The sequence below is a fragment of the Agrobacterium sp. DSM 25558 genome (assembly GCF_900100825.1).
Lineage (GTDB): Bacteria > Pseudomonadota > Alphaproteobacteria > Rhizobiales > Rhizobiaceae > Agrobacterium.
The window spans coordinates 57672-114972 of record NZ_FMUD01000002.1 but is presented as its reverse complement, the minus strand read 5'-3'; the positions used below and the strand labels follow the sequence as shown (position 1 = coordinate 114972).

Below are 57301 nucleotides of genomic sequence, written 5' to 3'. Positions count from 1 at the left end.
TTCGATGCGGGCCATTTGGCCCGAAAGCGAAATCTTGGCACCCAGACGCGCCAGTTCCTGTACGTGCATGAAGCGGTTTTCAAAGATCGTCTCCGTGATGTGCGAAACGCCCTGCGCCCGCGTCATCAGCGCCATGAACTGCGCTTGGAGGTCGGTGGGGAAGCCGGGGAATGGCTCGGTGACGACATCGACGGGGTGAATGCCGTTGCCGTTGCGTACGACGCGCAGGCCGGTTTCCGTTTCGGTGATGGTCGCACCGGCAAGCTTCAGCGTATCAAGCGCATTGTCGAGCAGCGAAGCCCGCGTACCTTCCAGCAGAACATCGCCACCCGTCATGGCAACTGCCATGGCGTAGGTGCCGGTTTCAATGCGGTCTGGAAGGACGCGGTGGCGTGCGCCGGACAATGATGTCACGCCCTCGATGGTGATCGTGGAGGTGCCTGCACCTTCGATCTTCGCGCCCATGGCGCTCAGGCACTGGGCGAGGTCAACGACTTCAGGTTCACGCGCCGCATTGTGAATGACCGTTGTGCCGCGTGCCAGTGATGCTGCCATCAGCATTACATGGGTGGCACCAACCGAGACTTTCGGGAATGTGTAGGTGGCACCGATCAGGCCGCCAGATGGAGCCGTTGCATTGATGTAACCGCTATCGATTTCCATGGTGGCACCGAGTGCCTCCAGACCCTCGATGAAGAGATCGACCGGACGAGTACCAATGGCGCAACCACCCGGCAAGGAGACACGCGCCTGGCCGTTACGTGCCAGAAGCGGACCGATGACCCAGAAGCTGGCGCGCATCTTCGACACCAGTTCGTAAGGTGCCGTGGTATCGACGATGGTGCGGCACGTGAAATGCACGGTACGGGAATAGCTCTCACCCTGGCTTTCGCGGCGACCATTGACGGAAATATCGACGCCGTGATTACCGAGGATACGGATGAGTTGCTCGACGTCTGCGAGATGCGGCACGTTTTCAAGCGTCAGAGTGTCGCTCGTTAGCAGTGAAGCGATCATCAGCGGCAAGGCCGCATTCTTAGCGCCCGAAATCGGGATTATGCCGTTGAGTTCGTTCCCGCCGGTAATTCTGATGCGATCCATACGTCCCTACGGGCTTTTCGCCCGCCTTTCCTGAGTGCTTGCGACAGACTGTCCAAACGGACTGTGCGTCGATGATATCCGGTCTGAAAATGTCCGAAAGAGCGGCTCCGCCGCATAATCCAATGAGATCATGCAGTAGATGAAACTCGGCTCCATTTCAATTTCCGCTGAATGTTTCTTGTCAGCACGATTCGTCCGTTTTTGCGGCGGGCAAACCAATTGTTTCGTCTGCTTCCCCGGCACGTCGCGCGCGCGCCTGCTGTTTGCGTCGGGCAAGGTTTTCGCGCAGCTTCTTGGCCGCGCGCGCCTTACGCTCCGCTTCGGCCCTTTTCGCCCTGTCGCCCGGCCCATTTTGCCCGGAAGAAGCCGCCAGCTTTTCCTCTAAAAGATCGTCATCATCGTTCATGGGCGTATCTCTAGCCGAATTCCGGCCTTTTCAACAGCCCCCGCTGGTTTTTACACCGTGGAATGACGAAGTCGCATATTGCGGCTTGCGCTCGTCATAAACCTATGGCAATAGGCCCCAACTTGATGTGAAGCGGATGCTTCGACATTAGATGCTGCGGTAGCTCAGTGGTAGAGCACTCCCTTGGTAAGGGAGAGGTCGAGAGTTCAATCCTCTTTCGCAGCACCATTTTCCCAAAGCGATTATGAGCTGTTTTCCCTCGATCTTTGTTATCGATTCTAAGGATTGTCTCTACAGACCTTGATGTGTCTCTGGTGATCTCACAGGTTTGTCTCTAAGGGCTTGAATCGCTAAACTGGCACGTCCAAGAGAACTAATTTGTCTGAGTAAGGCGGGCCGAGAGACCCAACATGTCTCTTAGAGAATGTCATTTCGGCGGTGGCAGTCTTTCCCGATTTACTAGGCATAGGCTCGGCGACAAACGCGAATAATCCGAAGAGCAAGATTATTACAGCGCCCAAGCCGTAAAACAGATTAATTTTGCCGTTTGAGCCTAATTTAAACCCAAAAATGTATACTGGGCTGTTTGCGCTAATACGCGAGCCCAATGCTATCTCCGGAATGCTTTTCCCAAATTTCTCTTCGATCGTCGTGGCGTGGTCTACCGCACCTTTCAGGAGACGGTGATACCAGTGCCTGTCCATAAACCAGAAGCCCGCCCATATAGTTAGAGCTACCGCTGCGATCCCAATCGACAGACTGATTTCAGTACCGATAAAACTGACCGACAGACCGTCTCTAAAGGTAATTCCTGCCGCAGCCATTATGGCTCCGGTGACTGTCAGAGCGTAATTACGGATTTGCATTTCGAGCTGATTGAAGTGCTGCTGGACGTCGACAACCTTTTTCCAGATGTCGATCATGTGGTTCGCGCTCAAATCCGCCAGTTTCACCTCAGAGCCGACGAAATCGAATTTTTGAAGGAGTTCACTAAAGACCTCAATCGAATGTGAGGGCGTCACGATTCTTTCAGTAACGTGCTTTTCCCTCGCAATGTCTGCGTCGGTCCAGTGCGACACTTTTCGAAGAAGCTCATAATCAGGTTGAGACTGTGCAACGCCATATTCGGCGTGAACATCATGGACGCCTGCGTCTTGAGCCATCGCAACGTCTTTGAAGAGACTATCGCCTACATAAACACACTCGTCTGGCTTTGCCTTGAGATTTACCACTATCTCGCGGAGAAGCTTGGGATTCGGCTTGAGTTCATTTGGAGCGGTGTGCCTGATTTCGGTAATCTGCAATTCGTAGAATTCATCTGGCAGGCTACGTATTTTGCTAAGGCTGACGCCGGATGGCAAATCGTTGTCCTCCGGGCAGTAGAGATAATCGATAACACCATCAAGCCCGAGTTTCTTCAAACGGTAACCGCTATAGAATGAAAGAGACTCCGTGTACGCGACGATGCGGGTTCCGCTTTTCTTCACCTGCCACAGCGTTTTTAACACCGTCTTATATAGTTTGAGCGCTCGATCCCTTTCTGTTTTAGAAAGCCGGACCTCCTCTTCGAGAAAACCCCGAAGATCGGCGCTATCGGGAGTAGCTATCTGCAATTCTTCCAAAAGGAAGGTGTATTCGGAGGTTTTACGTTGGCGGTGAACTTCGCGAATTTTGCTTTGAAGGTCTGTCTCATCCACTCCGACTCGATCACGTAGGCCATTGTAAACAGGCAGGAAAGATGCGCGCCATATCTCAAACCAGTCGTACAGGGTGTTATCCAAGTCAACGATGAGAGTGTTTATCTTTGGCTTCATGAATTAGGCCTCCTGTACTATCCTAATGATTGGACTGGCCGCGTTTAGCACTGCGTCGTCTGAATTGGTATCGCGATATAATCGCAGGCCACCGGTGAGTCGTCCTCGGCTGGCCTGTTCAACTGTTTTCCCCGCTATCTCCACCGTCATCAGCCAACCGCCGCTCTCGTCAAGGCCAAGCTGTGAGACAACGTGCCAATAGTCAGGTCGCTGCCCGCCGATTCCCCCGAAACTCAGAACTGAAAGCGGAGCGCATGCCATGGCGTTCCTCCACATTTGGCCGCTTATCGTCATCAGAACCATTCATCAGCGGATAAACTTTTAAGTTGAAGCGAGGGCAACTGCAGGCTCCCAATTCTGCATAGCAGCGGCTATATATAGCGAATCTTCAAAGGCGCATGTACGCCTCCATAGTCTGCGGAGTGGCATTCTAAATATGAACATCCTTGAAAGCGGCCTCGAGCAGGCTCTTGTAACGAAACTGCAAGACCTCAAATACGAATATCGACCGGACATCCGCGACCGAGCCACGTTGGAGCAAAACTTCCGTAAGAAGTTCGACGCACTTAACCGTGTCACTCTGACCGATGCCGAGTTCATCCGCCTTATTGACGAGATCACTACGCCTGACGTATTTGCCGCAGCCCGCACGCTACGGGAGCGCAACAGCTTTACCCGCGATGACGGCACGCCACTCAATTACACCCTCGTCAATATCAAGGACTGGTGCAAAAACACCTTTGAGGTTGTCAAACAGCTGCGCATAAATACGGATAACAGCCATCACCGCTACGACGTCATCATTCTGATCAACGGCGTCCCCGCCGTTCAAATCGAGCTGAAAACCCTCGGCATCAGCCCCCGCCGGGCGATGGAGCAGATTGTCGAGTACAAGAACGATCCCGGCAACGGCTACACAAAGACGCTTCTCTGCTTTCTGCAGCTTTTCATCGTCACCAATCGCGATCGCACTTTCTACTTTGCAAACAACAACGCCAGGCACTTTGCTTTCAACGCCGACGAGCGGTTTTTGCCTATCTATGAATTTGCGGACATCGACAACAAAAAGGTCACCTACCTCGATAGCTTCGCAGAAACATTCCTCGTCAAATGCACCCTTGGGCAAACGATCAGCCGTTATATGGTACTCGTAGCCAGCGAGCAGAAGTTATTGATGATGCGACCCTATCAAATCTATGCAGTGAAGGCGATTGTGGACTGCATCGCCCAAAACTGCGGCAATGGTTACATTTGGCATACCACGGGTAGTGGTAAGACGCTCACCTCTTTCAAGGCTTCAACCCTCCTAAAGGACAACCCCGATATCGAGAAATGCCTCTTCGTCGTAGACCGTAAGGACCTCGACCGTCAGACCCGCGAAGAATTCAATAAGTTCCAGGAAGGCTGTGTCGAGGAAAATACCAACACGGCTTCTCTCGTGCGCCGACTCATCTCGGACGACCTCTCCGACAAGGTGATCGTCTGCACAATCCAAAAGCTCGGATTGGCGCTGGACGAAAATAGCAAGCGCAACAAGCAGCAAAAGAAGGACGGCAGACAGACTTACAAGGAGCAGTTGGAGCCGCTTCGAGACAAACGCATTGTCTTTATCTTCGACGAGTGTCACCGCTCACAGTTCGGTGAAAATCATAAAGCTATCAAAGAGTTTTTCCCTAAGGCTCAACTCTTTGGCTTCACCGGGACGCCCATTTTTGAAGAAAATTCCAGTCGCGTTAAGGTAGAGGATGAAGAGGCCTCGTTCCAGACAACCAGCGAGCTCTTCCAGAAACAGCTCCACTCGTACACAATCACACATGCCATTGAGGACGCAAATGTCCTGCGATTTCATATCGATTTCTTCAAGCCTGACGGGAAGAAAGTGCCCAAGCCGGGCGAACCGATCGCGAAGAAGGCAGTCATCGAGGCCATTCTCGCCAAGCACGACGCCGCCACTGGCGGGCGTAAGTTCAATGCTCTACTGGCGACCGCCTCCATCAATGACGCCATCGAATATTATCGTCTATTCGGCGAGTTGCAGTCCGAAAAACGAAAGAACTCCGCCGACTTCCAACCCCTGAACATCGCTTGTGTCTTCTCGCCACCCGCAGAGGGCGATCCTGATGTAAAGCAGATTCAGGAAGACCTCCCGCAGGAAAAAGAGGACAACACTGTGGAGCCAGAGAGGAAAAAGGAAGCCCTCAAGTCCATCCTCGCCGACTACAATGCTCGATACGGCTCCAATCACCGCATTGGCGAGTTCGACCTCTATTATCAGGATGTGCAAAAGCGTATCAAGGATCAGCAATGGCCCAATGCCGACCAGCCGCATTCACAGAAAATCGACATCACGATTGTGGTGGACATGTTGCTCACTGGCTTCGATTCCAAATACTTGAACACGCTCTATGTCGACAAGAAGCTGAAGGACCACGGATTGATCCAAGCCTTCTCCCGCACCAATCGCGTGCTCAACGCCACGAAACCTTACGGTAATATTCTCGACTTCCGTCAGCAGCGAGATTCCGTCGATAACGCGATTGCTCTCTTCTCTGGCGAGTCAGCGGGGGAAAAAGCCCGCGAAATCTGGCTGGTGGACAAAGCCCCTATTGTCATCCAGAAACTGCAGCTCGCGGTGCATAAGTTAGATGAGTTTATGAAGTCCCAGGGCCTCAACAGCGCCCCGGACGCAGTACCCAGTCTTAAGGGGGATGCCGCCCGTGCCGTCTTCATTGAGCGCTTCAAGGAAGTCCAGCGTCTCAAGACCCAGCTCGACCAATACACAGACATCACCGATGAAAACGCCGCCGCCATCGAGCAGATTCTTCCGAAGGAAAATCTGCTGGGTTTCCGCGGTGCTTATCTGGAAACCGCCCAACGTCTCAGGGCCCAGCAGGACAAGCACACTGACATACCCAGTCCGGAAGTGGACGGGCTTGATTTCGAGTTCGTCCTCTTTGCGTCCACCGTCATCGATTACGACTACATCATGGGACTTATCACTCGTTTCTCGCAGGCGATGCCAGGCAAGCAAAAAATGAGCCGCGAGCAGCTCGTTGGCCTCATTCAGTCCGATGCAAAGTTTATGAACGAAAGCGACGATATCGCCGCTTATATTTCAACGTTGAAAGCGGGTGAAGGTTTAAGCGAAAAAGTCATCCGCGACGGCTACACTCGCTTTAAGTCGGAGAAGGAAGCGGAAGAACTGGTCGGCATCGCAAACAAGCACGGGCTGACCACCGCCGCGTTGCAAGCCTTCGTGGATGGAATACTGGAACGAATGATCTTCGATGGGGAGCAACTCACTGACCTGATGGAACCGCTGGGACTTAATTGGAAGGCACGTCGGGTAAAGGAACTCGAACTTATGGCCGATCTCCTGCCCCTGCTCACCAAACGTGCCAATGGGCGCGAAATCTCTGGACTAAGCGCATATGAGCAGTAAAGCGATTACCATGAATCTGACAGACGACACCACGCTTCAGTTGGTACCACAACTGCGATTCCCGGACTTTCGGGATGCTGAAGCGTGGACGCCAGTAAGCTTACAGGAAGCAACGTCGCCGGTTGTCGAACGAGTTGGCCAAAAGAAACTCACGCCCGTCAGTATTTCTGCCGGCATTGGATTTGTGCCTCAGTCAGAGAAGTTCGGTAGGGATATATCTGGAAATCAGTACCACCTCTACACCCTTGTCCGTGATGGCGACTTTGTATTCAATAAAGGAAACTCTCTCAAGTTTCCAGAAGGGTGTATCTACCTCTTGCAGGGTTGGGGGGAAGTCGCTGCGCCGAATGTATTTATATCTTTTCGACTTAAAAATGGTTACTGCAACGGCTTCTTTCAGGGGGCCTTTGAACAGAACCTGCACGGGAAGCAACTCAAGAAACACATTACCAGCGGCGCGCGAAGCAATGGTTTGCTCAACATAAGCAAACAGACTTTCTTCGGCATCAAAATACCTACGCCAGCCTTCGCTGAGCAACAGAAAATCGCTGAATGCTTGTTGTCCTTAGACGATCTAGTTCTTAAACAATCCAAAATTGTAGATACTCTTACGATACATAAAAAAGCCCTGATGCAGCAACTTTTCCCGCGAGAGGGCGAGGTTCAACCCAACTTCCGCTTCCCCGAATTTCAGGACGCTGGTGATTGGGTACCGAAAACCCTGGGTGACATTGTTAGCATTCAATCGGGGGCCACACCCGCTAAAGGAACTCCCGAATTCTGGGATGGCTCTGTCCCATGGGTGTCGGCGAAGGACATGAAGCGCTTGTTGTTAGAAGACACAACAGATCACATTTCAGCTGCAGCTGTAGATAACGGTGCTCGACTGGTTCCATCCGGCACTCTTTTAATACTGACGCGAGGAATGACATTGCTCAAAGATGTCCCCATCTGCTTTTTGCGGCGCGAGATGAGCTTCAACCAAGATGTTAAAGGACTTCGGCCCAAGGATGAGGTCGATGGTCTCTTCTTAGCATGGATGCTCACCAGCTATAAGGATCGTCTACTCAGTATGGTAGATCGAGCGGGGCACGGCACAGGAAAACTAGATACCGATGAGTTGAAAGGTCTAGACTTGATGCTTCCGGGTCCATCCGAGCAGAAAAGGATCGCTGAGTGTCTTATCACGCTCGACGAGCTCATTATTAGTCAGACTGGAAAACTCGAAGTTCTAAAGAAGCACAAGATAGGCCTAATGCAGCAGGTTTATTCATCAATCCCGGAGAGTGAAGGGTGAAAGGCAAGCCGAAGATTCATCGCTTTCAGAACATGCAGAAATTGGTCAGTCGCCTGCGAGACGACTTGGTAGGTGGCAACCAAGACTTCGTTCTGCTCTACGCTTATAATGGTACCGGAAAGACACGACTATGCATGGAATTCAAAGAAGCGGGAAAATTAAAAAACGAAAAGAAACCTGACACTCTCTATTTCAATGCATTTACCGAAGACCTCTTCTCATGGGACAACGACCTAGAGAATGACAATGAGAGGCTCTTTCACATTAATTCCGACTCCAAGTTCTTTAACGGACTCAAAGATTTGGCGCTAGAAGAACGTATTGGAGATTATCTCGGACGTTACGCGGACTTCCTTTTCGATATTGACTACGAAAAGTGGACCATCAGCTTCCGTAAAGGCGATGCAAGTCACATCAAAGTCTCGCGCGGTGAGGAGAACATGTTCATCTGGTGCATCTTTATGGCCATCTGCGAGAGAATGATTGACGGCGCGGAGTCTTATGCTTGGGTCAAATATATTTACATCGATGATCCGGTCTCCTCGCTCGACGACAACAATGCCATCGCCGTAGCCAGCGACTTGGCAAAGATGCTCCAAAGAGCAAAGAGCCGCACCAAAAAAGAAACCGTTTCTGGAATAGAGCGGACGGTTCCTGATCCAATCAAGACGGTACTATCTACGCATCATGCATTGTTCTTCAATGTTGTGTGTAACGAGCTAAAAAAGGAGGCCCATAAGAAGTACTTCCTTCACCGTCCGGATCGCGGCACCGTCTACACCCTTCGGGCTACTGATGACGTCCCATTTTTCCACCATGTTGCAATGTTGGCAGAAATCAAGAGAGCAGCTTCAGACGGGACCCTTTATACCTACCATTTCAACATGTTACGTAGCATAATGGAAAAGACCGCAACTTTTTTTGGGCACGATGATTTTTCGTCGTGCATTCATGGTGTTGAAGATGAGGTGCTCTATGCACGAGCCCTCAACCTTCTGAGCCATGGAAAGTATGCCATCTACCAGCCCATGGAAATGGTAGACGACACGAAAAAGCTTTTTCGCGATATCCTTGGTGCCTTCCTTAACAAGTACCAGTTCTCCTTGCCCGACACGCTGGACATCTCTCCATCCATTACCTCCGCACCGATCCCCGCAGCCGCACCTGAAGAAATCCTTGTACAATGAATAATAAAAATCAAAAGCAACTCGGCAAAACCCTTTGGAATATCGCCGACCAACTACGCGGGGCGATGAACGCAGACGATTTCCGCGATTACATGCTGTCGTTCCTCTTCCTTCGGTACCTATCAGACAATTATGAAATGGCCGCGAAGAAAGAACTCGGCGAAGATTACCCCACACTCCCAGCGGACGACCGTCGTGCGCCTTTGGTGCTATGGTACGCGGACAACTCGGACGACATTCATGATTTTGAACAGCAAATGCGTCGCAAGGTCCACTATGTTATTCAGCCGGTCCATCTGTGGAGCAGCATTGCCGATATGGCCCGCACCCACAACAGCGAATTACTGAACACATTACAGGCAGGCTTCAAGTATATCGAAACAGAGTCGTTTCACAGCACTTTCAATGGGCTGTTTTCCGAGATTAATCTCGCATCGGACAAACTTGGTAGAAAATATCAAGAACGCAATACTAAGCTCTGCGCAATCATCACGGAAATTGCCAAAGGCTTAGCAGAATTTTCCTCTGAGATTGATGCATTGGGAGACGCCTATGAATACCTGATAGGGCAGTTCGCGGCCGGGTCTGGCCGGAAGGCAGGCGAGTTTTATACCCCGCAGCAGATTTCCGACATCCTCTCAGCGATAGTTACACTTGATAGCCAAGAACCTGCCACAGGCAAGAAGGATCACCTCGCAAGCGTACTCGATTTCGCCTGTGGCTCGGGTTCACTTTTGCTAAATGTGCGGAAGCGTATGGGGCCGCATGGTATCGGCAAGATTTACGGGCAAGAAAGCAACATCACCACCTACAACCTCGCTCGTATGAACATGCTGTTGCATGGGGTGAAGGACACCGAATTCGAAATCTATCACGGCGACACACTCACGAATGACTGGGACATACTGCGTGAGCAAAACCCCGCAAGAAAACCGACGTTCGACGCAATCGTAGCTAATCCGCCTTTCAGCTTGAGATGGGAGGCGAACGACGCAATGGGCGATGACGTTCGCTTCAAGAATTATGGGTTGGCCCCAAAGTCCGCCGCAGACTTCGCCTTTCTTCTACACGGTTTTCACTTCCTGAAAGAGGAAGGCGTTATGGCGATCATACTGCCTCACGGAGTGCTTTTCCGGGGTGGAGCTGAAGAGCGCATCCGCACCAAGCTCCTCAACGACGGTCATATCGATACAGTTATCGGCTTACCCGCTAACCTGTTCTATTCAACTGGTATACCTGTCTGTATCCTCGTGCTGAAGAAGTGCAAGAAACCAGACGATGTACTTTTCATCAATTCTGCGCAACACTTTGCTAAAGGTAAACGTCAGAACCAACTTTCTCAAGATCACATTACCAAGATTATCGATACATACAGGTTCCGCAAGGAGGAAGATCGCTATTCCAAGCGCATTAGCTTGGAGCGAATTGCTGAAGAAGGCTATAACCTAAACATCTCACGGTATATCAACACGGCCGATGAGGAGCGCACGATTGATCTTCAGACCACGCATGATGAGTTGATGGAAATTGAAAGACACGTTCAGGCTTCAACAAAGAAATACAACGTTTTTCTGAAAGAACTCGGCCTGCCCCTTTTGCCGATGCGCGGTGAGTAGGGACCACGTCATGACTATGACCTTGGCTTATCAAACAAGTAAATAGCAACTTATACCCAGAGAGGATCAGTTTTCCAGGCTGCAGGAAAGCCCATCGAATTCATGTCTTGCGCCAGAATGGCATGATTGGAAATTAGATGATTGAAAAAATCACAAATTCCATCATCCATATTCTGTGCCTTGCACATGATGCGAAGCATGACTAAGTGTGTGTACAGTCTGTTTGGTTTTACGTATCGACCCGGTTTGACTTTCATCTTCTTCGCTATGCTGCTGGGCGCACGCAAGTTTTTGTTCCAAAGTCGTGAGTGATGCGCGCAAATATTTCGAAGTTCCAGAATGCATTGAAGATTGGTAACCAACGCATCGTAGCCCGCGAAACCAAACTGAGTAGCACATGCATTTAGCTTGTTGTCGCCGGGCAGTCGAAAACGATCTCGATCGATGTTTTTTGCGACGGCAAGCAGTTGTTCGAGCGTGAATACCTCTGAGATAATCCAAAATGGCGGTATGCGTCGGTGTTCGAAGGATTTCGTGGTAAAATAGCGTTCTCTATAATGGAGGACGAATTCTTGTTTGCCGATATTGAACCGCGAACCCGCTTTTTTGATAGCTGTTTCAACTTCGTCATATTTGTTGAAATTCTTTTTGTTCAAGTGCCAGAAGGGGTCATTCGTCACTGATGTGACGACATTGTCGATCACAGCGCGAATCCGCACTTCAAGATGCGCGACTATCTGAAATAAAAAGACCCTTATATTTTGATCAGCAGTGTACAGGTCGTAAACGTCTGAAAAAGTCGTACCCGCTATGAACTGTTTGTTTGAGTCCATGAACGGAATAAAATATGCTTTTATCCGGAAATAATTATTTAGATAAATGACTCTTTCGGCATACGATCTGTCGTGAAGATGCAATCCTTGGGAAATAAGCTTATCAGCGAGATCAGACGGCGATCGATAGGGCTTCTGGTACTCGATAAGCGACACATTGTTTTTGTTGAATTGTCGCCAGTAGTATGTCTCCATAATCGAACCGACGCACTGGCCGAATGCCGATCTGTAGAACCTTCTTTTAAAATTCTTGAAAAATACTTTACGCAATATGCCCCGCAGCCAATGGAAAAGCCCACGAAGTTACCGACCGAGCTTACACTCGAAACGATTACCGCGTGGGCGTTGTTAGCTGTAATCTATCTAGTCAATGTGGCAGTGTCAAGGCGCTTTTATTTTTTTAGGTTGTGTCCTATAAGGCTAAAATCTAATCATGAGCATGGTGTCTGTTCCTCGCATCTTCTGTCCATCGGGAACCGTCGAATACGTCGTTCACCCGTTTCGCAGTTACCGCGGTTGTGGAATTGAACTTTATGGCTTCCTAGAACCGGATCGGAAACGGGTCAGCCCTGCTTGATCTTTTCACATGTGCCACGCTCCGCACCTACCACTGCTGTCATGAACTGTTCATATGCCCCACCGAGTTCTCAAAAGACCCACATGCCTTGTATGGCGTTCATTGAATGCTTCGGGAGTCCAGTCTGCGACATGCGCCAGCTCCTGTGCCGATGCATAGGTTGCCCGTTTGGTTGATGACGCTGAATTACCGAGACCGAAATATACCCTCGTCTTATCGGAGAACGGCAGATTAGAAGCTCCCGAGTTCTTGCGTGAGGTGAGGAGGACCAAGTTGCCGAGTTTATTCGTCAAATCGATTCTGTCGAGCTCGCCGAACTTATCCCATCCGGAAGCCGGATTTTGCGGAAGAATGTGCTCCACTGTTTTCATGCCAGGCCAGATCACAGGCTGTTCGGAAATCAGGCGATCAAGCCGTTCGAGGATGGCGCGAACAACACGCGTTGGGAAGACGTTGTAGAGGTCACCGTTTAGAGCAATGTCTGCCTCACTCCGTTCGCCTTCTGTCAGGGCAAAAGCGCTATCGATCGCGGCATCATCGAGTTTGAGAGCTTTCAATACCTCGATATACCGATTCATACGTTGCGTGTCGTAACGGCGCGTCAGTTGCATCGTCCAAGCAAGACCCTCGAGTTGTTCGAGTGTTTTCACGAGGCGGTCAGGGCCGTGCCTAAGGTAGGCAGACAACGCAACCGGTATCCAGTCCTTATTAGGAACCAACGAAAGTCCTGTGAGAGCCTCGGTGGCCCTGCTCTGAAGTTCTTTTGGGAAAGAACTCACATCGGTTTCCAAGAGCCTCGCGTATTGAATTTTCGCGGGTCCCATCTCTTCCACGAGAAAAGTTCGGACCTCCTCCGCGCTGGCGGATTTAAAACGCTCGGCATATGCCTCGCTCAGCGTTCGACGATTTTTGATTTCTTCGCGGATGAACCGTAGGGTTTCCAGCAGTCCCTCGAACTCTTGTCTACCCAAGTCGTTCTCGAATTCCCGCCAGCGGTTTGCCTGAAACTGCATCTCAGTTTCCTCGGGAAACTTCGCGAGCAGATCGGCCTTGATAACGTCGGCGTTCGTCAAGTCCAAGCCACGGTCGTTCAGCACCTTGAAGATGCGTAACGCAGATGCGCGTGACTCTGTTGATACAACGACCAGAACACATCTGTTTAAAAGGTAACCGACCAACTGCTGACGGTCTGTCGTTGACAACGCTCCAACCATCTTCCGAAGCGCAAACGCATTCGCCCACATGTGTCCCTGCGCCTCTGTCTTTGGCGCTGCTGACGGTTCCGCTTTCCCTGTCGCACCAGGCGTTTGGATCGATTCCCGGAAGAAAAGACGATCGTTCTCATGGGCCATCACGCGAACCGCTTCTTTCTGAGCAAGAAAACTGTTCGGACGTATATAGACGATGGAATCCAGCGCAGCCTTTTCCTTGTCGTCATCGGCTAGGTCCCGGAGCACCGCTCCGAGGATGGTAAGTGTTGTCAACCGCTGTTGGCCGTCGACGACTTGGCCGTTGACTTGGCCGGGAGGCTTGACCAACACCAGACTTCCCAGGAAGTACGGCTCGTCGCCCTTGTCGGCCATGGCCTCGAGCAAATCGGCAACCAGTTGTTTCGCCTCGTCTTCAGTCCACGTGTAAGGTCTCTGATATGAGGGTATTTCGTGAAGAAAGCGGTCGCCAAGTACTTCGTATACGGAATGTTCTGCTGCGCTGATCAAGTCGGCTCCTCAAATCTTCTTCTAGGCATTTGTACCATACCCAGACGATTCGACCTTTAATTGCAATCGCAAACTTGAATAAATAACTTTTACGCGACTCGAACATACTTGGCCATCGCAGTTCGGTGGGGTCGAACAAGGGGCGAAAGTCTCTTATTGCAGTTCTTCACCCCCACGACTGATCTTTGCGATTCAGTACCAGGGCCCAAGGATACACAATCTCTTTCGGCATCTGCCCCATGAAACTGTAGCCCTCGTTTATGATGTGATACGGATCGCCAGTGGTGGAACCCATACCCGGCAGCGTGTACATTTTCGCCTTGTTCTCAAGGTTGTGCCACAATGTCCAAATCAAGATATGCTCAACATCTTCGAGAGCACGCTTGATCACTGGGATTTTCTCGGAGGACTTCTCGGTGTCGAGATATGCGTGGCTGAAGGTAGTGACGCCGCGTTTCTGTATCAGTTCAATCGCAGTGGGGTGATTGTAGAAGCGTCGCGCCGGATTTGTGGAAAGCCCTATATAGCATATTCGGTCCTTCTGATGCGAAGAATGGTGATTTCTCATGATAGCGTACAGGCACGCGCGCGGCTCTTCAAAGTGCGGCTTCGTACCTTTGTCTACAACCTGCGGCTCGGACCAGTTGAGCACGAGACGTTTGAAAAGCGGGAAGCCGCTGGCGTTTTCTATGCCGTCAGCGTCTGATCCCCAATCGGCCGCCTTGAAATTCCTCATTTCGAATCGCCCCTTAATGTCTACCTCAGGAAACATTTTACATTAAACGATTACTGGTCAACCCTGACCTGCAGGCTGTAGCGACCGGCTTCGTGGGGAAGTTGAGGTTGGATACATCGCCGATCGTCGGCTGGCCAATGTGTCTAACATTAGCACGGCCCAGCCGCTGTCGCGCCAGCAGCGCGCAAAGCATGATGCCTCCTCCATGTCCGGCCAACCAGGGTGTCACCGAATTTTTTCACCGCATCGATCAAATCCCAGTCCGCCAGCGCGTTGGAGTGTCTGTCGACGTATTCCAAGTCAACCGCACCACGGCCGTGGCAACTTGGGACATTTGGTCCGTCCGCATTGGAAAGAGACGGCGAGGCCCTCCGCTATGAGCGTCTGTCCGACATCCTTCCCGTCTACGCGGAGAATACCGCAGCTGCGACCGTAATTACATTTTTTGGTACCTTGGGTCCCGGGCGCACAGGCGCAGGCAACTTTGGTCACCGTGCTGGTCCCGGACGAAACGATCTCCCTGAGCCTCGCGCTAGCCCTGTTTCCCAGTTCCGCTTCTCTTGAGCACATGGGCTCGAATTTTTCAGGGGTATTGAAGCCTACCAAGCGGACGGGAGTGCCGTCGGCCATGCGGATCGTGTCACCATCGGTGATAGTGAACCGTTGCGAGATGAAAGGCGATGGGGCCCGAACATCCGCGGGGGTATCCACTGCGGATGGCGTACCGCCATTCGTAAAGAGATGAACCGCTCCAATGACCACAACGGCGATCAGAGCGACGACCCAATTAATCTTTCGATATCGCCAGCCTCGATATGGAGCGCGCCAGGTACGCAGTCGGGGTCGTCGGATGGCGGCGCGTGGGCGTACGTACACGGAGGATCGGTCGATAGGAGCGCCTTCGAGCTTGGTCAGCCGCTTCAACATGACCAGCTGTTTTTCGGTTAGCCTTGTCTTCGTTCCGTAGCGATCGATTTTCGCCCGGACGTCGGCAAGGAATTGCCGTTGCCATGCGGTCGGCTGGCCATCCCTAAGCACGTCGTCGATTCGGCTTCGAAAATAGGTGATCTCGATATCGCTGAGCATGATTCCCCCCATTCGAAGACCATAGCGCCTCGAGATTGCATGAATTACAAGGGCACAATATTATGGGGTGGCGTTCCCGGTCGAACTTTCGAGTCAGGCGACCCTCGAAAAATTCGCTCTGGGCGATTGCTACTGCTGGGATAATGACCGGAGGTACTGATGTCAGGCAGTCACGAAGACGTAATCTCCCTTTTCGGCCTAACATATGACGATGTGGCCGTGTCCACCTTCTTGGGTCTTCAGCCCCGTCATCTGGCGGAGAAGCCCAGTGACGGCCAGCAGTACGTAGTATGCCGAGACGGCGGCTTCGACCTCCTTTTCGAGGACGAAGAAACCCGAGGGGCAGGTAATCGACAGAAACGAACCCTATCAGCCGTCTTCTTCTACAATGACGGCGTGGATAAACATCGGCGCTATGCAGGCAGTCTTCCGTTCGGTTTTGAATTCGATGATCGTCGTGACGGATTGCGAAACAAGCGGAAGCCCGACCGAACCTGGGTCATCGGCGAAGGCAGAGTCGGCCAGGAGCATCCCGAGCCAGATCACGACCACTGGGAAATGCCGCCGCTGACCGTCAGCGCACATTATGGTTCCGGAGGAATAGAGGTCCGATATTTTCTGATAAGCCCGCCAAATGACGAGCCGGAATGGACACCTCCGGACACCTGGGAGAAGCTCGCTCTTTTACCTGGCCGGAAGCTGGACGCAATCAAGCTATATCGCGAAAAACACAACGTCGGCATGTCAGAGGCCAAGCTCGCCGTGGAGGGGTATGCCGCGAAGGCCTCGCAATAGTAGGATACAAGGTGAGGAAGGCTCGGTATGCGCCTGAAACGGCGAACAGACCCGGTGGACAGAGCCCGGTTACTGAGAGTTGTCCTCTGCCAAGACGGCATATATATTGTTGGAGAGATTTTGACGAACCAGAGGAAACTCTCATATGGCGACGGGCACGGTAAAGTTTTTCAACGGCGAGAAAGGCTTTGGATTTATCACCCAAGAGGGCGGCGGACAGGATATCTTTGTCCACGTGTCCGCGATCGAAAACGGGGAGTCTCTTCGAGAAGGCGACAAGGTTAGTTTTGAAGTAGGCCAGGATCGAAAGACCGCAAAGCTGAAAGCTGAAAAGGTGTTGATCCTTTAATCAAGACAACGGCCGCCTGGCTCGACCTTGGCGCGGGCGGCTGTTTTCATCTTACGGTGGTTGGCAATTTCAGTACGCACGCCATGAACCGTGCCGCACAACGTGGTGTCGAGACATCGACGACGTTTGCCCCCATCTAGCGATCAGTTAGCCGAGCCACCTGCCGAATGGCGCAAGTACAAGGCTTTCAAGATCAGGTAGATGGCCTTCTCTTCCGATTTTCCAGAAAGCAGGTATCCGATCAGATCGTGTCTCATGTCGATCGTGATCCTTGGCTTGAAATCCTCGGCTCTGTCGATCCTGTTTTCTTCGAAGTAGTGGATAATATTGAGCACAAAGTCCAAAGCCAGAACGACTTCTCGAGCGTCTATCAAGTCCTGTCTCGAGGACGCGTAGATTTCGGGAGGCCCCCTAAAAGTAACCTTGTCTTCCTCGTTGTAATCATGTTGAACGACATTGCCCAGGTATTGCAGCGACACAAGCGCACTGAGAAGCAGGCTGGCTCGCTTGAGATAGGAAAGCCTGCTTGTTTGCGCATCGGTCTCCTTGCTTAGCCAGCGATTACAACTTTCGCACCACATTGTGTGAATTTGACGCGTAACGTTCGGCACGAATTCGGCGTGGATGGAGTAAGCGCGAAACTGTAGAAAACAGTACTTTCTAAAAGCATAATTGAATTCATCGTAGTCGGATTGCCATGCTTCGAAAGCGTCGGCGCTAAATTCGAACATTCTTACTTTCCCAGTGATAACCTCACATAGCAAAAAGGCACAGAGGATCAACCTCTGTGCCTTAACATTAACGTAAAAATTAAATCAGTGAGCGGATGCTGCAACCATTTCTGCAGAATTCAGATATGCGAAGTGCGAGGTCGGAACTTCTTTCAGTTTCGCTTCGCCATTCGGATAAAGTGTTTTGAAACGCGTAATATCACGGGCCAAAGCGTTCTTGGCGTCTTGAACCGCTGGTTCTCTGTCGTGATTTATCATAGCTTCAACCCATCTTTTTGTTGTTGCGGTAACGTCGTCCTTGGGTGTTTGTTCCCAATTCACGTTAATTACAGTGTGTCAAGATTCCGTAAACCGTGCAAGCGAATTCGCCGGGCGTATACACGATCAGATTTAATTACTCAAGCACAACACTGTTGATTGGAATGAAAATCTTACGCGATCAAACTTGCAAGAAACTGTATTTGAAACTTTTCAACAACGCGCATCCCACCTTACGCGACGCTAGACGTAACGAAACTCACCTCTGGAATAGATCGAGGACGGCCTGCGGCCGAGCATTGGCCATTTGCAGAGACTGCACGGCCAACCGCTGTTGCGCCTGTAACGCGCTCAGTCTCGCAGACGCCTCCTCCATATCCGTATCGACGAGAACGCCGACACCTTTTGTCACCGAGTCGATCAGCTTTTTGTTCATTTCGTCGTGCGCCTCCAATGAATTTTGCAAGGTGCCGAGATAGGCCATCCTGTCAGTCAACGCATTGAGATGCTCGTCGATGTAGTTCGCGAACGCGGAATAAAGCCCCTGGCGATCACCGCCATCGCGGACGATGTTGTTTTCGAGCTTCATCAGGACGAACGACGGGTTGACGTCATAGCCCTCCGGATCGCCGTCTGAGTTGGTCAGTGGAATGTTGAACCAATAAACGCCTGCCGGAGTGAACGACCCCGGAGCGAAGACGGTCTCCCCGCTATCGAACAGGGCCTGCTCGGGATTGTAACCGAGAACGTAGGGAAACGGTTCGGAACCGAAATCGTCGTTGATGAGCAACAGGTCCATCGCGTCGACATCCAGCGTCCGCACCTTTCCGTTGTCGTAACCGACGACGAAGGAATGGACGGTCTCGCTGGCCTTCGCGTCTTCGTTCTTCGTATGGTGCAGAAGGTTGACCCCTGCGAACGAGGCCGAGTTGATCGCGGCCCTGGCCTGATCTTGGAGTTGCTGCATCTGCCTGTCCAGGCGCGCGACGCTTGATTTCGCATAATACTCGTCTTCGACAAAACCGCCGATGACGACGTTCTTAAATTCAGGCGCAGGCTCCTGGCTCGCCATGATCGCGATGTTTCGGATTTCCACGAAACTATCGCGGACCGTTTCCATCGCGGCGTACGCGGTGTCTACGATCCCGCTTGAAATCCCGATGGTGTCATTGGCGGCCATCATGGCTTTCGCGTCGGATTTCATGGTTGTCGAGATCGACCAGTAGGCAACGTCGTCAGACGCAGTCGACACCCGTAGACCCGAAGAAATCCGGTCTTGTTGCGTTCCGAGGTCGGTGCCTATCCGTCGCAGGACATCAAGAGCAGAGGTCGCTGAACCATTTGTGAGAATGCTGGTCATGATGCATGCCGTCCAGAGATCGATCTACGGCGTCTTCATGCACCAGATGCACGCATACCGCCTGCCTGCCGACATTGAAGGCGTTTGGCTTAACAGTGAGGTCAAAGTCATAGGGTAAAAATACCCGTGATGCATAATTCCCGAACCTGGCAACCCACGTATCATTCCGCCATCTTTTCGGCCTGTAGCGTGACCAGCATCGCGACGAGGTGGACGGTGTTTCTCGCCCCGTACTTGGTCTTCAGCCTCTCTACGCGATGTTCAACCGTCCGCGGCGATACGTTGAGCGTCTGCGCGATTTCCTTGGCTGTCCCTCCCTCGATCAAAAGCTGGGCGATGGCTTCGTCGGCCACGTCCAGTCTTTCTCGCCGCTGTGGCGGACTGAGCAAAAACTGGGCATAGGACGACGAGATGATCCACTGAGGGCGACCGATGTTCTTCTGCGGGATCAGAATGCGGTCGTAACCGAGGTTGACGCCGAACAGCCTCGTTTTGACGAGTTCCATAGACGGCTGTTGCGATTCCATGACCTGGCGAAGTCTTGGGATGACAGCGTCATCCATGTATTTCTGGTCCTTGAAATCCTCGACATAACAGTCCGCGAAAATCTTGTTGATGTTCAGAATGCGAGACGTAAACCCGGAATGCCTGATGGCTTTCATGTGCCATTTTTTGGGGTTGTCGCCTGTCACCGTAAACAGGGTCAGCCGCATCTTGATCGAGAGATGGCCAAGGATGTCGTTGTAGACCGACTCCGGTTTGGCTGTGTTCTCGGGACTCGTTTGAAGCCAGTTGTCCATCATGGTGCGCGCGACCGCGCTAAACGGTGTCTCTTTTGCCATCGTCGAAATATGGAACCCTGAAATTCGTTCACCGCCATTAGTTCAAACCGATGAGGCCGCACAGGGTAGATTTACCCTCCGCCATCAGCGCGCTGTTGACGATGCGCGGAAAAACCAAGTCATGAATTGCATCCGGGGGTAAATTTCCCCTCCGAAATTCGCCTGTGGGTAAGATGAATCCGCGATGCTCCGCGACCAAGCGATTTAACGTCGAAGTCCCCATTCCATTTGGAGCATCAATGAAAAACATCATCCTGGCCGCCCTGCTTGTAGGAACGGCGACCGTGGCGGCTCACGCCGCGGAATTCGACATCAACGGAATGGCGCTGGGCATGAATGCCGATCAAGTCGTCGCCAAGTATGACGAACTGCGTCCAGACGGCCGATACAGCTTCTCCAGATGGAAACTGCCGGAAGGCACGGAGTGGGTGGCGAACGGCCGGACCCTGTACAACGACCTGAGCCGTCCAGACGACATGGAACACGAGCGCATGGAGTTCGCGTTCACGGGGGTCGGAAGCGGCAACAAGCTTTTTGCCGTACGCCGTGAATTGAAATTCAGACCATCCGAACGTCCGTCTACGGACGCTGTCTACGCAGCGGCGGTGAAGAAGTACGGAGAACCGTCCTACAGCAAGAAAGACTCCACCGATATTTGGGCGATCTGGAAATTCAACACCGTTGATGCCCCTGCTGAAAAACTCGAGTCATCGCCTGCCTGCCTTGGGATAAGCGATTTTCCCGTGGGGCTGGATGACCACACCGCTGGCAAAGCCAAGAACACCGCGGCCTCATGCGGTTTGTACATCGATCTCACGGTAAACGGGACCCAGACAGGTCTGGCTACCGATCTCAGGATGGGAATGATGAATTACCTCGATCTGGTCCAAGATTTCAACACCGACAACCAGGACGCACGGAAAAGGATCGATGCCGCTCGGGTGAAAAACACCAGCAGCGCGGCCCCTGCGCCAAAGCTCTAACTGTTTCCCCAAACGAACCATCACCAGGGCATTCGAAACCGCCCGCCAACCCTAACGGGCGACACGAATGCCGATCGCCCGCTATGGCAGTCGGAATTCGACAACAGTTCAGGAACCGTCCCGATGAAATCGACCGCCTTCCTTTCCGTCTTCCTGCTGTCGATATCGGCCTCGACGGCCCTCGCAGACCGTGTTGCAAGCCGTGAGGAATTCCGAGGGCGCTGGTCACGTGATTGCGGCGTTGGCCGGACATGCCACCTCGATATCGACGACATGAAATCGAAGAGGACTGTGCAGATCACTTTTTCCATCAACGGAAAGGATGCGAACTGCAAATGGTCCGTCGATGCGATCTACGATAGCGGGTTCGGCGGTCCTGTCGCGAAGGACCCTTACGGCAACTACTATTTCTATTTGACCCGTCACGAAGACGGTCGCCTGTATTCATCCGGCACGATGCTGTCGAATTGCGGTCCGCAGCCGACCGATCAGTACTTCACATCAGACGCGCAGGGGCTGGTCGACAACCGCGAGGTCTTCGATCACAACGGCTCGGCGATGACCGTTGATCCCAGCGCGGGAACTATCATCTATCGCGATCCCAAAAAATCGATATCGAACACCATCAAGGCGGGCGCGGTGCTTTTCAAAGCCAACGCGCCGTGGGACCCCTATGACGACAAGACTGTGATCCGCGGGACCGCCTATGTCTATAAGCAAGGCTGCGAGCCCGCTCCCTATGAAGTTTCGGGGCATCAGCAGGGATGGCATACCCTTGTTCTAAAAGGGCGTGCGCCCATCCGCGAGAAAACCGGGTGTAGAGTGATCGACTACAGGGTGAATGGAAATTCCACACTCAAGTTTGTCAGCTGGGGTGATTGACCCCAGTAAACCAAGACGTCACGTTCTCATGATCAGCAGCGGGAACAGGGTTTCCACGGCAGCGCGGGCCTTAATCTTCTCGATGCGGTGTTCGATCGTCCTCGGGGAGAGTTCGAGTAGCTCCCCGATCCTGCGCGCTGATAACCCTTCCCGAAGCAACTGGACGATGGACAGGTCGATGTCGTCCATACGGACATGATGGGCAACAGCGGAAATCGAGTGGACCTCTCCTAAAATGACGCACCATGCCCTTTTGGGCATGGGATCGGGTAATATGATCGCGTCTCCCGTTATCCGCGCGTCTTCAATGACCACGTCGATCTTCCCCGTGATCGGCTGTCTGTCGGAAATCGCCTTCTGACAGCCTTCGATCATGCGCTGCTTAACCAAGGCGCTCACGGGAACATCGCATAGGCGGCCAGCCTTTTGTAAAACCCCGACATCGATCAAGCCCGTGGGAATTCCGTACCGCCGAATGAATTTCACATGCCAGTCGATAGGTGCTTTCTCCGTGTGGACGACGACCAACGCCATGTTGATCCGAAGATAGTCAGCAACCGAACGACAGACTTCATGCGGTGAGATTGACCCCGATGAGCTTCCCAGCCAGGTGTCTGTCAGCCGCCTCGACAGGTCGGAGTACGAGACGTTCGGTTTCAACGGAGCATCCAGACGGACAGAAACGAACGGTTTTGTCACGACAGACCAAAGGTTGTCGTTCCACGCGTAATTACCTTCCATTGTTGAATTCATGACCTGACTTGGAACTCGAATGTCTGCTCCGCGAAACCGTTCGTTTCTGTCAAGTCGAGTCCCAGGACAGGTGGAATGGAAGGCTTCATCGGCGATATGGCAAGGATCGGTTATGCGCGAGTTTCGACGCTGGATCAGCATCTAGATTTACAGCGAAACGCGCTACGTCTCGCGGGGTGTGACCGTATTTTCGAAGACAACGGTGTATCGGGAGGTCAACAGCAACGTGATGGCCTGTCGTCCATGTTGAAAGCCCTCCGGCGTGGCGATGTTTTGATCGTATGGCGACTTGACCGTCTCGGGCGTTCGATCGTGCATCTGATAGCGTTGGTCGAAACCCTGAAACGCCGCGGGATTGGGTTCATATCGCTGACGGAGAGCATCGATACGTCCTCGGCGGGCGGACAGTTGATATTCCACATTCTTGCTGCCCTAGCCGAGTTCGAGAAATCTTTGATCAGGGAACGGACAGTCGCGGGCATTGCCGCCGCTAGAGCAAGGGGTAAACATCCCGGACGCAGGCCGTCTCTGACCGATAGTCAGTGCCAGGAAATCCGTGCATCACTGAGCAGCGGGGCGTCAGTGCGCGATTTAGCTGAAGCTTACAAGGTCCACCCTCGAACTGTCCTGAGAGGGGTTTCGCGGCTGACTTAGTTACAAAATACGAATGCCTTGTTTCCCAAGGGTCATAGCTCAAGAGTGCCATCGGGGAATGCGATCTGTTGGCGGGTCCCGCTTTAATTGGCAATTTCGCAACATAAGAGAGAGACCATTCTCTCGGAATCATTGCGCTACACAACCTTCTCTAAATTTCTGCTTGAGCCGTACCCAACGTCATACCTTAGATAGGGTTTGTGACTTTGCAGGAGGCTTCATGCGGAATGACATCAAGGAGGAGACGTGGTTGACCGCCGCGCAATGCGCCAAGCGCATTGGCCTTACCGTCCGTGCGCTCCGGCTCTATGAGAAAAATGGCCTCATCCGCCCTCGTAGGACGGGAAAAAACTGGCGGCTCTATGGAGCTGACGAGATCGCACGGCTGAACGAGATTCTGACGTTGAAGCGCCTCGGCCTTAGCCTGCAACACATCGCCCGACTGTTGGCCGGGCAAGCGGCCGATCTTGACCGCATGCTCTCCGTGCAGAACCTCGCCTTACAGGAACAACTCGGACGCACCCAGCGCAGTCTAGCCGTCGTTGATACCCTGAGGGCGAAAATAACCGCAGGAGACATTCTTTCGATTGAGGAACTCCTGAAACTCGCAAAGGACACCAACATGACCGATATCTCACCCGATACCATCGCATGGCGCCGCTACGAGCAGGCAAGGCCTCGGACAGAGCAGAAAATCGATCCCACTCTCTACGCCGCGTATCAGGGTTACTACCTCCTTGATAGACTCGCCTATGTCATCACCGTGAGAGATGACCGTGTTTTTTCGCGCCTGACAGGCCAAGCGGAGTTGGAAATCTTTCCTGAGGATATCGACCGCTTTTTCTACAAGGCGGTGCAGGCGCAACTAACCTTTACTCGCAACGAAAACGGTTCCGTATCGGGCCTCGTCCTCCACCAGAACGGCTATGAACAGGCGGCCCCCCGTGTCGAGGAGAGCGTCGTGACCGCGCTCGAGGACACACTTGCGGAACGGATCAGGAGCAAGCGGCCGGTTGAAAACAGCAAAAATCTCCTGAAAGAGATTATCGATCAACATCAGCGCGGCGAACCCGATTGCGAGCGGATGACACCCCCTCTCGCCACCGCCGCGCAAGAGCAATCTGCAACGATTAAGGCCGATCTGGAGCGCATGGGGCCGCTCAAGGACATATCCTTTAAGGGGGTAACGGAGGGTGGGTGGGACGTCTACGACGTCAGCTTCGAGAAAGGCCACATGGAATGGAGCTTTGTGCTCGCGGAAGACGGGAAATTTAGCGGCATCTTCATCCGGCCCTCTCTATGACTTTTGCCTGACGCCTTATTCGCAAAACTCCTAGAGACTGTCCGAAAACTCGCCTCCGAGAAATTTTGTTAGAACCTGATGCTAACAGGGCCGACATACCCCCATCCCGTAGCATCAGCTTTTCCAAGGGTACCGCGCCGCAGAACCAAATTCTACGGCGCAAAATTCAACCTGAGTTTTCGGACGGCCCGCCTAACATTCGCGATAAGGATCAGCGTCTCGGCTGGCGGAAACCGGACTGCCACGTTTGGTTGGCGGGCTTGCGGAACGCCCAGTTCATCTTGTGTGGGTGCTACGCGATCCCAGAGGTCGCCAGCCACAGTCGTCAATAACCATTGCAACTGTGTCGACTAACAGCTGATCGGGACCAATAATGCTTTCCTCAACACCAACCAGCCCATCGTCGTCTCGCCACCATTGCCGCATTTCATTCTCACCAAATTCGGCGGCATTGGGTTTTGTTATGTGCCTGTTAAGTGTTTCTTGGAACGAGATTTTGTAGCGATAGCAGCGCGTAATGCCTTGATGGCTGGAAATCACCCTTCTCAGCATGTCGCCGTAAATATCCTCGCGCAAGATACCTTCGACGACCACGTGGAGCCCGCGATCAAGAGCAAACCGCGCGGAAATCTCTATATAGTCGGCTGCCAACGATGGTTTCGTGTCGAGGACGTGCAGGACATTCCGTCGGAGCAAATCTTGTCCGATAATTGCAACACCCCGGGGAAGACTATTTCTGATCGCCAACGCAAGCGCAGATTTCCCGGTTCCCGAGTTCCCTCGGATGAGGATGAGCCGGGTCTCGGTATCGCCAATCGATTCCAAATTCCTGTTCTCCATTGGTCACTCACTCCGTTGGTGCGCGATGCTTTTGACAACCCTGTGACGTCAAAGGGGCGGAGAAAGCTGCTCCACTAGATTGCGGAATTATGTAGCAAATGCCACCAGGGTTGTAAGATGAAAAAATACAGCCCTAGAAAGATTTATCTGCTGCCGCAGTTGCGTCCAAAAAGCATGGAATTCGGGTATGGCAACGCCAGTTTCGGCATATCCGCTTCTTCGAAATAGCTGATCGAAGCGGTTTCCGTATCTGGGATCGGAACCTGTGGTCCGATTATTTGGCATACGAATAGCGTCACAACATATTCGACTTCGTCACCATTTGGGTAGGTGTAGCGAAAATCCTTTCCGCCAAAAACTCCGGCAAGAGTTTCGACAGACACAGGAAAGCCCGTCTCTTCGAACACTTCTCTTATGATGGCTTCCTGAGGGGTTTCGCCGGGTTCAATAGCGCCTGCTGGCAGGCTCCAGCCTTCTCCAGAAGACTTTTCCTGCAATAGTATTCGACCAAGGGAGTCGTGGATGACAGCCGCAACGGACGGGCAGAGCAATAGGCCATGGCCTAGTTTCTCGCGCAAAGTTTGAAGGTGAGATTTCATTTCAACTTGATCTCCGTCGGCACTACTTTCAGTAAACGGCAATCAAGTCTCAACGACAATGCAATTAGTCCAAAACTTCAGGAAATTAACCATCTTGCTAGAGGCTAATCGACTCCCTGCGTGTCACCTGGTACGACTGCGGCATGGTTATAAGAACGACACGAATAGGCTGACGACTTCATCCCGCCCAAGACGGCGGCCGTCAGCATGTATTCCGTGTCCCGAGGTGACCATGTCTTCCAACAAGGTTCCGATCCTGGCTCCCAACGCTTACGACCCCTTCGAAGACGAGGCCAGGAGGTTGGAAATACCAGTCTTGCCTCTGGCCTGATCCCGATGATGAGTTCGGTCAGCATTTCCTTCTGACGAAGAAGGCCCGCAACGTCGACCAGATGGCTCTCCTGGAGCTTTCCGAAGAAGATGCGTACGGTCTTTTCTGTAGCTTCCGTTGGTCTTCAAGCGGCGGGAAACCGTTCTGCCCAAAGTGCGGTGACCTCGACCCATACAGCGTCCGCCGCCGTCGTTTCCGATGTTCGGAAGGCGAGTGCATGCGCGAGTTTTCGGTGACCTCCGGAACCGTGTTCCATTCTCGCAAGCTGACGTTCAAGAAGCTTCTCGTGGCGATTTGGGAGGACATCACGGCCGTGAAGGGCACCGCCGCACTGCATCTGACACGCAAGATCGGCGTAGAATACAAAACCGCATGGGTGTTGTTGGCCAAGATCAGGGAGGCCGTCGGAAAGCGCCGAGCGAAGATGAAGCTTTGGGGGTCGGTCCAGATCGACGGCAAATACATCGGCGGACACATCAAGCCAGAGAACAAGAAGGAAGACCGGATCGACCGTCGCCGCAAGGAGAACCAGAACGGCAAGCGGATGTGTGTCCTGTCGATCCGCGAGCACAATCCCGATGCACCAAACCGTACGATCACCCGCATCGTCCCCGACGAGAACCCAAAAGCAGCCTGGGCGGCCGTGCGTGACCATGTCCAGCCCCGCTCACTGCTGACTGCCGACGAGCATGGATCGTACGACGACCTCGTTGGGCTGGCGATCCTCCGGCGCGTGAACCACAGCCTCGCCTACCAGACCGAGGACGGGGTCGACACCAACAGGATCGAAAGCTTCTTCGCTCGCGCCGAGCGCTCGTATGTCGGCATCCATCACCGCTTTTCGGTCAAGTACCTGGACTGGTACATGGCAATGGTCGCCTGGAAAGAGGATACCCGCTACATGGGCCAGCGCTGGCAACTCGCGGACGTGCTCCGGACGGTCACCCACCGAACGACCTCGGAGAACCTCTGCGGCTACTGGCAGGGGGCTGCGAAGCGTATCGACGACCAAGTGTGGACGGAGGATACGACCGTCGAGGAGCAGCGTTACCTGCGGTGACCTGATAGCTGGGCGTCACCTGGCAATCTCCCACAGTCGTCGCCGTCCGTCGGGAGCGCCCGAGGATCGAACCATTCCTCCTTGCTCCAGTCTTTCTAATAGGCCGGAGAACCTGGCAGCGAGGTTGGAAGCGACCCCGTCGCTTTTGTCCGACAACCCCTCCCGCTCGATAAACCTTCTGGACAAGTCGCCTGCGAGGATCGGGTTTTCGGCATCTCGGAGAAGCTCCAGAACGCCGCGCCGAACATCACGACCTTTGAGCAGGTCCGTTACGCGACGGCTTGGGGTCGATCTCTTGTCGCTCTTTGACTGAGGAGACGGCGCGAACGTCGCTTCAGGATCGTAGACCCTGATCACGGTCGCGAACGCGGCCTTCTGCGCTTCCAGCACGAACGCTTCCGCTCTGATTTCTTCAAGCCTGGCATCCAAATCAGCCAGCTTATGTTTCAAATCCTCGACGACCGACACCATACAATCCAACTCCATCGACTGATTTGGAGGTATCAATTTTAGCGTCGGGAATCTTGTGGCATTTGCTACCTAATTCCGCTAGATTGTTGCAAAAGTCAGTCGCATAAGTTCGCTTTCTGCAAATGACTTTTGCGACAATTTTTCGTCGTTATGGATCAGATGTCACAGGATTTAGATAATTGGTTCATAATGCCAGAATTTCGGCAGAAGGCACGGGTGGGCCAGTCAGGACCCAAAATGCAAAGACCGCGCTGGCAGACCTGATGGTCGCGGACCCGGAAGTCATCGAGTTCCACTACGGCTACAGAAACCTAATCAAGGCATCGAACAAGTTGATGTTCCATACCGCCTTCGCTTTGACGCGGCCCATTCCCGCTTCCGCTACGGTGGATATCTACTTACCCTCCAGGTCTTATCGTCCTGGAAAGCCCACGTGATCCTTAACGACGTACTCGGACGCCGAATACTCCGCCCGCCCCTTGCCATTTTCGCGGAGTGGCCACATATTATATAAAAGTGGCCACCAATACCGAGATCGGAGTGAACACGATGAACGGGCGTCTCGTAAAACAGCTTTCGGAAATCGGCGACAGCGACGAGACGGACGTTCTCAAGGAACTGGAGCAGGCACTGACCGTCGCGGCCGGTGGATCGTTGACCGTAAAAGCGGCACGCGACACCTTCACCAAAGTCTTGGGTCGGGTTCGCGGCGGCGACATGCAGGTCATCGGAAAGAAGACCGAGGACATCGCGGTCATCATCTCCCTCAAGGACCTAGCGGCCCTGATCAGGTCTTCGGGCAGGAACATGTCCTTCGGCTCCGCGCTCGACGAGGTTGGCTTCGCCCCTCTCGGACGTCGGGTCAAGGTCAAGGCGGGCAGCGACCAGCCGCGACTGATGCGGCCCAAAAAGGCGCGCGTCCAGCTTCCCGCATCGCGTATGTGACTACACATGTATCTCCTTTCCACGCAAACGCTCATGGACCTTCTGTGCGGGGTGCCTGAAGTCAAGGAATTCGCGGACGGCGTTCCGAGGGGCGGAGTTTACCTAAGTGTCGTCTCCCTGGGGGTCGTTGACGGGGCGATCCGCGAGACGAGCGTCACCGAAGGTCGCGACCAGCTCGACCGCCTTTTCCGCCGTGTCCTGTCGATGGCGAGAACCCATTCCACGGTTGAGGTGTTCGACGAACCCGCTGCGTCTATCTGGGCGAAACTGTCCGCGCTGGACCTCCATGTCGACGACGATGGCATGCAGCATCTTTCAGACGTGGAGAGGATGGTCGTGGCCACGGCTATCGATAGGAAGCTCGTACTCGTCGAACAAGCACAGCCCTACCATTCCGAGCTTCCCGAATTGAAGGTGGTCGATCCGTATGCCGTCTGAGCGCGTGAAGAAGCGGGCGAACCCCAAGGGACCGACCCCGGCACACTCGGCTTTCCGGTGTTGATGAAAGAAATCGCCTTCCGAACCATCCAGCCCTCACTTCACTTGGCGCAAGGGAATTTTTCCTGCAAAGCCAATATCATCGTTTCGGCCAATTTTGTAGAATCTACCGTTAAGAGCGCTGGATTTCTCTGCACGTAGTCCGTAACAATAGTAGTGTATTTGATTTTAGGTTTTGTTATTTGAGTGCAAAATATAGGATTATCTCCCCTGTCTGCGATATTTTGGTTGGCTTCGGCTATACCAAGACCAATCGCTTTAACATATGCATAATACATCGATTGCTCGTTCTGGGCATCAATGAGAAGCAAGTTCAAAGGCATTGCAGACCGCTCTTGGCCTGAACTGACGTTAAACGTCACAGGAAGCACTAATAGTGTGTAAACAATAACTCGTTGAATTTTTCGGATATTGCGCACTCTAATGCTCCTTCTTTTCTATGGTTGGCATCCTGCCACGCACAGCGCAGCCTACCTGTCTAATTTTTGTTCGCATTATCGCTCCGCCATGGCCTCTGATGTCACTTGAGCGATCGGGGAGAATAGATATTCCAGGATTCTTCGTTGTCCCGTTTGTATCTCGACCGATGCTGTCATGCCAGGACTGACATGAATAGCATTTGCGCCCTCTTGCGTTCCGAGATGTTCGAACTCGATAACCATCGGAAAGACGAGGTTTTGAACCCGTTGTACGTTTCCCGTCGGAATCCCCTGGCTTTGCTGCCGAGAGGCGGTTCGCTCCAAATTCTCAGCATCTGGCTCCGGAATGGCATCCGATGAGATACTTTTAACCCGTCCTTTGAGCACGCCGAACCTAGTAAAAGGGTATGCGTCGACCTTGATGATCGACGACTGGCCGACAGAGACGAATCCGATGTCTTTGTTTGTCAAAAAAGCCTCTATCTCGAGCGTGGCGCCGTCTGGAAGAACTCGCATGAGTTCTGTATTTGCGGCGACCACCTGTCCAATCGTAGTGATGGACGATAACTGGACGGTGCCTGAAATCGGAGATTTAATGGTCAAAAGGTCTTTGCGAACTTCAGCCTTCACCACTTCCTGAGCAAGTTCGTCGGCCTGACGCTGGGCCTCGATTTTCCTGTTCGCGTTGTCGGAGAGCGCAGTTCTGAGAAGTTTCAACTCTTCTGCTGTGATAACTTGCAGCGCTGCTTCCGACGACTTCATCTGCGCAACTTTGTCCGAGAGATCGGCCGCTGACTTTTGATATTCCCGCGTCGCGTCTAAAACCGCCATTTGCGAGCCGACCCGGCTGCTCAACAGTTGCGACCTGATCTGTATCTGTTCACCTAGCGTTTTGACCAGTGAACGCTGTGACTCGACCGCATCGGCCATACCAACGATCTCGGCTCGTCGCTGCATCCGCTGTGCAGACAGGCTACCGAGGTTTGCGATGATCTCCGTAATCTCTGCGTCGAAAACATCGCGCTCCCTTGCGGCAATGCCATTTTCCTCCAGATCGGATTGGGTGAATAAATCCGACACGGCGTTCCTGTCTGGGCTCGTGATCTCCCTGTTCAATCTCAGGAGAACGGCAGCCTTTGCGTCTCTTCGATAAATTTCGTCCTCGAGGTTTTTCAAGATCGTACGCTTTGCCATCAGCTCCGCGGTGACGTCCGTATCGTCGAGCTGGACAATCACGTCTCCTTCCGCAACGCGCTCACCATCCCTCACTGCAACGGATTTTGTTTTGCCGGGCTGTAAAGACTGGATGATTTTGACACGTCCCGTCGGCTGAACTTTTCCTTGGGCAGTCGCGACGATATCGAATTTTCCGTACCACCCCCAAAGCAGACTGAAAATCGCCAACATGCAGATGAGCCAAAGAAACGCAACGCGAATGGGTGACGCGGGTGTTTCGAGTATTTCGAGATGTGAAGGGAGAAACTCCATATCTTCACGATCCCGCTTGGGATGTTTGGTATTCGAACGAGAAGCCCTCATCTCATACGTCTCCGTTCTGGAGGTTCCAGAGATGAGCATAAAGCCCGTCCTTTTTAAGGAGCAGTTCCTGATGTGTACCTTGCTCGACGATTTTTCCGTCCTGCATCCCGACGATCCGGTTGCAATGCCTGACCGTCGCCAGGCGATGCGCGATAATCAGGACCGTCCTTCCTCGGACGATGTGCCTCATATTGGATAATATAAGCCTCTCGCTCTCATAATCGAGCGCGCTGGTTGCTTCGTCGAGAATGAGGATAGGCGGATCACTAGCGAGCGCGCGTGCCAACGCTATTCTCTGTCGCTGGCCGCCCGATAGATTTGCACCGCGCTCTTCGATGACCGTATCGTATCCGCGAGGCAGTTTGGTGATGAATTCGTCCGCACCCGACATCCGCGCCATCCTTATAACGGCGTCGCGCGACATGGCGGCATTCCCGATGGCGATGTTTTCGTGAACCGACCGATTGAAGAGCATGTTCTCCTGAAGAACCACGCCTATCTGGCCACGCAACCAGGAAGGATCGACCTGCGAGATGTCTTGGCCATCAAGAAAAATCTGTCCCGAGTCAGGCATGTAGAAACGCTGTACGAGCTTGGTGAGCGTGGATTTTCCCGAGCCGGAGGGACCGACGATTCCGATGACCTCGCCCGCACGGATAGAAAGATTCGTATCGCTCAAAACGTTGGGTGTGTCGGCACGATATCGAAAGTTCACATGTTTGAAATCCAGGGCCCCTTTCGGTGTCGGCAGATTGACAGCTTTCTCAGGCCGAGGTTCTGTCGGTGCATTCAGGATATCGGCAAGCCTTGAGACAGATATCTGAACCTGTTGGAAATCCTGCCATAGTTGTGAAAGACGCAAGATCGGCTGCGCTACCTGGCCCGCGATCATGTTGAATGCGACGAGTGCACCGACCGACAACTCGCCGTTGATTACGGCCTGCGCACCGAAAAGGAGAAGCGCGGCACTCGTGATCTTGCTGATGTATTGGACGATGTTCTGGCCCTTGGCGGCGAGCATCGCGGCCGCGAACGATGATCTCACATAAGCTGCAAGCCGTTCTTCCCATTGCGCCGCGACAATCGGTTCGACGGCTGTGGCCTTCAACGTTTGAATACCGACGACGGTCTCCACAAGCAGTTGCTGACTGTACGCTCCCCGCTCGAACTTCTCGTCAATTCTGTCTTTCAAGAACGGGCGTATTATTACGCCGACAGCGATGTAGAAAGGTATGGATGCCACCACGATCCAAGCTAGGGTCGAGGAGTAGGCAAACAGCACGGCTATGAACACGACCGTAAAAACCAGGTCCAGACCGGAGAAAAGTCCTTGCCCGGTCAGGAAACTTCTTATCGTTTCCAGCTCTCGCACGCGCGCGACCGTTTGACCAGTTGCCCTGGTCTCGAAGTAACTCAACGGGAGCCGCATCATATGCCGAAACAGGCGTTGCCCCAATTCGACGTCGATACGATTTGTCGTGTGCGACAGCGCATATGATCTCAGATATTGTAGCACGACATCGAAAAGACCGATGGCCGCCAACCCCACTACCAAGACGATAAGTGTGGAATAACTTCGGTTCGAAAGCACCTTATCGACAACGACCTGAAAGAAAAGCGGCGTCACGAGCGCAAACAACTGCACGAAGAGAGATGCCATAAGGATGTGGCCGAATGCTTTTCTATAACGAAACAGGGAGGGGAGAAACCAACGGAAGCCGAAAGCACTCGGAGAGACACCGGGTCCTGCGAAACGCTTTTGGAGCAAAAGTATTTTGCCCTCGGTACGTTCGAGAATTTGTTTAAAGCTCAAATGTGTTACGGCAAGGGTGACAGGATCAGCAACCCGATGTTGTCCGCTGTCCGACTCCCCAAGATAAATGCTGAATTGACCGTCGGTGTGACACAGTATGGACGGCGTGAAGATATTTCTAAGTCGGTCTTCGTTGACAGTCGATATCAGGCGAGACTTAAAGCCAATAAGGCGCGCGGCCCTCAACAGGTCTGTCGGCTGCAAATGAGAGGTAAGGGCAAGCTCCCTGCACAAATGTCTCCCATTCGTATTAATGCGGTAGGTTGCAGCTACCGCGACGAGAGCGGCTATCCCAGAATTAACTTCTTTGCCGTCGACCTTAGTGCCGATGTCACTGACCTCGGTGTCCACATTGATGTTTGTGTCCATAGCGTCGGAAATCCGTAGAAATTCACTTCAGCGGACGGCCCCGTATGGACCACGTTGAAAATGCCATTGTTGAAGTCGGGGTAAGAAAAGCGATCTGATACCAAGCCGAAGATACCCGCGGTGGGACTGGCATTGCCGATGTGGCTAGGAGCGCCAGTGCCGCCGCGAGCTTGGTTACAGGACTTTGTAAGAAAGGGCGACGTCGCCGACGAGCATGGTGGTACCGTCCTTCAACTGAGCCCCCGTCGTTCCGAGGATCGTTGATCCATCGGCAAAAGTTTTACTTCCGTGTTCCGTTGGAAGAAGGTTGATCAGTTTGATGCCAGCCTGCTCCATGGTGAGGAGCTCACCTTCGTCGGATATACCGTTCTGGTTGATGTCTTGCCAGATTCTGAACTCGCCCCAACGGGCATCGTTTTGGTCCAGGACATTATCCCTGTTCGTATCAAAGGCGAAACGTAACCCTTCGATATCGGTGACAGGTCGCCCCGTATCATCTATTCCCAATTCCTTTAGCTCTGCTTGGCGCTCTTCCTCTGTTTTCCAAAGAGCGAATGCGATCTCTTCCGGTTGGTCTATCTTGCCGTCAGGGCCACTCCTGCCATCACTCGGAAGGTCGATAGCCAGCAAACCGTCTTGAGGGCCCACCCAAGCGGTCTGTTCACGGACGCCATCTCCGTCCCAATCAAACGTAGGTCCAACGCTTTCTTTTGCCGTTCCATCAAACTCAGATTTGCCGAAAGCGGGTGCGTTTTCATCCAGCTGGACTATGTCAAGTCGACCGTCTCCATTCAGATCGAGCACAACGGGAAACCCAATAAATGGTCCCCGGCCGCCGCCTCGTGGAGGGGAAACGACTGGACGAGGTCTCGGCGTTGGCACTCCTGGGGCTGGGCGCGTTGTATTGCCTGAACCCGGAATGCGAATATTCGCAGCCTCCTGTCGCAAGCGCTCCTGTTCGGCTGCTCGCTTCGCTTGCTCCGCTTCTCTCTGTCTTCGCTGCTCCTCCATCTCGCGTTGCGCTTTTTCCTGCATCGCCTTTTGTCGTTCCTGGACTTCCCGAAGCTCGCGCTCACGCCGCGCACGATCTTCAATCGCTTTCTGACGCTGCAATTCAGCCTGTCGGAGAGCTTCTATTCCAGCAAGACGATCACGTTCCGCCTTCTCAGCTGCCGCCTTCTCAGCTGCCGCCTTCTCAGCTGCCGCCTTCTCAGCTGCCGCCTTCTCAGCTGCCGCCTTCTCAGCTGCCGCCTTCTCAGCTGCCGCCTTCTCAGCTGCTATGCGTTTCGCTTCTTCAGACGCCTTGCGATTAATTTCAATGTTTTTGACAAGATCAGCTGGGAGACCCTGCCATGACGAATCGCCTTCTCTGTCAAGTCGTACCCGACGTCTTTCATTCAAGTCGGCAATTTTTCCGCTATCCGTTAAAGTTATTTGGTTTAAATTTTTGTCGAGAGTGTACCATGATACCTCTCCGGTAGGCGAAAAACTGGCGGCATAACCGTCAATCCTATTTGGATCGCCCATGATGGTGTCGATCTCGCCATTTCGGTATTCAACAACTCGATTCGCTATCTGTGCTTTAACACCGTCGGGTGCCTGGGCGTAGTATGCCGTCAAAAATTGCTCCACGCTCATGCCGAGACGCGTCATGGTTTCTACAACAGCGTTCGCGGTTATCGCGATAAACTTTTCGTATTCAGCCGGACTTCCAGAGATTCTGTTTCCAACCGTGTCGTTCGGCCTATCTGACAGCGGCATATCCCAGTAATAGAAAGCTCCACCCCAGCCACCAAGCGTCTGCCCTCCTATACCTAATGCAGAATTGACATCGACAGCCAAAAGATTTTGCAAAGAGGGGACTTTTCCGCTTTGGAAAATATCCCGGAAAACGGTCGTTCCGATCAAATCGGAGTTACTCTGTATTATCTCGTCACCAGCGGCTTTCTGGTCGAACGACAGCCCGCTTCTCGTGACACCCCGAATGAAAACATTGGCTTCGCTGTCACCGTCATTTCGGTTTATTTCAGCAGCCTTTTCCAACCAGTAACTCGTGTCGTTGAGCGACTTTTTTTCAGCCTCCGTCAAATCAGAAGAACTATCCAGGTATTTTTTCATCTCTCCGCGGACATAATCATATCCGTTTGCGAAGTTTTTGGAGCCGTTCTCTGTTATCCTGTTGAGCTCTAGTTTCTGACCGTCGTTTAATGAAAATTCGCCTGCCATTTGTCTCTCCGAAGATGGCTGTATTGGAAATTTATTTCGCTTCGACTATCCATTTACTCATTAGAGAATGGACAGCGTCCTTTACTGCGCGCCACTGAGGTAAAGCGTCTACCGGGAACAGCAACACAGCGTTCACATTCAGATCGGTTAAACGAAGATGAGCTTTGCAGTTCGGGTTTGGAAAAGCTTGGTGATTCGCAATGCAATCGATCTGAATTTTGAAGTCGTCTTCAGACACTTGCCCATAACCATCAAACGAGAGGGTGCCTTGAGGTTCAATTATATGCGTTAACCCGAACACGGTTTCGAGTGGATACGGACCTTGTGGCCCGTTGAGTGAATTTTTGAACCGAGTCTCAGGGTTAACGTAGTCGTCAGCGCCTTCCGCAACGTACCAAGCACCGATGACCTTAACCAAATAGCTGTCCTGGGATGCGGAGGACCTATTCGGTTCTTTTGGGCGCAAATCACCGCTGAACCAAGGGTCCTTTGCAGCAGGCGCAAGGTCAGGCATCCAGAAGGAAAACTCCAGTTTTTGCCGCTTCGGATAGCAATTGACCTCCGTTTCTCTTTCCCTTGGCGTCAAGTAGCCGTACGGCACCTTCAATTTATGGGCACCTAACTCTCGGACAACGAGATAATCAGCAGGGACTTTTTCGCCGATAGACGTCGAATTTGGGTCGCAAGGATACGGTTCTGATGCCATGGTCACTTGAGGGAAGACGCAAAAAAACAGGAGTGTGTTTATCGCAATAAACTTCTCAAGCATAATAGACCCTCATTGCCTGCATTTCTATACTCTTTAGAGAGCCAAACTAACTTTAGACCAATATATTAGTAACTTATGATTGAATTTATTGTGTCTGCTATGAGCTAGAATAATTCTGATCTGGTGTAAAGTTCGTTTTTGAGCTGGTGGTTAATCGTTGTTCGAATACAGCGCTTTCCCGCTAAGCAAACGGGACAAGGAATGCTTCGGTCGATACGCGACTGCGGACCTGCCATCTAAAGCCGAGTTTTTCACGACGCTCAGCGTCGGTGACGACAGGCTTCGACTTTGCCGTTTTTGGAACCATGCTTCCGCGAGCCTCTCTCCCGATCAGAAGCGGCTTGTTTGGCGATTGGGATCGGATGTGTGGAACCGGATGCACGACCCCATGACCGAAGCGGACCTGAAAACGATGAGGGACGAATATCAAGACGAAGAGAGTTTCCAGAATGCCCGCTCTGCACTCGAATCCTACAGTCCCAGAACCCCTCGACTTCCCAGCCCGGACATAATGCTGTCCTACCTATAAGGATTGTCGATGGCCGTTCCGGCGTGTCAGATGTCCTCGATGTCTTCGGGTTTAAATGGGCCCTCGTTGTCGAGCAGGTTCTCGAGAGAACGGCTACTCCGCACGATCGATACGCTGAAGCTATCGTCACCGTCCATGATGTACTGCGTCGCCGCTCGCGCCGCCTCCAACAGTGAAGCCAGGTCCGCGCTCGCTTCTTCGATCGTCCAATTACCCGCCATCCACCTCGACCTCCGATTTTTGACTCGTAACTTTTGAAGCCATGGATTTTAACGAATACCGGCCACAACCGGCTAGGCTCTCGTGATTCGTTTCCGCGAGGTCCATCATGGCTGACCTAGTTTATTTAATGGATACTAATATACTTAGCAACGCCGGCCTGCAGCGTCCACCACCGGGCCTGCGGACCTGGATGAAAGCCGTCGGGGCGAAATCACTGGCACTGTCTTACCCCGCTATAACAGAGTTGAGACGAGGTGCCCATCTCGCGCAGAAACACGATCCACAGAAAGCGGCGAGACTTCATGCCTGGATAGAGGACATCCTATCGGTCGATTTTCGGTTCGCGGACTTCACGCCAACGGCCGCGTCATTATATGCGGAGATGACGACAGTCGGACCGCTCCGGCATTTCTACAAACAGCCTCCCGAGCAAAAGAAAGACAAGCTGGGACACGATCTTCATTTCGCAGCACTTTCCATCGCGCACCAGATGCCCATCGCGACGATGAACATCAAAGATTTCATGTCGATCGGTAGGTACTTTCCGCTTCCCGGGCTTTACCAGCCGCTTGAAAATATCTGGTACATCAATTGCCCGTCGTCGTTGCGGCCAAAACCGCCCAAAAGAAACCGGACCGAGACCGATCCAGACGATCGAGATTTTAGATTTCTGAAATAGTACGTGGTTTCGGACAGTCCATCTGAGGTCTTAACGGCAGGTCACCGTCAACGCCATAGGTTGGAAGATGACGAAATGGTTTGAGACAGCGATACTGTTGGCTTCCATACACTGTATTCCGTTTCGCACGCCGACGAAAAACCAGTTTACTTAGAATATTATTCAATTCTAAATTGGGGTCCGATTCCGTATGGGAGGAAATCTGCCTTGGCCCTAACCGCATTCATTTCGTACTCGCATGCCGACGAGCGGTATCTCGATAGGCTCCACAAGCATATGTCTCTATTACAGCGCGATGGCGACATCGAAACCTGGACTGACCACCGGATCGTTCCCGGCGCGAAACTGAATGATTCCGTGATGACCGCGCTTGAGACAAGCGATCTTTTTATCGCTCTCGTCAGCCCGGACTATCTGGCATCCAACTATTGTTACGAAAAAGAATTTCAAGAAGCATTACGGCGGGCGGAGGTCGGTGAACTTCACATAGTCCCTGTTGTCCTGGAGCCGTGTGACTGGCTATCATCGCCTTTCAGCCAGTTCATGGCGCTTCCAAAGGACGGCAAGCCAATTTCCGAATGGACCAATGCAAACGTCGCGTACCTGGACGTCGTCGCTGGTCTCAGAAAGCTCCTCGCGTCGGCCAATCCCCAGAATGGCGACGTTGTCTCTGGCTTTACAACCACCCAGACTTCGGGGCGTAGGGTGAAGATAAAGCAGGAATTCGACTCGATCCAGCGAGGAGAATTCATCGACAAGGCCTACGGCATCATCCAGGACTATTTTGAAAATTCATGCCGGGAGCTTAGCGGCATCGAAGACCTAAAGGCCAAATTTCTGAAGATGGGCGATAACTCCTTCACGTGTACGGTCGTCAACCGCGGGATAAAAGGCGGACGGGAAGCTCATATCACCGTTCATAACAGCAGAGGCAAAAGGCATAACTTCGGGGATATCAACTATGTCTTCGAGCCTCATGCCGACCACGGCTCCTCAAACGGTTCAATTCAGGTCGATGTGGATGACTACAATATGTATCTGACGTGGGGATTTGGCAGATACGGAGGGCGCGAAGAGAGTAAGTACGACGGCCAGCAGGCTGCAGAAGCGTTGTGGCTCGAGTTCGTCGAACATGCGGGGATTGAATATGACTGAACTCAGGCGTTTCCAGTGCCTGAACTGCGGCCACAGATTCGAGATTGAAGTCCTCACCTCCGACGAACGGCAGGAGGCCATGAGGAAAAACGAGCGTGTCTCGCCCGTCGCGTGCCCCCAGTGCAGGCGTACGGACATCAGGAGCGGCTGGGGCTAGTCAGCGGGCCGCCTTTGCATGCCGCGAGATTAGCGAACCCTTGATGTACAATTGAATACTCGCCTGAATCCACGCACTCGACGCATATCCAGCGAGTTCCTGAATTTCGCCCATACAACTTTCGCCGGTATTTATCGCCGGAAAATATGGCTTTTCTCGCCTTTCAGCGACAAACATAAAAAAATTGCTACCATAGCTTGACTCTTTTAGTTTGTCGTTTAATTGTGCCGCCATGCAAAAGAACCAGCGCAAACTCATACGAATAGGTTGACCATCGCTGCCGCGATCACCGCGGCGACGACCAACCTTGTTTGTCCGAGGATGCCATGGGAATTGCAAAGCAGGCCGTCGCATTGCGCGCCGCCAGAAACTCAGCCTCAATCAGAACCTATCAGCCGACCGGCACGGTGAAGTGCGACGGCGTTCGACTGTTCCGTTCTCAGTGCGCCCGCGATGTAGGGTGCCTCCTTGACGTGAACCCGTCCGTGACGTCATGGCGCTGCATGCCCATGCCGTTCGCCCCGGGGGGACTGACGCATGTTTTCGATTTCCAGGTTTTCGATGACGACGGTGTCGTCCTGTACCTGGACGCGCCCGACCGGGCGAGGTCGATTGACGGCGGCCTTCTCTCGTCCGAGGTGAGCCGACTGGACGCTCGATACAGGCTTCTCGACAATCGCGAAATCTACGACGGTTTCAGGCTGCGTAACGCCCGGGACCTGCTTCGCTATGCCGGAGCAACCGTGCCGTTAGGGGATCGCCTTCGATTACTGGCAGCGCTCGACGAGCATGGCTCCCTTCCCATGGGAGAATGCCTCAACGCATTTCAGGAAACCAAGCCCGTAACCGGAATCGCGTCGCTCATTCTCCATGGGTTTGTGGAGGTGGACCTCGACGAAGCGCCGATCGGGCCCGAGACGACGGTACGGCGGATAGCGAGATAGGAAGTCGCCACCCCGTTTTTCGTTGTTGGAGTATCCTACCGTGTCCCAGTACAGAACCAAGACTTTCCCGCCGTCGCCGCCCCATCTCGCCATTGCGGTGGCGCGATGCGGTGTCCGTAATGCGCTTCGCCCGTTCCTTCGCCGCAAAAATCTTTCGTTCAGCGCCGCGCTTATCGTCCCGGAGGGTACAGCGGATTATTATCGACGTGCCGCGTCCAGTCTCTTCAATGATCGCGAGGAGGTCGATGAATACGGCCACGATGCGGCTGTCGTCTTCACCGTCGACGTACCGACAGACGATCCACGAGCGGTGTTCACCCGCGTGAGGTACGCCCGCCAGGTGGTCGTCGTTACTGAAAGATTAGAAAATCTCACCGCGCACTACCTCTCCGGAACCGATCTGATCGTGCAGGTGGCCAAAGCCGTCCCCGAACATTACATTGCCGCGGCTCGGGAGGCGAAGGTGCGCGGTATGACGCGCGAGCACGCCGAATTCCTGTCGACGCAATCATTCGATACGATCCTGATCGCCGTCAGACATAACCGACCTCTCACCAGTTCCCTTCGCCAGCTGAAACGCATGGTCACGCGAGAGGGTCAACCGGAACCAGCAAAGGAGCAGTCGCGGCCGTTGGGTCTGGAGGACATGCACGGGTATGGTGAAGCCAAGACCTGGGGGCTACGGTTGGCCGAGGATTTAAAGGCCTGGCGCGAAGGGAACATTACATGGGCCGACGTGGATCGCGGTGTTCTTCTATGTGGCCATCCGGGTTGCGGAAAGACCTCGTATGCGAAGGCTCTTGCCACCACCTGCGAAATCGATCTCGTCTCCGCGTCGGCCGCGAAATGGCAGGCTCAAGGCCATCTGGGCGATTACCTCAAAGCCATGAGGGCGGCGTTCGCGGAGGCAAAGAAAAAAGCTCCCTGCCTGCTTTTTATCGACGAATTCGACTCGTTCGGCGACCGTGACGCGCCGACGTCGGACGACCACCATCGCGACTACCGTCGCCAGGTGATCAACGGTCTCCTCGAGTGCCTCGATCCTCCCGACGGGAGAGACGGCGTAGTGGTGGTCGGAGCGACCAACAATCCGGCTGTCATCGACCACGCGCTCCTGCGGGCGGGCAGGCTCGAAACCCTGCTCGAAATTCCGCTACCCGACGGCGATGCCCGGGTGGGCATTTTGCTTCAGCATCTGAATGGCCACGAGATCGGGAGTGGCATGTCCCGCTTCGTGTCGGCGACGCGGGGATGGTCCGGCGCCGACATCGAGAAATTCGCGCGCGACATCCGTCGCATCGTCAGACGACGCAATGTCGCGATCACGGAAAGCCTTTTTGTAGAGACCTTGCCGAAACGCCGTCGCATGAGCGAGGAGGAGTTGCGGCATACCGCCGTCCACGAGGCCGGGCATGCCATCGTAGGTGTTCTGGCTTCGTCGGATATTCTTGCCGAGGTCGTCGTAGAACGGGACGTGTCCATTCAGGGGATGCGCCAGGTCGCCGGCCGGGCGACCTTCGAGCCAGCCGGCGGCATCATCCGGACAGCATCTTACTACGACGACAGGATCGCGATGCTGCTGGGAGGTGTCGCGGCGGAAAGGCTGGTGTTCGGACATCACGCCGACGGAGCCGGAGGCGCGCCGATGTCCGATCTGGCAGTTGCCACCGATGTGGCGACCAGAGCCGAACGCCACTACGGTTTCGGCGACACGCTTTCCGTGGAAATCGGAAAGGGCGATGGCGCACTGGCGCATCTTCGCGATCGAGACCCGGAACTGCGGCGGCTCGTCGAAGCACGGATCAAGGCGCAGCTTGATCGCGCCACCGACGTCCTCTCCGGCCGTCGGGCCGAACTTGATGCGCTGGTGGACATCCTCGTCACCAACGGCAGAGCGACAGGCGACCAAGTCCGGTCATTGCTTTCAGTGTCTTCCAGGATACCGAATGAGAGGAACGATGAGGGCTGATGGTTCGACGCCGGAGAGCCATTTCGAACTGCGATTGGCCGAGAATCGAAGCCGGATTTGCCCGAAAGGCCACGAAATGAGCCTCCGCAACGGAAAAATGCATTTTTTTGAAAAAAAATGCGGTGCGGCAATACCGGCGTAGGTTGCGGTGAAGCGAGTATCAAAAGCGCTTTCGGGGGAGCATCACGACACCGTTTCCCAGCAGGCGGTGATCCAATATCGAGATGGAATCCCTCCCGATGAGGGGTCTGCAGTCACGAGCTAATTCCTTGAGCCTAAAAGAAATTCAAGGATTCAACAACAAGGAAAGAAAGAATTCGCGATGTTTTTTGACGACCAGATTTCGCGGCTTTCACGCTTCTTAATTCCAGACATCGAATCCTTAGGTTTCCTTTTCCCTCGCCACCCGAAGTTCGAGAGCGAAGCCGGCGGGACCGCGACTTACCCCCGGTATCGTCTGATATCGTTTGGCGGCCGGGTCTATAAATCCTATGCGAGCATTGAAAGGATTCGACCTGATTTCGAACACTTCAATTCTTTGCGAATACAAGGTTTCGATTGCCATCAAGGAATTGCAGGATTTTCGGTGGGGTCTTGCATTAATTCCTTGCGATATCAGCTGTGTAGAGAATGATCTTGCCCCGTGCCAGCGCGTTTCGACCTCCTCGTGGAGGCTTCCCCGAACAGATACTGACCGTCGAAAAGTTCGCTCAAAGATTGAATTTTTACGGAGTTTGAGATCGCAGGCAGGGCTGGAATTGACGGCTATAAGGTTCTATCTATCGATCATCGGCGGTTTTGATCATGCGATCGAATTGCCGGACGTGACGGATCGCCCTGCCAGGCGACCCGTCAGAAAGCGGCCTGGCCACCCTTTAGCAATCGGGACCAGCCGTATGGCTCAAACTAGAAGGAAAAAAGCCATGACACAGATATAGGCTCGCTCACCCGTAAATTCAACAGGAAAACCGGTTACTTAGCTCGTTGACGCGCGAAACTTCGACGCAGCACGCTTGACCGTGGTTTCCTGACGGATCGCCATCGTTTTCCGGGACCACGATCGCATCGCGGCGAACAAGCTAGCGGGGAAACCCGTGCCGCCTTCGCTTCGGCGCGATCCATCCCCCGCCGCGATCTAACTCCGCACATAGACGGCGCATGCCGGAAATCCATTCCCCCCGTCGCGATGCGCGTACGGGCAATAGGAGAGCTTTGTCATGAATCCAGAAGACCTGTCAAACGGCGGGAAAATCTTTCTCGTCGCATGTCACTTGGACACGTTCACGCCCCAGCAGCTGACTTTCGACGAGTTGGGAGAGCAATTTCCCTCGGCTCCTCGCTGGCACTGCTCAATCACGAGCGCCGGTGAAAATTAAGACGGAGACACGCTCCGGGGGCGGCGATTTCGATCGCGGTCTCCGGGCGGGCTCGCTCCAAGTCGACGGACTTCACTGCTGAAAGGTGTCCAGATGAACTTCAACAATCGAACTGCGCGAAAGCTCTACATGAGACGGGAGCTAGCGGCGCAGGCGGTGCTCAAAGCCCGTTTCCCCACGAACACATGTCAGAACGCCACGGATACAGGCCAGGCGAGACAGCCGCCGCCACCGGAAGACCCCTCTGTCTTCCAGTACACGCCCCCCCATTCCGGCCTGGCGACCCGTCGCCCCGCGCTCAAGCAGGCAAAGACATCCCGCGGCCATTCTATTTTCCGCGGCGTCATTCTCTGGCACGAGAGCCTTCTCGAACTACGCGTCTCGTATCTGCTTCAGACCTGGCACCACGTCAGGGAAATCCATTCGCAGTACCCGAGGGTCACCTTCGTCGACGCGGACGGAAAGACGCGCACCCACACCTTCGACTATTATGTCGTGTTCGAGGACGGGCGGCGGCTGGCGATCGCGGTCAAGATGAACCGCAAGCGTGCCGGAATGCTAGACATGCTCCGGCGCATCGAGGAAGCGGGCGTTTCCCACAGGAGTGGCCGCCGTCTCGCCGACCAGACGCTTCTCATGACCGAGAAGGACGGCAACGTCGCTTCCTTCCATAACTGCTCCGAAATCCTCGCCGCCCGCGAGACCCACACCCCCGCGGCGGTGGAAGAACTCCGCGAGATCGTCCGTCGCATGACGGGACGTTTCAGATTCATGACCCTCCTCGCGGGATGCCGGAACGTCGCCGCTCGTCGCTCCGCGATCTGGCGTCTCATCGATCTCGGCGAACTCGTCGCCGAGGGCAAGGCCCGGATCGACGACCTGGCATGGCTCACCCTCGGCAAATCCGATCCCGTTCCGTCTGAAGAAACCAAAGCATCGAAAGGAAAACACACATGCCCCGCAGTCATCCCCTCCCGACCCGCAGCCACACCCATTCCCTCGTATCTCTGGGGCGTACCGACCGCTATCGCGAAGGCACGCGCAACTACATCCCGGTCTTCTCGGACAGCCTGACCTACACCTTCGCCCACGAGGAGGACTTAGACCGCACGATGGTGTTGTCCCGCCTGGAAGTCTGGACCCGCCTCAGAACCGGGAAGGCCGAGGTGATCTACTATTATCATAGCGCCCCGATCCAGCGCACGCTCGCCGTCCACGGCGACAAGACGCTGAACTCGTTCGATCCCAAGGTCCAGCACGACGCGCAGCTTCGCGTGGGCTTGATCGACAAGTACGAGGCGGAGTACCGCAACGGGACGCGGCTTCCGTTTTCCGAAAATCTCGAGCCATATTTGGACACCTGGTGGGACCAACTGCACGGCTTGGACGATACGAAGAAAAAGAAAAACGGTCGCCGTCGTCGCACCGGACAAGCGATCGCCGAAGTCTCCAACGCGCCGAGCTGGAAAACCTTCAAACGCGACTATGACAAGTATCTTGCCTCGGGGCGCAACCCCGTCGTCTTCGTACCGCTTCACCATGGCCCGGGAAGCCGCACGGTAATCCCGTGCCGTGCCAGCGAACTCTTCCACCAGAAAATGGCGCGCGAGTACCTCAGCCGTCTGCGGCCCAACCCCGCGCAGGTACATGCGGGCTACCTCGCGGAACTTGACCTCGAAAACGACAGGCGCCGCGCGGCGGGTGCGGACGCACTGCTCCAGTTTTCGCTCACCAAAACGAAGAATGCCATCGGCCGCTTCGACGAATTCGAGGTGATGGCAAGCCGTGAGGGCGAGGAGGCGGCGCTCAAGCACTTCCGCGACGTGAAGGGAAGCTTCGATATCGAACGGCCCGGCGCTCACATCGAGATCGACGAATGGAAGGGAGACCTGATCACGCTGCTGGTGAAGACCGGCGTGTGGGCGTACCTGCCAGACGTGTTCATCGAGGCACTCCCAAAGACCCTTCGTGTCTGCGTCACCGTGGCGATCGATGTCGCCACCAGGTACGTGCTCGGCATCAAGATCACGCCGACCGCTTCGGCGGAAGCGATCGCTGGCGTGCTGCGCATGGCCATGGTCGACAAGACCGATCTGTCGCGGATGGTCGGCGCGGAGACCGACTGGTCGGCCTGCGTCAAACCCGATCTCGCGTCGATGGACAACGGTGCCGCGCAGGTCTCCGGCCATTTCATCACGGGCGCTCAGTCGATCGGAGTAACGATTGTGCGCCAGCCCGCGGGCGATCCGGCGCGTCGTCCCTTTATCGAGAGGCTTTTCGGTATCATCGGTCCGCTGATCACGCATTTTCTCGACGGCCGGACCTTCGCGTCCGTTCACGAGAGGGCGACTACAATGCCGAGGCCCACGTGAGCGTCTTCATGGACGAGTTCGCGCGGATCATCATCTTCGCGGTCTGCGACATCTACCACCGCAAGCGCCACGGCGGGATTGGCGGCAACACTCCGCACAACGAGTGGGTCGAGGCTTCCAGCTCCATCGAGATCAAATACCCTCCCAGCCAGCTTCGTATGATCGCGGCATTCGGCTATCCGACGACGGCCACGATCCAGAAAAACGGCATCGTTGTCTTAGGCGTCACCTATCGCGACGAAAGGCTCAACGCCCTTCGCCGCGAGAACGGCCAGGAGCCGATCGACGTGATGTACGACCTGATGTACGCGCGCCATGTTCTCGTCAAAGCCAGAAACGCGACGGAATACTTCGCTGTTGAAAACGCGTTCGGCTTTGATGACACCGTCTCGTTCCACGAGTGGCTCGCCGTCCTCAAGGACGAACGTGACGAGATCGCCGAGAAGACCAAGAAGGACCTAAAGGTCATGTATGCGGGCATGCGCCGCATGCGCCGCACAGGAGAGGCCGCCACCGCCCGCGCAAACCTTGGAGCGCGCGTCCCAACGGCCGAGGACATGGAAGACCTCAACCGGAAAGTCGTACGCGGCTGGGAGGCCAACTGCGAGGCCGGAGAGGTCATGGAACCGATGCCTGACGCGGTCCCTACAGGAGCGCTCCTGTTGGATCGTGAAATTCCCGCCCCCAAGAAGCCGGACCCGACGCCCGACAGCGAGGAACCGGCTGCCACGGCAGTCGCGTTGACGCGCTCCAAGTTTGACGATGAGGATGAGGTTTGATCATGGCCAAGAAGATCAACGCGGACGCGATCCGCGAGCGTAGCCGCCAGCGCTATTTCGAAACGGGTCGTGACAAGGTCCTGAAGACGCGCATCGACAGCCTTCGCAACAATGCCAAGGCGATGGCAAAAGGGCGGCGCGGCTCGCAGCGTCGCTCCCTGTTCGTTATCGGGGAGACCGGCAGTGGGAAGACGACGTCCATCAAGCGCATTTTGGCGCTCGTCCCCGAATGGAAGACCTACCGCGATCACTACGGAGACGAGGTGACCCCGCTCATCCGCATCAGGCCTCCCAAGCCCTGCGGCATGAAAGCTTTGGCCATGAGGCTCCTCAAGGCAATTAAAGTCCCGGCACCGCCGCGTATGACCGATCCCGAACTCTATGTTTTCCTCGAAGAGCAGTTGCGAGAGCGAGGCGTCAAGGCGATCTGGATTGACGAAATGCAGGACGTCCTTCGCAGCAACACGCCCAAGGCTGTTCAAGAGGTGCAGGACACGCTCAAGACGCTCATCCAGATCGAAGGCTGGCCAATCCATACTATCTACTCCGGCGTGCCTGCCCTCGCGACGTTCCTTCAGGGCGACCGTCAGCTCGCACGTCGATCCTACGTCATGCGTTACGAGCCGATCGAATATCCGGATGACGAACAATGGATCGAGAAGATCGTCCAGGCCGTCGTCTGCGAAGATTGCGGAATGACCCGTGCCGACGACACGCTAACGGCCGTCTTCAGAGAGAGGCTCTGCCGCGCCGCCAGCGGTGCGTTCGGATCGCTTGTCGAACTCGTGCAGGAGGCGTGTTTCCGGGCGGCCGATCTCGGACGCTCTCAGGTAAAACTCTCGGACTTTACGAAGGTCTACGCGGATATGGTTGGGTGTGCCCGTGGGGACAACGTGTTCGTGGCGACCAACTGGCGCGAGATAGTACCCGCCAACGCGCTCGACGATATCGCACCACCGCCACCGAAAAGGGGGCGCGGATGAGGCTACCCGTCACCGTAACCTTCCACCCCGAGACCGAGACGCCTCTGAGCCTGGCGTCTCGGCTTGCGCGGGCGATGGCTTACCCATCCATGACCTCCTTGCTTGGCGACACTATGGCCAGGGCCGTCTTCCGTGGAGAGGAGGACGCAGTCAAACTGTTGTCGTCGTGGTCCGGAGTGGCGGCCGACCAACTGCGGCGCTTCGCCGTGCCTGTCAGCGAGCAGGCAGGCGAGTGGCGGCTCGGCGACGCCGTCTTCCGCAAGGAAATGCGGGTCGCGGGGCGCTTTCGTTTCTGCCCCCGCTGCCTCGTCGAGGATATCGAGAATGGGGCGGGCCGGCCGCAGGGAAGGCCATACGAGCGGGCGGCGTGGCTTACCACGGCGGTGACCTCCTGCACCCGTCATCGCGAGTTGCTCGTTGAAGCGGACGACGGCGCTCCGATGTCAGACGTGGGGCTGTTCGTATCCGAAGGATGCCACCTGAGGTGTGATCCCGGATCGCCTGTGGCCGGGAGCGAGATCGAGGTTGATGCCTACATCGAGGGCAGGATCGCAGGAAATCGAACCCGGTCGTTCATCGACCGTCAGGAGGTCCACGTGTTGCTTATGCTTTTCCATTTCGTCGGCTGGCTCGTGCACAACCGTCTTCCGGACTTCCGCATCGGCGGGGTGACGGCTTCGTCCATGGGGATCAGGGCAGTCGGGTTCAACATCGTCAAGGGTGGAAAGGACGAGATCGAGGCGGTGGTCAAGGCGGCGATCGATCTCCATCGCCCTGCCGCGCTGACCATCACCGAGTTCTTCGGACCGATGGTGCGCCACCTTCGTCGCAACGTGAAGGCTCCTTCCTATGCCGAGGCCATCGAGTTGTTTCAAACCATAGTGGAGCGCCACGTACCCGTCGGTCCAGGCGACAGATTCGTCACGACCGTTGAACAGCGGCAAGTTCATTCTGTCCGTTCGGCAGGGTTGGAATATTCCATGGATCGGTTGAGGGTCAGAAAGCTTTTGGAGGAGCGCGGAGTTATCGAGCCATCTCGGCTTTCGGATCGCCAGGTCTATTTCTCCGTCAGCGATGCCGATAACGTGCTAGGTGGCGCGGCGCGATCTATGACGACGACCGAGATGGCCGAGGCCCTGCAGACGCATGAAGACAGGGTGCGCGACCTCATCGAACGGGGGATGCTTCCGGTCTCCGAAAACGGCGTCAAGGGCGACCGGCCCTTCTACCGGGTGGAAGTCTCCGAATTCGAAAGGTTCCGCCAACGGCTTTTCGGACGATCACCCGTCGCATCTAGCGACCTCGTTACTCTGGCCCAGGCCTGCCGCCGAAAAAGCCTGTCGATCGACGATATCCTGGAGATGGTCGTTGAAGGGCGTCTGAACCGTGTCGCCTACGCAGACGGTTCGAGGACCATGGACAGCATCCTTGTTGACGTAGCGGAATTGCCCGTATCGGTGGGTGACTGGGGAGGCGCGGATGATTACCTCAGCATGACCGAGGTCAAGAACGTGCTGGCGACGACAGACGCGACAGTGTCTGCCTTGGTGAGTAACGGGGTCCTACCGATTGAGGTCAGGACAAATCCGAGGACGCGGCGCCCGCAGGCATTCGTTCACCGATCCACCGTCGATTGGTTTCTCGACAGTCATCTTTCCCTCTACGGGATCGCCAGAGGATGGCGTCGGAACATCGCCCGGATGAAGGGCGAACTCGACAAAAACGGGATGAAACCCGTTTTCGAAGCGTCTGGAAAGATCGCAACTTACTACCGAAAGAAAGAGCTCTCGGAGGCCTCTCTTTTGCCGCCGAACGCTTAGGTTTGTCTCTCGGATTTTTGACGTTCAGGCCCGCATTCGCGGGCTTTTTTTGTGCCTACTGACATTCAGAGACAGGCCTGTGGAGTCAGGAGAGACAATTCAAGGTAAGACGATACGGGTAACTTCAATTATTTCAATGGCTTACGGGACCCTCAGAGACAATCCTTAGAGGTCATGACAATCTTATGTTCGTGGTGCGCGGCCGTTATGCTCTTGACTATTATGGCTATTGTGACAATTTCAGCGCGCATTCGACCATTGGAGAGCGACAATGAAATTTGCGGTAGCGACTTTTGGCCTGCTTCTTATCGCCGGCGCTGCACAGGCGGCAACCTGCGAGACGAACTTCAAGGTATCGGGCGTGCCCTTGATGTCAGCGATGAGCTATAAATCCTGGCAGGAGTTTCCAAAGGCCAAGGCGTCCACTGTCTTGCAGAAACTCGCGCAGGCGGTTTCAGCGGAAGGGTTTTCCGGTGTGAAGATCGACAAGGCCCTGTCATCTGTCGATGCCTTTCAGGAAACAACGGGCTCGGGCCGAATTCAGACGCTGCGCGTTGTTGCCCGTCAGAAAGGTGCTGGCGTCAGAGTGGATGTTGTTTTCAATATTCAGGCGGGTCAGGTCACCGACAAAGCCGTCGTTCGCGAAGGCATTTGCAATATTATGGCCGGGGCTCGCTGAGAAGATGAAGAGCGCGTACGCGCGCGCTCACATCACTTCAACCGCGTTAAAAGCCGGATTGAACGCGGGAAAAAACCATGTTGGTAAACATGCCGATCTGAGAGCCGACGAAGGGCGCGGAAAGGCCGATTGCGACCATGACAGCAATGATCTTGGGAACGAATGTTAGGGTCGTTTCCTGGATCTGCGTCAGTGCCTGGATAAGCGCAATGATGATACCGACTGCCATGGCAGCCGATACCGCAGGACCGGATGCAATCAGGACAGTCCAGATCGCATTTTGCATGATGTCGAGAGCGTCGGCCTCATTCATTTCAGTCCGCTCGATCCAATCGGCGTCACGAAGCCGAATTGAGAAATCAAAATTTCAGTGACGCCGTTTCCGTCTGGATAGAGCGGTATATGATTCGCGACCAACCGTTAAGACGCGGTCGTTGCGGTATCAGCGATTTTGATGCCTGAGCCGATGACGATCGTACCACCAGTTGTCGTGGTCGCCGTAAGACCGTCAGACGTTACCTTCACCGAAGCAACGACGCCCGTCGTCTTTTCGTCCGCACTCGTCAATGTCTTGCCGATATAAGACGATGCGTTCGAAAGCGTATTGATAGAGATCAGGTTTTCAAGATTGGTGTTCGTCTTGATCGTCTGCTCGACCTGGGAGAAGGTCGCGAGCTGCGCGACCTGTTCACTGGCATCCATCGGATCCGTCGGATCCTGGTTCTTCATCTGGGCGATCAAAAGCTGCAGAAAGTTATCGTAGTCCAGTGTTGCGGCTTTCGAATCGGACTTGGAGGCCGCTGTCGTTGCTGCTGTCGTCGTCGCTGTAGTGCTTGTGACGCTGTCTACCATGGTGAGATTTCCCGTCTCAGTTCATTCACCACCGCAGGTGTGATTTCATGGCTGTTGAGAATGGCTTCTTCCTTCGCATAAAGGCCACGAATGGTCTTGAGCGCGTCAAAAGGACGGCCGGACGATACCGTTGCATCAATCCGCTTCAGTTCTGAGCGAATTTCTTCGTTCTTGAACGTTGTCAGCAACATGGTGATCGATTTGCGGAACAGCGAGAGTGATTGCTCCTTGCCTTCCGGGTTGATCAGCATCATCTGGACGATGAAATAGAGCTGCCGCAAAGGTGTCGTGGTGTCTTCGAGTTGAAGAACGTGATTTTCCAGAAGGAAGGTCACGTCATTGAGGAACTCCAGAGACACTTTCCTGTCAACGCGCAGAACAGCGCCGTTGATGAAGATTTTTTCCCCAGACTTCAAAGAGATGCGCAGCGTGCTTTTCATTTTAATCCATCCTTGATGATGGTTGTAACGTCGATTATGCCCTGATAATTCTTGGATTTACGTTTGCGAATGTGCTCGCACTCTCTAAGAATCCAGATAGCGATGGAAATCAGGTTGGCTTTCAGTTCAACGGGAAGCTCATTCTCAGGCTGCTTAAGGTCGTCGATAAGCCTGGTCCAAACGCGTCTCGTGTAAAAAATTGCTTCGATCCCGTCCTTGCCGTATTGATCGCGCTCTTTGGCGATGGCGAGAAGTTCAATCGACCTGTCGAGAACCTGTCTTTCTCTATCGCGGGCGATATTGGGGTCATCCTCCATTATCTCCGCATATGAAAACTGGAACATTCATCTTTCCTTCATGGTCTTAACTGCCACCTGTCATGGGTGTTTTCTGTTTTCACTAGAGATAGTTTACCAGGCTCAGGCCCTGTATTTTCGACGTGATCGAGTACGAGGTCTCGACCTGGTTCATAAGCTCGGTCAGACGGGTCGAGGCCTCATAGGTATCGACGCCAACAAGGTTGGTCAGTTGAGTGTCGATGATGGTCTTTTGAGAACTCATGTAGGTATTCGCCTTTTCCACTCGTTCCTGGGACAGGCCAATTTTCGAACGCTGGGTATCGATGCCGGAAATTGCAGAACCAGCGAGGCTCGTAGTCGTGTCATTGACGACGGATAGCGCACTTGCGCTCAATCCAGAGCTTACCAGCTGAGACGATATCACACCTGCGAGTACAAGGCTTTTGAAACCATCGGAATTGGCCGTGGTGGATGTAGATACGGTTTCCGAAGTACTAATACGGCTGCTCATGGTCGTCTCGGACGCACCTGTCCATGACGGCCAATCGAAGCTGTCCTGGTAGTCCGTCAGGAACGTTTTCATCTCGTCGGCGGTGACCGCAGACGGATCAGGAAACTGGGCCGAGAACTGAGCGTTGAAATCGTCGGCGATATCAGTGATGAACGTGTCACCCAGCGTCTGCGCGTCCGTGTTGATGCCGGAGAAGAGATATTCGCCGTTCACAGCCGTATTCGAATAGCTGACGAAATTTTCCAAAGTGGACATCGCCGTCGTCTTGGCAACGCTCAGGCTACTGGCATCGGTGTTGCCGCTGAGGGCAATGACCGAGTTCAAAAGGCTCTGCGCCGAGGCCGACATGTTTTCCATGGCGAGCTGAGAAGCATCCATTCGCTGCTCGGCGATGGAATTGGAATCCATGATAGACTGGAGACGGGCACTTTCACGCGTGTAATCCAGACTGGTGGATGTTCGCGTTCCAAGCTCCAGACCAACGTCTGCATAGGTGCCGGTCACGGCTTCCGTCTGCAATTTCGTGATTTCCGTCTGCGCATTGGTGACGGTCAACTGCATGGCATTGCTAATGGATTGTGAAGAAATGGGGGTGGTCTTCATATCAGTTCGCGGCCTCCATTAGCGTCTTCAAAAGCTCGTCAATCGTCGACATCAGTTTTGCGGCAGCCTTGTAGGATTGCTCGATATCCAGCATCTGGATCAGCTCCTCATCGAGGTTGACGCCTGTCGAGTTGGAATAGGCTTCGGTCGACTTGTTCAACATGGCCGACGAGCTTTCCGCAGCCGTCGTCGCGTTGCTACGATACTCTTCTACCCAACCGGCAGAGTCCGTGGCGAAACTCAGAAGGGTAACATTCGTGGATATCCCTGCCTTGGGATCGAATTCGACCTGCGTGTTGAGATTGGCAGCGTACTTATACAAAAGCTCAGAGTAACCGGTCGAACCATCGACATTTGGGCTATCGCCGGCAATGCTGCCGTCACGAAGCTTGGTCGGCGTCGCGGTGGCATCGGCTGAGACGCTGATCAAACCGGCCAGACCTGGAATGATCTCGGCAGTCGAAAAATCAACGTCCGAGCCATCCTTGGTCGTGAACAGTCCAGCGATTGCGTCGCCGTTACCGTCTGTTTCAGCGAAGGCACCCATGACGCTGCGCGCGATCTCATCCAACTGCGCCTGATAATTTGGGTAGACCTGATCACGCAGCTGTAAAAGTGCCGGAAGGCTGCCCTTAGCCGTCGTGTTGCTGCCCTCGCCCATCTTTACGGCGACGCCATCGATGTAGATGCTGCTACCGGTGGCGCTGGCGTCATAGGCATTCATCGAATCAAACGAGACTTTTCTCGCTGTCGTTTCGAACAGGGTCGTACCGTCGCTGGTGTAGATCGCGATGTCGTTATTCGAGCGAACCGCAGTCGAGATGCCGACGATCCCCGAAATCTGCTTGAGAATGCCTTCACGCTGGTCGAGCGCGTTGTTCGGATCGTTACCTGTGGCCGTCGCAGAGGTCACGGCATTGTTGGCCTGCTCGAATTGGGACAGGAGCTTGTTGAGTGTGCCGACGGTCGTGGCGATTTCACCATCAGCATCCGCTCTGAGCTGCTGAACTGACTGGGTCGATGTATTCAAGGAGTTCGCGACATCGGTCGCGGCGCTGATCGCCGCGGAGGCCAATGTCACATCGCTTGGTGACGCCGCATAGGTCTGCAAAGCGTCCTGAAAGGCAGCGAGATAAGTGGAGGGCGCTGCGGTATATTCGGTGCCACCCAAAACGACGCTGAGCGAGTTCATGCCATCGAGGAACGTCTGTCTGCCTGCGTCGTCGGATGTCGCCGACAGTGCCTGCTTCAAAAGCGCGGTATCTTCCGTACGTTCGATCTTGACCGTGATTGCGCCTGTTGTAGCATTCGTGGTCGTGATCGCAGTACGGCGATTGTAATCAGCGGTGCTGGCATTCGAAATGTTGTTCGAAAGGACACCGGTCTGAACAGCAGTGTTGCTCAGAGTTGCCTTTGTCGTATTAAGCGCCGAAGCAAGCGACATTCACCCGTCCTTTAAAACTGTTATCGTACCAAGTTGATAAGAGTTTCCATCAGATCGGAACCCGTCTGGAATACCTTGGAATTGGCTGTGTAGCTGCGTTGCGCCTGGATCATTTCCGTCAACTCGGTGGCGATATCCACGTTCGAAGACTCGAGCTGCTTGGAGGCGATCGTACCGAAACCTGTCTGTCCGGCGAAGCCGAGCGTCACGACGCCGGATTCTGCGCTGGTCTGGAAAACGTTTCCTGAAAGGACTGACAAGTTGTCCGGGCTTGCGACATCAGCCAGCGGGATCTGGAAAAGAGCGCGGGCAGAGGACTTGGCATAAGTTGCGTAGACAGTACCATCGGCAGTGATGGAGATGGATTGTACTTGCTCAGCCGGGTTACCGTTAACCTTGCCCTGCTCCATTGTCGAATTGGTTGCCGCGAACTGCGTCATGCCGGACAAGTCGATCGTAATGCTGGTGTCATTGTTCGGGTCGTCGATGACGATACTCGACAGATCAAAAGTCTTGGTGTCGACGTCGAAAGCCATCGGTTCACCAGCGACTAAGGGGTCTTGGGAATATGGGAAGGAGCCAGTGCTGGATGCATATTTCGCATCGTACACGCTAACTTCCCACTCGTTGTCTGCCGTCTTGGAAAAATAGAAATCATATTTGATTTCGTTGCCGAGAGCGTCATAACCGGTGACCGACGTCTTCAACGTGCTGATCTGATCGACAACCACGGTAGCGTCTTTATCACTCGGGAGGTTCGCCGCATCCACGATCGGAGCGGAATCGCTGAGGTTGCCCGTCAGCGAGCCGGAGGTCGAAGGCGTTGCCGTCATACCGTTGGCCGACACGTTGACTGGAACAAGACCGTCATAGCTGTTGATGACAGTCGTTGGTGTGGTGCCTGTGTACTCATAGCCGAGCAGTGTGAAGCCGGCACTGTTGACGAGGTTACCGCTGTCGTCAGCAGTAAACGAGCCGGAACGCGTCAGGAAGATATTACCGGCCGTATCTTGGACAACGAAAAAGCCATCACCATTGATCGCAAGGTCCGTCGACGATTGCGTGGCCACCGCCGCGCCCTGCTGGGAGATCGAGTACTTTACGTTGGTGTCGACGCCGCCGGAATTGTAGTTACCGCCACTGGAGGACAAGACGAGCGAAGAGAAAGCAGTCGATGCGCTCTTGTAGCCGGTCGTGCTGGAATTCGCGATGTTGTCGCCGACAGTGCCCAGCTTGTTTGATTGTGCATTCATGCCGGACACGGCAGTCTTCATCGTTCCAAAAAGGCTCATCTCGAATCCTCTGTTCTTATCTGTACCAAAGTTAGGATGTGGGCCTTGCGTGAGGCTGTCTGTTTTTCTCTCTGTTAGAAAAGCCGAAGAAAATAAAATTTATCGTGGAACCTTTTTCGAGACCTGCCGTTAGTGTTGAAATTAGACCACCTTGATTGTCGCCTCCGCCCAGGCGAAACGAACAACGCCGCACTCTTATGGAGATGCGGCGCGGGACTTGCAGAGTTGATTTCGGAATAAACTCAAATATTTAGAGGCGTATAGTTACGCCCAATCGATACAGTAACCAAGAAACCTTTTAGAATCGATCGGGTCGAAGCCAAGCTTCTTGCGCAGTTTCTTGCGCAGCTTGCTTATGTGGCTCTCAACAACGTTCTCTTCGACTTCCTCGTCGAAAATACCGTAGATAGCGTTGAAAATCTGTGCTTTCGAAACGCGACGTCCGCGGTTTGCGATTAAATACTCGAGAATGCGGCGCTCACGGCGCGGCAATGGGAAAACTTCGCCACTCACCTCTGGATCACGTCCATCCGAGAATACTCGGATCGGTCCAGCATCTGTGAAATGCGTGAGAACCGACAGGCGACGGCGAATAGCTGCCGCGCGAGCGAGTATTTCACGTGGATGTACCGGCTTGCGGACGACATCGTCCACGCCAGAGTCAAACAGCGCCAGGGTAGCATCCAAAGAATGATGGTCGCTGACCGCAATCACCGGTGCCTGAGAGCGATCACGAATGGCCCGCGGCAACTCGTGAGTTGCTTCCGCCTGACCGATCAGGAATGCCTCGATTGCCGCAATATCCGAGTCCGCCGCCGTGTTTACCCATTCGCCAAATTCAGCTGGATCAAATCCAGTTGAGGGAATTCCCTCGCGCCCAAAAAGGGCTGTGTACCCGTCCTTAACAAGCTTCCGCTCATCAACTACCACGATCATTCGTCCGCCTCCGAATCAGTGTAGCCAATCTACATGCTAGGGTGTACGAATCGCGGGAATCTCTCACAACTACAAAAAATCACAGACATTAATTAATAATTGATTAACCATATTGTCCCGATTTGATCTATATATAGTATGCCATTCCAAAATTAAGGATATTTTTTCGGGGGAAAAGTGCGAGTCAACCCACTTAGTGCTTGCCTTGCCTTTTTTGTCAGAATCTCGCCGCATTTGTTTGGGGGCTGATTAAGTGAACCATACTCAACTTTTGGTTGCTCAGCCCAAGCAAAAATTTCTCGCATTGGCAGTCCACTGACCGTACCCGGTGGCGATCAAATTGCTGATGACCCGGCAAACATAACGCTGTTGGGCGGGGTCATTATTGGGTCCCGCATGATATCTGGCGACCGCCATCGTCCATGTGTCATGACGATCATGGAGCCGTTTCAAGAACTGTGCGGCGTAAGCGACGTTCTTGGAGGGGTCGAACATTTCCGCAACGGAGTTGAATTCCGCACCGTGGAAATAAACGTTGATCTGCATACAACCGATGTCAATCAGCTTCGCGCCGCTCCGTTGGGCATCTTCGACCAAGCGGTAGGCAGCTGGCAGATTTTCGGGAAAATACGCTTTGCCTTCGATGTTGATGGCATAG

53 protein-coding genes, 1 tRNA gene and 1 pseudogene (2 of these 55 only partly in view) are annotated in these 57301 nt (G+C 54.0%); 25 read left to right on the top strand and 30 right to left on the bottom strand.

Annotation, left to right across the window (positions count from 1 at the left end; all coding sequences use genetic code 11):
* Together murA and DSM25558_RS03015 are read right to left on the bottom strand one after the other, a co-directional pair.
* A protein-coding gene (gene murA / locus DSM25558_RS03020; RefSeq protein ID WP_077101673.1) for a UDP-N-acetylglucosamine 1-carboxyvinyltransferase crosses the window boundary here: on the bottom strand, window positions 1-1101 show its 5' portion. 192 nt of this gene lie to the left of the window's left edge; the window shows 1101 of its 1293 coding nt (coding positions 1-1101); it begins with the start codon at window positions 1099-1101; its stop codon lies off the left edge, out of view.
* Between the two features lie 181 nt (window positions 1102-1282).
* Entirely contained in the window at window positions 1283-1507 is a 225-nt protein-coding gene (locus tag DSM25558_RS03015) for a hypothetical protein (RefSeq protein WP_077101672.1), read from the bottom strand.
* Window positions 1508-1660: 153 nt separating this feature from the next.
* Between DSM25558_RS03015 and DSM25558_RS03010 the strand changes: the two genes are divergently transcribed.
* A tRNA-Thr gene (locus tag DSM25558_RS03010) sits at window positions 1661-1735 on the top strand.
* A 122-nt stretch (window positions 1736-1857) separates the two neighbouring features.
* Here the strand turns inward: DSM25558_RS03010 and DSM25558_RS03005 are convergent.
* Window positions 1858-3321, bottom strand: a complete 1464-nt coding sequence (locus DSM25558_RS03005) for an HAD family hydrolase (protein WP_077101671.1) — start codon at window positions 3319-3321, stop codon at window positions 1858-1860.
* Between the two features lie 436 nt (window positions 3322-3757).
* Between DSM25558_RS03005 and DSM25558_RS02995 the strand changes: the two genes are divergently transcribed.
* From DSM25558_RS02995 to DSM25558_RS02980, 4 genes are read left to right on the top strand one after another with little or no spacing between them, the layout of a single operon-like run.
* The gene (locus DSM25558_RS02995; protein ID WP_077101667.1) at window positions 3758-6763 is read left to right on the top strand and encodes a type I restriction endonuclease subunit R; all 3006 of its coding nucleotides are present in this window, start codon (window positions 3758-3760) and stop codon (window positions 6761-6763) included.
* Entirely contained in the window at window positions 6753-8060 is a 1308-nt protein-coding gene (locus tag DSM25558_RS02990) for a restriction endonuclease subunit S (RefSeq protein ID WP_143240004.1), read from the top strand. The genes DSM25558_RS02995 and DSM25558_RS02990 overlap by 11 nt, the downstream gene beginning before the upstream one ends.
* Window positions 8057-9247: an AAA family ATPase gene (locus DSM25558_RS02985; RefSeq protein WP_143240003.1), complete on the top strand. Its 1191-nt coding sequence runs from the start codon at window positions 8057-8059 to the stop codon at window positions 9245-9247. The genes DSM25558_RS02990 and DSM25558_RS02985 overlap by 4 nt, the downstream gene beginning before the upstream one ends.
* The gene (locus DSM25558_RS02980) at window positions 9244-10863 is read left to right on the top strand and encodes a type I restriction-modification system subunit M (protein WP_077101665.1); all 1620 of its coding nucleotides are present in this window, start codon (window positions 9244-9246) and stop codon (window positions 10861-10863) included. The genes DSM25558_RS02985 and DSM25558_RS02980 overlap by 4 nt, the downstream gene beginning before the upstream one ends.
* Window positions 10864-10913: 50 nt before the next feature.
* Here DSM25558_RS02980 and DSM25558_RS02975 read toward each other — a convergent pair whose 3' ends face one another.
* From DSM25558_RS02975 to DSM25558_RS29200, 4 genes are all read right to left on the bottom strand, one after another.
* Window positions 10914-11852 (bottom strand): Abi family protein, encoded by a 939-nt coding sequence (locus DSM25558_RS02975; RefSeq protein WP_159442474.1) that lies wholly within the window; start codon window positions 11850-11852, stop codon window positions 10914-10916.
* A 471-nt stretch (window positions 11853-12323) separates the two neighbouring features.
* Window positions 12324-13991, bottom strand: a complete 1668-nt coding sequence (locus DSM25558_RS02970; RefSeq protein ID WP_077101661.1) for a DUF262 domain-containing protein — start codon at window positions 13989-13991, stop codon at window positions 12324-12326.
* 166 nt (window positions 13992-14157) lie between these two features.
* Complete coding sequence (locus tag DSM25558_RS02965) at window positions 14158-14727, bottom strand: hypothetical protein (protein WP_143240002.1); 570 nt, start codon at window positions 14725-14727, stop codon at window positions 14158-14160.
* A 300-nt stretch (window positions 14728-15027) separates the two neighbouring features.
* Window positions 15028-15357, bottom strand: coding sequence for a thermonuclease family protein (locus DSM25558_RS29200; protein WP_256387053.1), 330 nt, complete (start codon window positions 15355-15357; stop codon window positions 15028-15030).
* Between the two features lie 615 nt (window positions 15358-15972).
* Here DSM25558_RS29200 and DSM25558_RS02955 point away from each other — a divergent pair.
* Complete coding sequence (locus DSM25558_RS02955; RefSeq protein WP_077101657.1) at window positions 15973-16608, top strand: hypothetical protein; 636 nt, start codon at window positions 15973-15975, stop codon at window positions 16606-16608.
* Window positions 16609-16753: 145 nt separating this feature from the next.
* Window positions 16754-16957, top strand: coding sequence for a cold-shock protein (locus tag DSM25558_RS02950; RefSeq protein ID WP_077101655.1), 204 nt, complete (start codon window positions 16754-16756; stop codon window positions 16955-16957).
* A gap of 143 nt (window positions 16958-17100) precedes the next feature.
* Here the strand turns inward: DSM25558_RS02950 and DSM25558_RS02945 are convergent, their stop codons facing one another.
* The 3 genes from DSM25558_RS02945 to DSM25558_RS02935 form a co-directional block, all read right to left on the bottom strand.
* Window positions 17101-17688 carry a hypothetical protein gene (locus tag DSM25558_RS02945; protein ID WP_077101653.1) on the bottom strand — a complete coding sequence of 196 codons (588 nt, stop codon included), beginning with the start codon at window positions 17686-17688 and terminating at the stop codon, window positions 17101-17103.
* 517 nt (window positions 17689-18205) lie between these two features.
* Window positions 18206-19306, bottom strand: coding sequence for a flagellin N-terminal helical domain-containing protein (locus tag DSM25558_RS02940; RefSeq protein WP_077101651.1), 1101 nt, complete (start codon window positions 19304-19306; stop codon window positions 18206-18208).
* Window positions 19307-19467: 161 nt separating this feature from the next.
* Window positions 19468-20148 carry a helix-turn-helix transcriptional regulator gene (locus DSM25558_RS02935; RefSeq protein ID WP_077101649.1) on the bottom strand — a complete coding sequence of 227 codons (681 nt, stop codon included), beginning with the start codon at window positions 20146-20148 and terminating at the stop codon, window positions 19468-19470.
* A gap of 239 nt (window positions 20149-20387) precedes the next feature.
* Here DSM25558_RS02935 and DSM25558_RS02930 point away from each other — a divergent pair, with 239 nt between their 5' ends.
* Both DSM25558_RS02930 and DSM25558_RS02925 read left to right on the top strand, forming a co-directional pair.
* On the top strand, window positions 20388-21131 hold the full coding sequence (locus DSM25558_RS02930; RefSeq protein WP_077101647.1) for a hypothetical protein: 744 nt from the start codon (window positions 20388-20390) through the stop codon (window positions 21129-21131).
* A gap of 123 nt (window positions 21132-21254) precedes the next feature.
* Window positions 21255-22013, top strand: a complete 759-nt coding sequence (locus DSM25558_RS02925; RefSeq protein WP_077101645.1) for a hypothetical protein — start codon at window positions 21255-21257, stop codon at window positions 22011-22013.
* A gap of 18 nt (window positions 22014-22031) precedes the next feature.
* Here DSM25558_RS02925 and DSM25558_RS02920 read toward each other — a convergent pair whose 3' ends face one another.
* The gene (locus DSM25558_RS02920; protein ID WP_143240001.1) at window positions 22032-22754 is read right to left on the bottom strand and encodes a helix-turn-helix transcriptional regulator; all 723 of its coding nucleotides are present in this window, start codon (window positions 22752-22754) and stop codon (window positions 22032-22034) included.
* Window positions 22755-22841: 87 nt separating this feature from the next.
* Between DSM25558_RS02920 and DSM25558_RS02915 the strand changes: the two genes are divergently transcribed.
* Both DSM25558_RS02915 and DSM25558_RS02910 read left to right on the top strand, forming a co-directional pair.
* The gene (locus DSM25558_RS02915) at window positions 22842-23420 is read left to right on the top strand and encodes a recombinase family protein (RefSeq protein ID WP_083716288.1); all 579 of its coding nucleotides are present in this window, start codon (window positions 22842-22844) and stop codon (window positions 23418-23420) included.
* 220 nt (window positions 23421-23640) lie between these two features.
* A complete protein-coding gene (locus DSM25558_RS02910) occupies window positions 23641-24723 on the top strand; it encodes a MerR family transcriptional regulator (protein WP_077101640.1) in 1083 nt (360 codons plus the stop codon).
* Between the two features lie 276 nt (window positions 24724-24999).
* On the opposite strand, the gene DSM25558_RS28950 is transcribed toward DSM25558_RS02910, so the two are convergent.
* Window positions 25000-25548, bottom strand: a complete 549-nt coding sequence (locus DSM25558_RS28950) for a kinase (RefSeq protein ID WP_200800716.1) — start codon at window positions 25546-25548, stop codon at window positions 25000-25002.
* A gap of 158 nt (window positions 25549-25706) precedes the next feature.
* Complete coding sequence (locus tag DSM25558_RS02900; protein WP_244554099.1) at window positions 25707-26204, bottom strand: NUDIX domain-containing protein; 498 nt, start codon at window positions 26202-26204, stop codon at window positions 25707-25709.
* 350 nt (window positions 26205-26554) lie between these two features.
* Between DSM25558_RS02900 and DSM25558_RS29750 the strand changes: the two are divergent.
* A pseudogene (locus tag DSM25558_RS29750) lies at window positions 26555-26698 on the top strand (transposase); the annotation flags it as partial.
* A gap of 12 nt (window positions 26699-26710) precedes the next feature.
* Entirely contained in the window at window positions 26711-27553 is an 843-nt protein-coding gene (locus DSM25558_RS02895; RefSeq protein WP_244554098.1) for an IS1595 family transposase, read from the top strand.
* Window positions 27554-27568: 15 nt separating this feature from the next.
* Here DSM25558_RS02895 and DSM25558_RS02890 read toward each other — a convergent pair whose 3' ends face one another.
* Window positions 27569-28024, bottom strand: a complete 456-nt coding sequence (locus tag DSM25558_RS02890; protein ID WP_244554097.1) for a hypothetical protein — start codon at window positions 28022-28024, stop codon at window positions 27569-27571.
* A gap of 179 nt (window positions 28025-28203) precedes the next feature.
* Here DSM25558_RS02890 and DSM25558_RS28105 point away from each other — a divergent pair, with 179 nt between their 5' ends.
* From DSM25558_RS28105 to DSM25558_RS02880, 3 genes are all read left to right on the top strand, one after another.
* Window positions 28204-28461: a hypothetical protein gene (locus DSM25558_RS28105; RefSeq protein ID WP_143240000.1), complete on the top strand. Its 258-nt coding sequence runs from the start codon at window positions 28204-28206 to the stop codon at window positions 28459-28461.
* 112 nt (window positions 28462-28573) lie between these two features.
* Window positions 28574-28969 (top strand): type II toxin-antitoxin system Phd/YefM family antitoxin, encoded by a 396-nt coding sequence (locus tag DSM25558_RS02885; protein WP_077101634.1) that lies wholly within the window; start codon window positions 28574-28576, stop codon window positions 28967-28969.
* Between the two features lie 6 nt (window positions 28970-28975).
* Complete coding sequence (locus DSM25558_RS02880) at window positions 28976-29407, top strand: PIN domain-containing protein (RefSeq protein ID WP_143239999.1); 432 nt, start codon at window positions 28976-28978, stop codon at window positions 29405-29407.
* A gap of 101 nt (window positions 29408-29508) precedes the next feature.
* On the opposite strand, the gene DSM25558_RS02875 is transcribed toward DSM25558_RS02880, so the two are convergent.
* The 6 genes from DSM25558_RS02875 to DSM25558_RS02845 form a co-directional block, all read right to left on the bottom strand.
* Window positions 29509-29886 carry a Rap1a family protein gene (locus DSM25558_RS02875; RefSeq protein ID WP_077101630.1) on the bottom strand — a complete coding sequence of 126 codons (378 nt, stop codon included), beginning with the start codon at window positions 29884-29886 and terminating at the stop codon, window positions 29509-29511.
* A 75-nt stretch (window positions 29887-29961) separates the two neighbouring features.
* Complete coding sequence (locus tag DSM25558_RS02870; RefSeq protein ID WP_077101628.1) at window positions 29962-31425, bottom strand: HlyD family type I secretion periplasmic adaptor subunit; 1464 nt, start codon at window positions 31423-31425, stop codon at window positions 29962-29964.
* 1 nt (window position 31426) lies between these two features.
* Window positions 31427-33607: a type I secretion system permease/ATPase gene (locus DSM25558_RS02865; RefSeq protein ID WP_083716286.1), complete on the bottom strand. Its 2181-nt coding sequence runs from the start codon at window positions 33605-33607 to the stop codon at window positions 31427-31429.
* Between the two features lie 174 nt (window positions 33608-33781).
* Window positions 33782-35833, bottom strand: coding sequence for a hypothetical protein (locus DSM25558_RS02860; RefSeq protein ID WP_077101626.1), 2052 nt, complete (start codon window positions 35831-35833; stop codon window positions 33782-33784).
* A 31-nt stretch (window positions 35834-35864) separates the two neighbouring features.
* Window positions 35865-36602 carry a hypothetical protein gene (locus DSM25558_RS02855; RefSeq protein WP_077101624.1) on the bottom strand — a complete coding sequence of 246 codons (738 nt, stop codon included), beginning with the start codon at window positions 36600-36602 and terminating at the stop codon, window positions 35865-35867.
* Between the two features lie 555 nt (window positions 36603-37157).
* Window positions 37158-37352, bottom strand: a complete 195-nt coding sequence (locus DSM25558_RS02845) for a hypothetical protein (RefSeq protein WP_077101621.1) — start codon at window positions 37350-37352, stop codon at window positions 37158-37160.
* Between the two features lie 128 nt (window positions 37353-37480).
* On the opposite strand from DSM25558_RS02845, the gene DSM25558_RS02840 reads away from it, so the two are divergent.
* Together DSM25558_RS02840 and DSM25558_RS02835 are read left to right on the top strand one after the other, a co-directional pair.
* Window positions 37481-38032, top strand: coding sequence for a PIN domain-containing protein (locus DSM25558_RS02840; RefSeq protein WP_143239998.1), 552 nt, complete (start codon window positions 37481-37483; stop codon window positions 38030-38032).
* Between the two features lie 207 nt (window positions 38033-38239).
* Window positions 38240-39187: a toll/interleukin-1 receptor domain-containing protein gene (locus DSM25558_RS02835; RefSeq protein WP_077101617.1), complete on the top strand. Its 948-nt coding sequence runs from the start codon at window positions 38240-38242 to the stop codon at window positions 39185-39187.
* Window positions 39188-39344: 157 nt separating this feature from the next.
* Here the strand turns inward: DSM25558_RS02835 and DSM25558_RS02830 are convergent, their stop codons facing one another.
* The gene (locus DSM25558_RS02830) at window positions 39345-39698 is read right to left on the bottom strand and encodes a hypothetical protein (RefSeq protein WP_200800718.1); all 354 of its coding nucleotides are present in this window, start codon (window positions 39696-39698) and stop codon (window positions 39345-39347) included.
* Between the two features lie 155 nt (window positions 39699-39853).
* On the opposite strand from DSM25558_RS02830, the gene DSM25558_RS02825 reads away from it, so the two are divergent.
* From DSM25558_RS02825 to DSM25558_RS02785, 7 genes are all read left to right on the top strand, one after another.
* Window positions 39854-40288 (top strand): hypothetical protein, encoded by a 435-nt coding sequence (locus DSM25558_RS02825; RefSeq protein ID WP_244554096.1) that lies wholly within the window; start codon window positions 39854-39856, stop codon window positions 40286-40288.
* Between the two features lie 40 nt (window positions 40289-40328).
* Entirely contained in the window at window positions 40329-42257 is a 1929-nt protein-coding gene (locus tag DSM25558_RS02820) for an AAA family ATPase (protein ID WP_077101611.1), read from the top strand.
* 2329 nt (window positions 42258-44586) lie between these two features.
* Window positions 44587-46005, top strand: a complete 1419-nt coding sequence (locus DSM25558_RS02805; RefSeq protein ID WP_083716285.1) for a DDE-type integrase/transposase/recombinase — start codon at window positions 44587-44589, stop codon at window positions 46003-46005.
* An 8-nt stretch (window positions 46006-46013) separates the two neighbouring features.
* Window positions 46014-46784, top strand: coding sequence for a hypothetical protein (locus tag DSM25558_RS02800; protein WP_077101603.1), 771 nt, complete (start codon window positions 46014-46016; stop codon window positions 46782-46784).
* A gap of 2 nt (window positions 46785-46786) precedes the next feature.
* Complete coding sequence (locus tag DSM25558_RS02795; protein WP_077101601.1) at window positions 46787-47767, top strand: ATP-binding protein; 981 nt, start codon at window positions 46787-46789, stop codon at window positions 47765-47767.
* Complete coding sequence (locus tag DSM25558_RS02790) at window positions 47764-49587, top strand: TniQ family protein (RefSeq protein WP_077101599.1); 1824 nt, start codon at window positions 47764-47766, stop codon at window positions 49585-49587. The genes DSM25558_RS02795 and DSM25558_RS02790 overlap by 4 nt, the downstream gene beginning before the upstream one ends.
* Before the next feature lie 271 nt (window positions 49588-49858).
* Window positions 49859-50266, top strand: a complete 408-nt coding sequence (locus DSM25558_RS02785) for a hypothetical protein (RefSeq protein ID WP_077101597.1) — start codon at window positions 49859-49861, stop codon at window positions 50264-50266.
* 46 nt (window positions 50267-50312) lie between these two features.
* Here the strand turns inward: DSM25558_RS02785 and fliQ are convergent, their stop codons facing one another.
* The 9 genes from fliQ to DSM25558_RS02740 form a co-directional block, all read right to left on the bottom strand.
* On the bottom strand, window positions 50313-50579 hold the full coding sequence (gene fliQ / locus DSM25558_RS02780; RefSeq protein ID WP_067648679.1) for a flagellar biosynthesis protein FliQ: 267 nt from the start codon (window positions 50577-50579) through the stop codon (window positions 50313-50315).
* 107 nt (window positions 50580-50686) lie between these two features.
* Window positions 50687-51118, bottom strand: a complete 432-nt coding sequence (flgD, locus tag DSM25558_RS02775; protein ID WP_077101595.1) for a flagellar hook assembly protein FlgD — start codon at window positions 51116-51118, stop codon at window positions 50687-50689.
* Complete coding sequence (gene flbT / locus DSM25558_RS02770; RefSeq protein ID WP_077101593.1) at window positions 51112-51558, bottom strand: flagellar biosynthesis repressor FlbT; 447 nt, start codon at window positions 51556-51558, stop codon at window positions 51112-51114. Before flbT ends, flgD begins: the two co-directional genes overlap by 7 nt.
* Window positions 51555-51902: a flagellar biosynthesis regulator FlaF gene (gene flaF / locus DSM25558_RS02765; RefSeq protein WP_077101591.1), complete on the bottom strand. Its 348-nt coding sequence runs from the start codon at window positions 51900-51902 to the stop codon at window positions 51555-51557. Before flaF ends, flbT begins: the two co-directional genes overlap by 4 nt.
* A gap of 55 nt (window positions 51903-51957) precedes the next feature.
* The gene (locus tag DSM25558_RS02760; protein ID WP_077101589.1) at window positions 51958-52971 is read right to left on the bottom strand and encodes a flagellar hook-associated family protein; all 1014 of its coding nucleotides are present in this window, start codon (window positions 52969-52971) and stop codon (window positions 51958-51960) included.
* 1 nt (window position 52972) lies between these two features.
* Window positions 52973-54415, bottom strand: coding sequence for a flagellar hook-associated protein FlgK (gene flgK / locus DSM25558_RS02755; RefSeq protein WP_077101587.1), 1443 nt, complete (start codon window positions 54413-54415; stop codon window positions 52973-52975).
* 20 nt (window positions 54416-54435) lie between these two features.
* A complete protein-coding gene (locus DSM25558_RS02750) occupies window positions 54436-55707 on the bottom strand; it encodes a flagellar hook protein FlgE (protein ID WP_077101585.1) in 1272 nt (423 codons plus the stop codon).
* Between the two features lie 264 nt (window positions 55708-55971).
* Window positions 55972-56643: a response regulator transcription factor gene (locus DSM25558_RS02745; RefSeq protein ID WP_077101584.1), complete on the bottom strand. Its 672-nt coding sequence runs from the start codon at window positions 56641-56643 to the stop codon at window positions 55972-55974.
* A 279-nt stretch (window positions 56644-56922) separates the two neighbouring features.
* On the bottom strand, window positions 56923-57301 hold the 3' portion of the coding sequence (locus DSM25558_RS02740) for a transglycosylase SLT domain-containing protein (RefSeq protein WP_077101583.1). It continues 203 nt past the right edge of the window; only the last 379 of its 582 coding nucleotides appear in the window; its start codon lies off the right edge, out of view; it ends in the stop codon at window positions 56923-56925.

What these genes read in the sequence shown, in the direction of transcription:
- DSM25558_RS02860 (WP_077101626.1), bottom strand. Translation starts at nt 35,833, where the DNA reads ATGGCAGGCGAATTTTCATTAAACGACGGTCAGAAACTAGAGCTCAAC.
- DSM25558_RS02890 (WP_244554097.1), bottom strand. Translation starts at nt 28,024, where the DNA reads ATGGTGTCGGTCGTCGAGGATTTGAAACATAAGCTGGCTGATTTGGAT.
- DSM25558_RS02995 (WP_077101667.1), top strand. Translation starts at nt 3,758, where the DNA reads ATGAACATCCTTGAAAGCGGCCTCGAGCAGGCTCTTGTAACGAAACTG.
- DSM25558_RS02870 (WP_077101628.1), bottom strand. Translation starts at nt 31,425, where the DNA reads ATGAGGGCTTCTCGTTCGAATACCAAACATCCCAAGCGGGATCGTGAA.
- DSM25558_RS02750 (WP_077101585.1), bottom strand. Translation starts at nt 55,707, where the DNA reads ATGAGCCTTTTTGGAACGATGAAGACTGCCGTGTCCGGCATGAATGCA.
- DSM25558_RS02795 (WP_077101601.1), top strand. Translation starts at nt 46,787, where the DNA reads ATGGCCAAGAAGATCAACGCGGACGCGATCCGCGAGCGTAGCCGCCAG.
- DSM25558_RS02950 (WP_077101655.1), top strand. Translation starts at nt 16,754, where the DNA reads ATGGCGACGGGCACGGTAAAGTTTTTCAACGGCGAGAAAGGCTTTGGA.
- DSM25558_RS02805 (WP_083716285.1), top strand. Translation starts at nt 44,587, where the DNA reads ATGCCCCGCAGTCATCCCCTCCCGACCCGCAGCCACACCCATTCCCTC.
- fliQ (WP_067648679.1), bottom strand. Translation starts at nt 50,579, where the DNA reads ATGAATGAGGCCGACGCTCTCGACATCATGCAAAATGCGATCTGGACT.
- DSM25558_RS02745 (WP_077101584.1), bottom strand. Translation starts at nt 56,643, where the DNA reads ATGATCGTGGTAGTTGATGAGCGGAAGCTTGTTAAGGACGGGTACACA.
- DSM25558_RS02980 (WP_077101665.1), top strand. Translation starts at nt 9,244, where the DNA reads ATGAATAATAAAAATCAAAAGCAACTCGGCAAAACCCTTTGGAATATC.
- flgK (WP_077101587.1), bottom strand. Translation starts at nt 54,415, where the DNA reads ATGTCGCTTGCTTCGGCGCTTAATACGACAAAGGCAACTCTGAGCAAC.
- DSM25558_RS02760 (WP_077101589.1), bottom strand. Translation starts at nt 52,971, where the DNA reads ATGAAGACCACCCCCATTTCTTCACAATCCATTAGCAATGCCATGCAG.
- DSM25558_RS02855 (WP_077101624.1), bottom strand. Translation starts at nt 36,602, where the DNA reads ATGCTTGAGAAGTTTATTGCGATAAACACACTCCTGTTTTTTTGCGTC.
- DSM25558_RS02940 (WP_077101651.1), bottom strand. Translation starts at nt 19,306, where the DNA reads ATGACCAGCATTCTCACAAATGGTTCAGCGACCTCTGCTCTTGATGTC.
- DSM25558_RS02955 (WP_077101657.1), top strand. Translation starts at nt 15,973, where the DNA reads ATGTCAGGCAGTCACGAAGACGTAATCTCCCTTTTCGGCCTAACATAT.
- DSM25558_RS02895 (WP_244554098.1), top strand. Translation starts at nt 26,711, where the DNA reads ATGCGCGAGTTTTCGGTGACCTCCGGAACCGTGTTCCATTCTCGCAAG.
- DSM25558_RS02790 (WP_077101599.1), top strand. Translation starts at nt 47,764, where the DNA reads ATGAGGCTACCCGTCACCGTAACCTTCCACCCCGAGACCGAGACGCCT.
- DSM25558_RS02785 (WP_077101597.1), top strand. Translation starts at nt 49,859, where the DNA reads ATGAAATTTGCGGTAGCGACTTTTGGCCTGCTTCTTATCGCCGGCGCT.
- flgD (WP_077101595.1), bottom strand. Translation starts at nt 51,118, where the DNA reads ATGGTAGACAGCGTCACAAGCACTACAGCGACGACGACAGCAGCAACG.
- DSM25558_RS03005 (WP_077101671.1), bottom strand. Translation starts at nt 3,321, where the DNA reads ATGAAGCCAAAGATAAACACTCTCATCGTTGACTTGGATAACACCCTG.
- DSM25558_RS02945 (WP_077101653.1), bottom strand. Translation starts at nt 17,688, where the DNA reads ATGTTCGAATTTAGCGCCGACGCTTTCGAAGCATGGCAATCCGACTAC.
- DSM25558_RS02930 (WP_077101647.1), top strand. Translation starts at nt 20,388, where the DNA reads ATGAAAAACATCATCCTGGCCGCCCTGCTTGTAGGAACGGCGACCGTG.
- DSM25558_RS02845 (WP_077101621.1), bottom strand. Translation starts at nt 37,352, where the DNA reads ATGGCGGGTAATTGGACGATCGAAGAAGCGAGCGCGGACCTGGCTTCA.
- DSM25558_RS02800 (WP_077101603.1), top strand. Translation starts at nt 46,014, where the DNA reads ATGGACGAGTTCGCGCGGATCATCATCTTCGCGGTCTGCGACATCTAC.
- flbT (WP_077101593.1), bottom strand. Translation starts at nt 51,558, where the DNA reads ATGAAAAGCACGCTGCGCATCTCTTTGAAGTCTGGGGAAAAAATCTTC.
- DSM25558_RS02920 (WP_143240001.1), bottom strand. Translation starts at nt 22,754, where the DNA reads ATGGAAGGTAATTACGCGTGGAACGACAACCTTTGGTCTGTCGTGACA.
- DSM25558_RS02910 (WP_077101640.1), top strand. Translation starts at nt 23,641, where the DNA reads ATGCGGAATGACATCAAGGAGGAGACGTGGTTGACCGCCGCGCAATGC.
- DSM25558_RS03015 (WP_077101672.1), bottom strand. Translation starts at nt 1,507, where the DNA reads ATGAACGATGATGACGATCTTTTAGAGGAAAAGCTGGCGGCTTCTTCC.
- DSM25558_RS02885 (WP_077101634.1), top strand. Translation starts at nt 28,574, where the DNA reads ATGAACGGGCGTCTCGTAAAACAGCTTTCGGAAATCGGCGACAGCGAC.
- DSM25558_RS29200 (WP_256387053.1), bottom strand. Translation starts at nt 15,357, where the DNA reads ATGGCCGACGGCACTCCCGTCCGCTTGGTAGGCTTCAATACCCCTGAA.
- DSM25558_RS02915 (WP_083716288.1), top strand. Translation starts at nt 22,842, where the DNA reads ATGGAAGGCTTCATCGGCGATATGGCAAGGATCGGTTATGCGCGAGTT.
- DSM25558_RS02935 (WP_077101649.1), bottom strand. Translation starts at nt 20,148, where the DNA reads ATGGCAAAAGAGACACCGTTTAGCGCGGTCGCGCGCACCATGATGGAC.
- DSM25558_RS02880 (WP_143239999.1), top strand. Translation starts at nt 28,976, where the DNA reads ATGTATCTCCTTTCCACGCAAACGCTCATGGACCTTCTGTGCGGGGTG.
- DSM25558_RS02825 (WP_244554096.1), top strand. Translation starts at nt 39,854, where the DNA reads ATGCCGTTCGCCCCGGGGGGACTGACGCATGTTTTCGATTTCCAGGTT.
- DSM25558_RS02990 (WP_143240004.1), top strand. Translation starts at nt 6,753, where the DNA reads ATGAGCAGTAAAGCGATTACCATGAATCTGACAGACGACACCACGCTT.
- DSM25558_RS02840 (WP_143239998.1), top strand. Translation starts at nt 37,481, where the DNA reads ATGGATACTAATATACTTAGCAACGCCGGCCTGCAGCGTCCACCACCG.
- flaF (WP_077101591.1), bottom strand. Translation starts at nt 51,902, where the DNA reads ATGTTCCAGTTTTCATATGCGGAGATAATGGAGGATGACCCCAATATC.
- DSM25558_RS02830 (WP_200800718.1), bottom strand. Translation starts at nt 39,698, where the DNA reads ATGCGACGGCCTGCTTTGCAATTCCCATGGCATCCTCGGACAAACAAG.
- DSM25558_RS02965 (WP_143240002.1), bottom strand. Translation starts at nt 14,727, where the DNA reads ATGAGGAATTTCAAGGCGGCCGATTGGGGATCAGACGCTGACGGCATA.
- DSM25558_RS02925 (WP_077101645.1), top strand. Translation starts at nt 21,255, where the DNA reads ATGAAATCGACCGCCTTCCTTTCCGTCTTCCTGCTGTCGATATCGGCC.
- DSM25558_RS02865 (WP_083716286.1), bottom strand. Translation starts at nt 33,607, where the DNA reads ATGGACACAAACATCAATGTGGACACCGAGGTCAGTGACATCGGCACT.